Source organism: Metabacillus sp. YM-086 (assembly GCF_048059995.1).
Classification (GTDB): domain Bacteria; phylum Bacillota; class Bacilli; order Bacillales; family Bacillaceae; genus Metabacillus; species Metabacillus litoralis_B.
The window spans coordinates 1-48,806 of sequence record NZ_JBLUOI010000020.1 but is presented as its reverse complement, the minus strand read 5'-3'; the positions used below and the strand labels follow the sequence as shown (position 1 = coordinate 48,806).

The following is a 48,806-nucleotide window of genomic DNA, read 5'->3' as shown; positions in this document are numbered from 1 at the left end:
GAGAGAATCGGGACAAAGATCAGGTCGTGGGATAAAGATGTGTCCCGAAAGAAGAGGAATCGGGACAAAAATCAGTCCCTGGAACAAGTTTGTGTCCCGAAAGAAGAGGAATCGGGACAAAAATCAGTCCCCGGATCAAGTTTGTGTCTCGCAATAGAGAGGATCGGGACAAAAATCAGTCCCCGGATCAAGTTTGTGTCTCGCAATAGAGAGAATGGGGACAAAAATCAGCCTGCGGAGCAAGCTTGTGTCTCGAACCAGAGAGAATCGGGACAAAAATAAGCCCCCGGATCAAACTTGTGTCTCGAAACAGTGCCTCAATCCAGACAAACATATCCCTCGCCAGCAAGATCATGTACAAATACTTCCTTATTTGAGCTGATTTCTCCTGTCTTTCAAAGCGCCTAACACTACAAACCTCGCCGAATAGTAAGTATCCCCACAACCGATTAAAGAGAAATTTCCCCAAAAAACTGCTTTTATAACGATTCGCTCCATTATATACTTAAAAAAACACAAAGGGGAGATGTAGATGAATTATACATACAAAGTCCATGACAAAATTAGTGCAGCTGAGCTTTCACAAGTTTTTAAAGCTTCCGGAATACGACGACCTGTTGATGATTTAGACCGACTCCAAAAAATGATCGAACAGGCAGATGTTATCATAACGGCACGAACAGACAATCAAGTCATTGGTGTTGCTAGAGCGATTACAGATTTCAGCTATTGCTGCTATCTATCAGATCTTGCAGTCGATAAAGATCATCAAAAAGCTGGAATAGGTAAGAATCTTATAAAATTATTACAAGAGGAAATTGGGGAAGAGGTTTCTCTTTTATTGCTTTCTGCTCCTGAAGCAATGGAATATTATCCGAAAATCGGATTTACTTCTTTTGATAATGGGTTTAGTATCCCTAGAAAAAAATAATATAACAATGCGTTGAAAAAGGCAGACACTCGTCTGTCTTTTTTTATTTTTAATCATAATACGTCTCAAGTCGTAGATGATTTTACACCTCAGGTCATTTAACGCTTCCACTTTTTGTTATTAAAATAATGACTGTAGTAACTAACGGGATAAGACGAATTTTACTTATGAGTAGGAAGGAGTTAAGAGAGTTTACTCGTATTCACCAAAAATATGAAAAGGGAGTTTTATATTATGTCATGGTTTACAAAATGGTCATTTAAAAACAAAGCAGCTGTTTTCTTAATGTCGACGTTGATTTTAGTGATGGGAGTTTTAAGTTATTTTCGCTTGCCTATGGAATTTTTACCCTCAGCAGATCAGCCGTTTATCTCAGTTGTAACGATGGGGAACGGAATGGATGCAAGCACGATGGAGGATCAAGTTACCACCCCAATAGAAAATGCGATAGACGGAGTAAATGGCAAAAAAAATGTATTTTCAACGACTGGTGATGGCTATTCATCAGTTGATATTCATCTAGAATCTAGTGTTGATAAAAAAGAAGCAAAGCGTGAAATTGAGGAAGCGTTGGCGAATGTTCAATTACCTCAGAATGTAATGAAGCCCAATATAGTCCAACTTAATACATCAATGATTCCAGTATCATACATTGCTTTAACATTTGACGAGGGTATTAATCCAGAAACCATACAATATGCACAAGATGAAATTGTTCCTTACTTTAAAAACATTGATGGTGTAGCAGATATTCAAACAAACGGTATTATTCCTTCTTTTGTATCCGTTGAATTAGATGAGAAAAAGATGGCTGAAAAGCAGGTGTCCATTGAGAGTGTGATGACATTGCTTCAGGGACAGATTGTTTCAGCAGCCATTGCTGAGAACACTATTAATGGAAAAGCATCTAACATTAAAGTGATTGGTGATGTTGATACAATTGAAAAACTAGAAAATACAGAAGTTATCCCAGGTGCTCCTTTAAAAGATATAGCAGAAATTAAAATAGAAAAACAAGATAACAATCTTACAAAAGTAAATGGATCTGATGCTTTAACATTTGTTATAACAAAAGACAGTCAATCGAATGCTGTAACGATCAGTAAAGAAGCGGAGAAAGTATCAGAAGAAATTAACGAGAAATATGATCAGTTGGAAACAACCGTTGTTTTAGCCTCAGCAGATATGGTTGAATCATCTGTTCACAGTATGATTAAAGAAGTATTATTAGGAGCACTTTTTGCTACGATTGTTATAATGATCTTCTTACGTAATTTACGCTCAACATTAATTACAATCGTATCGATTCCATTGTCATTAGGTTTTACACTGTTCCTACTGGCGCAATCGGGTGTTACATTAAATATTTTAACACTTGGTGGTGTGGCAGTTGCGGTAGGGCGTTTAGTAGATGATAGTATTGTTGTGATAGAGAACATCTTTAGAAGAGCACAAACGGAGAAGTTTTCAGTCAAAATGGTCATTGATGCAACGAAAGAAGTAGGATCTGCCATCACTTCATCGACGTTAACAACAGTTGCTGTCTTTTTACCGATGGGATTAATAGGAGGTAGCTTACAAGATTTCCTATTACCATTTGCCTTAACAATCACTTATTCATTACTAGCATCCTTAATCGTTGCTTTAACAATTGTTCCGGTTATGAGTGCAGGATTATTAAAGAATGCACAAATGAAAGAGCACAAACCTTCTGTTAAGTTTACTAGATTTTTAACTTGGTCACTGAATCATAAATGGGTTGTTCTTTTAACATCATTTATTCTGTTCGCGGGGTCAATCGGGGGTTATATGTTACTTCCTAAAGGCTCTGTAGATAAAACAAAAGCAGATTATGTTTATGTGTCGTTAAAATATCCTAATGAAACACCAATAGAAAAAGTAAAAGAAGAGTCGGCAAAGCTTGAAGAATTTGTAATGGAACAAAATGAGCTTGAAAATGTTTATTTACAACTTGGGAACTCAGCGGATTCTGCAAAATATGGTGAGGTAGGAGATCCAACCCAAACTCAGATTATGGCAATTCTGAAAGAAGATGCAGATATGCAAGCATTTATAGACAAGGTGAACACACAGAAAGAAGAATATAAAGATGCTACATTAGAAGTGACGGAAGCATCTATGATGAGTGGCGGTTCTACATCGATTACCGTAGATGTGATTGGTGAGGATGTTGAGGAATTAACGGATCTTTCAGAAAAGATCACTGCAGAAATTAAGGATATTGATGGCGTTGAAAAGGTTTCATCGAACCAGGATGAAACAAAAACTGTTTATTCCTTTGTTGTTGATCCTAGTCTGGCTAAGGCTGATCAAATCGCTCAACAGGCAGCTGTTATGCTGAATCAAACGCCGCTTGGTTCAATTGAAGTGAATGATCAACAAACAATGGTCATGCTTGAGCCTGTTTACACACCTGACACGGAAAAAGAATTATCTGAAGTTCCGATTATGACAGCAAACGGAATGACAACTATTTCGAAGGTTGCCCAGCTTCAACAAACTGAAGAGCCGACTAGCACATTCCATAAAGATGGTGAGCAATATGTGAGGGTAACAGCTAATGTAAATCCTGAAAAACTTTCAGAAATTTCTACTGAAGTAAATAGTAAGATTTTTGGAGATAAAGAAACAGAAGGAATAGACATTCCAGATGATATTGACGTGTTTGTTGGCGGGGCTAGTGCAGACCAAGCAAGTGACTTTAATGACTTATTTATGACAATGCTCGCTTCCATTGGAATTGTGTTCTTAATCATGGTGATAACGTTTAAAACAATTCGTGCACCGATTGCTATTCTGTTCTCACTTCCACTAGCTGCAATTGGTGCAATTCTAGGAATTATGATTAGTGGTATTTCCGTTGATGTAACAGCATTACTTGGGGCACTTATGTTAATCGGAATTGTTGTAACAAATGCGATCGTCCTACTTGATCGAGTGAAGCAAAATGAGAAAACGATGATTATTCGTGATGCAGTAGTTGAAGCTGCAACCATTCGTATGAGACCAATCATTATGACAGCAGTAGCTACTATTTCAGCTATGCTACCACTACTATTTAAAGAAGCAGAGTCAGGAAACTTAGTTTCTGCAAGTCTTGCCATTGTAGTAATTGGGGGACTAAGTGTAGCTACACTCTTAACTCTTGTAGTGATTCCAGTTGTTTATGAGCTTCTTTATTTTAGAAAATCAAAAAAGCAAAGAAATCAAGTTAAGAAGCAAGAAGATACAATTGCAGTTTAATAAAAATTAGAAAAAACGCTGGTAGCTTTGTATTTCAAGTCACCAGCGTTTTTCTGTTTATAAATAGTTACTAATCAACTTTACTTTCCATAAATATCTTCTTTAGCTAAGTAGCCATCCTTCACAACAGTTGAATCAATTGTCTCCTTCGTTACGGCAGTAGGCTCTAATAAAATCGTAGGAACTTCTATTTTATTATTATTAATGGTAGTATCCGTTTTTGGATTTTCTCCTTTAGCAACCTTAAACGCCATTTCCGCTGCCTGGGTAGCAATCACATTAATCGGTTTGTAAACCGTCATCGTTTGAGTACCTTCAACAATACGTTTAATACCGTTTAATTCAGCATCTTGACCAGATACAGGGATTTTGCCTGCTAGCCCGACAGCTCCTAGTGCTGAAATAACTCCACCAGCAGTTCCATCATTTGCAGCAACCACTGCATCTACTTGATTACTTGATTTATTTAATGCTTCTTTCATATTTTGTTCAGCAACTTTCGGATCCCATCCATCTGTATACTGATCTGCTATTAAGGTAATGTCACCCTTATCAATTAATGGATGTAGAACTGACATAGCGCCTTTTCTAAACAAAATAGCATTATTATCTGTTTCTGCACCACCAATATACGCAAACTTCCCTTTTGAGGTGTTCTTTACAATTTCGGTTGCTTGTAAAACACCTACTTTTTCATTATCAAAGGAAATATAGTAATCTAAGTTACTCTTAGTAATAAGTCGATCATAGGAAATGACTTTTATATTATTTTCATGAGCAAGTTCCACAATCTTTGCCGCTTCTTCTGCATTATGTGGGACAACAACTAAAACATCAACGCCTTCTTCAATTAACAATTGAGCTTGTTTTAGTTGAACAGCATCATGACCATTGGCCGCAAGAGTTTTTACTTGTCCACCTAATGACTTAATATGTTCCTCAAATAATTGCTTATCTTTGTACCATCTTTCTTCTTCAAGAGTATCTAATAAAAATCCAACGTAAGGGACATTGTCATTTGTAATAAGTTTACCTGCTGTTTTTGTTGATGTTGCTTTTTCTGTTGACGAGCAGGCTGTAGTTATGAGTACAACAAAACAAAGGATTAGACTTAAGCTTGTTTTTTTGTAGTATCTAAGCACCTTGTGACCTCCATCTTTTAGTTTGACTTAAACCTTAAATTTACCAATCATCTCATTCATTCGAACCACCATTTTTGATAGCGTGCTTGCACTTGTTGAAATAGTATCAATTGATTGCGTTTGTTCGAAGATAGCAGCAGAGATTTCCTCTGACCCTGCAGCTGATTCTTCAGATATGGCTGCAATTTGTTCAACGGATTGATTGATTTCTTGACTTGTTTGTTCAAAATAATGAAAAGCTGATGAAATATTTTTTACACGATTTGTCATATCGTAAACTTTTTCCTTAATATCTGAGAAGTACTTACCTGTTACTTCAATTTGTTCCGTTCCTTCATTTACCTTTTGAAACCCACTATTTAGTTCATTTGATATTGATGTTGTCTCTTCTTTAATACTAGTAACAATAGAAGTAATGTTTTCAATTGAAGCTGTTACTTCGTTTGCTAGTTTCTTAACTTCTGAGGCTACAACAGCGAAGCCTTTCCCGCTTTCTCCAGCTCTTGCTGCTTCAATTGAGGCATTAAGTGCGAGAAGATTTGTTTGCTCTGCAATTGATTTAATGACTGTAACAAGCTCTGTGATTGATTCCGTTTTTAATTCAAGGTTTTTCACTTTTTCAACCGATCGTTCAACGATCATATGAATAAGCTTCATTTGCTCTAAAGAACTCTTCATCTGCTGATCACCGTTTACAGATACTGTTAACATGTCATCGGAAAACTGCACCAATTTGCTTCCGTCCTGATTCATTTCAATTAAACGATTACTGAATTCCTTAATATGTTCAGAGATATCTGATACTTCGTTTGCTTGGTTGTTAACACCTGAGGCTAATTCATCAATTGTATTTGCCACCTGTGTGCTGCCTTGTTTTAGTTCTGAGGCAGATTCAGCAAACGCGGAACTTTGATGATCAACATCTGAAGCGATATGAGAAACTTCTAAGATCATTTCTCTTAAACGACTACCCATGTGATTAATTGCTTGAGACAGCTTTCCAATTTCATCATTTCCATCATTCGTTAGAGGTTCAAACGTTAGGTTGCCACCTGCAATTTCTTCACTTGTTAAAACCAATTGATTTAAATGTGATGAAATTTTTCTGCTAATGAAAATGAGTAAGATAGTTGAAACGATAATCGCTACGGCGACTGAGATCATTAATAATTTGATCGTAGTAGATATGGCATTTTGTGATTCTGTTAAAGAAGCTTTGTTAGATTCTGTTGCGATTGTTTTTAACTGTTCGCTTAATTCACTAGTTTCATTTTTTAATGAGCTAGCATCTCCTTGTAGCTTGTTAAATTCTTCTGAATTAATCTGTTGGACATTCGGTACAATCGTACTAAAGAAATATTCATCTAATTTATGATTGTTTTCGATGATTTTATTAAAAATGTCAATTTGTTCTTTGTTTGTTAATTGAGCTTTTAACTTTTTAGCAATGTCTACAAATGTTCGGCTGTCTTCTAAATAATTCATTAGTCTTTCTTCATCAGCAAGAAGTAGATACTCTGGAATTTGACTGTACTTTTCATGATAAAGAGAAGCCAAGTCTGAACTATATAAAGCTATTTCATTTTTTGCTAATGAATGGTCAATTGTTTGACTTGTTTTATTAAGCAATCCGTACGTAATAAAAATTGAAACTAGAAAGGTAACAATGACAACTAAAAATACGTAAAAGTACTTGCCTCCAATCTTGGTGTTTTTCCATCTAAGATGATTGAACAAAGAAATCCCCCCAAAAAATGTTTTATATTAGATTTTATCGACAGTATTCTACAATTGTTTATAGGAATAGAGTACTACAGACAGTTATGCGTAAGTTTAAGCGTAACCATGATAATTCTCCTAGAAAAGAGAGAAAATATTAAAATATTATGAAAAATTTGGTCGAAATATAGTATAATTGAAAGCGAATACATAATTGTTAGAAAAAGATTAGGAATTTTGTCTTTGTAATAAATTTTACATGTCTTTTCCTAACAATTTAAATTAAGAAGGGGGGAGAAAGAGATGATGGAACGAATAAAGAGTAGAATAAAGCGGACGTCATCAAGAGAAGAAGCTTCCAAGAAAAAGAGAAAGAGTGTAATAAAAACGCCTCATTTTTTGAATGGGATGACACTTAAATCAAGAATTATCATGTTTTTGCTTTTATTTACGATTATTCCTAGTTTGATCATTGGAAACGTTGTTTACTTTGTATCGAAGAATACAATTGAAGATAAAGTTTCTACTATGAATGAAGATATTAGTGTACAGGTAACAAAAAATGTGAATAACTCATTAAAAGAGATTGAAAATTTAACGTTAGTGCCTTTTTCCAATTTAGAGCTAATGGAAAAATTTGAATCAGTAGAAGGATTAACAGATTATGAGAAGTTCCTTTTGCATAAAGATGCGGTAGTCTTTTTTCTAAGCATTACTTCAACTAATAACAATGCAAAAGCCATGTTTTTTATTAATGAGGAAAAAACGATCTTTGGAGACGAGGGTCATGCAAAAGATACTAATATTGAGAGTATAAATTCTACTCTTTCGGAAGAAGTTCAAAATCTATCAAGAGGTGTACTTTGGAAGTCAGGTATAGATGGTAATTACGAAAACGTATATTTATTTCGTAAGTATAACCGCACGGGAACTCTAATCCTTGTTGCTAATGGAACACTTTTTGAAAAGGTGTTTGAAAGTGACCTTGATGTCTCTTCGAGAGAAATAACGATCTTCAACGAAGATGGTATGGTGATTTCAAGTAATAAAGAAGAATTAATCGGAACAAAATTTGAAGATCATAAAAATGCACAAGACAATTTAATTTCTATTAAAGAAACTGAAAATGGCTGGAATGTAGCAGTATCCACTTCTAAATCTTATTTAATGAAAGAAATTCAAAACGTACTTTATTTGGTATATATCATTATTTTTGCGTTTGTATTATTATCTGTTTTTGTTAGTATCTTTTTAGCTAGAAGCATGATTAAACCAATTCATCGAATCGTCGAGATTATGAAGGAAGCTGAAAAGGGAGACCTTACCCATCGTGCGGATTATTTATATAAAAACGAAGTAGGTCAGCTTGGAACGAGCTTTAACAATATGATTGATAATATAACAATCATGATAGAAGAAAATAAAAAGGTTTCTGCTTATGCTGTTAACCGTTCGAATGATCTAAAACGTATCGCTTCAGAATCTGCATCCGCCTCAGAACAAATTGCAACAGCAATTGATGAGGTGGCTAGAGGAGCAGTTAGTCAGGTTGATTATTCAGAGAAAACAAATCGTGAAATGAAGGAGCTATCAAGTGAAATCAACGAGGTAGCAGTAAATATGGTTAAAGTTTCATCGATTACTGAAACAACGAAAAAGTTAAGTAGTCAGTCAATCGAAACGATTAAAGAATTAACAAAGAAAAGTGAAGAAATGGGCACAAATATTGGCCAGGTTGACACAACGATGGACAAATTAAATATAGAAATAGCCCAGATTAAGGACATTGTCGAAATGATTAAGAGCGTAAGTGAAGAAACCAATCTACTCTCACTAAACGCAAGTATTGAGGCTGCAAGAGCAGGAGCAGCAGGTAGAGGCTTTGCAGTAGTAGCTGAGGAAATCCGTAAGCTTGCTGATCAAACGAAAAGCTCTTCTTTACGAATTGAAACTGTTATTACTAGTATTTTAAGTCAAACGAAACAATCAGTTGAGCTTGTCAAAACGACGATTGCACTATTTAAGGAGCAATCGACTTCCATCCATGATACTCAACAAGCATTTGAAAATATTTTATCTGGTACCGACTCAATCATAAATGAAATTGATTATATTGAAGAGTCAATCAGCAAAATTAATAGTAATAAAGAAAAAGTTGAAAAGGCAATCAGTGAAATGGTCGGAGTAGCTGAAGAATCTTCTGCCACAACGGAGGAAGTAACGGCTACGACGGAAGAACAAGCAGCTGCAGCTGAGGAATTGGGCGATCTTGCTTCATCTTTATCCAAAACAATTCACGAGCTTGAGAACACGATTCTTAAGTTTAAAGTTAAAGAAGCAAAAGAAGACTACTAGTCAAATGCCTAGATCACTTTTAGACGTTTTACATATTGTATTAAGGTAAATCATCTGGAGGTGAACTAGAATGAGTGGTACAGTAGGATATGGCGGCGGCTTTGCTTTACTAGTCGTTTTATTTATTCTTTTAATTATTGTTGGTGCTGGTGGCTTCACTGGTGGGTACGGTGCAGGTTATGGTGCGGGTTATCCAGGTTATGGATATGGCTGGTACTAATTAATGGAAAGGGGCTATTAGGCCCCTTTTTTCTATGCCTTGAGCTCAACGGTATATTAGTTATCTTTATTCTACACCGGCAGCTATACGGATCTTTTCTTGGTGGTAAGGATCAATCTTACCATCTTTATGTCTTGTGGAGTCTTTAAAATGAATATCAAAATGCCCATTAATGCCATTATTTCGTACGTAGTCTACATCATGGGGATAAAAGCTCATACTTGCAGCAATTTTACGGCCGTCAACTTCAACGATTACAGCACGTGTGGACCAGCTAAAGCCTCCCCATATACTTTTGGCTATATTTGTATCAGTTGTTGTTAGTGTTTCACTGTCAGCATGATTGGCTCCAACTGTACGCTTTACTTTAAAAGATTTGCCTGTCTGAAAATCAATGACTGTTGCAACCTTGCCAATAGGAAAAACATATTGTGCCTCTGTCCACCACGTTAAATATTCTCCATGTCGTTCACTAACTGTTTTTTGCACTGCAATTTGATGTACAGGAATTTTTAGTTTTTGCCCGATTGATAATCTACTTGATGTTGTTAGATTATTTGCTCTTAAAAGCTCTGCTTGAGGTATGCCATATTTTACACTAAGGTTCCAAATATTATCACCTGACTGAACAATATGTGTACGATAAGTAATGGAGCTTTCGGGTGTTGCAGAAGCGGTCCCGTTCGTGCTGTTAATGGTAAGAACTTGACCAACAGCAAGGTTTGTACTATTTAAATGATTTATTCTAATCATTTCTTCTGTTGTCGTACCATGCTCTTTAGCAATTTCAGAAAGAGTGTCACCACTTTTAACTACATAGTTAATCGTTGTTGGCTGCTTTTTTAATTGTAGAGTTTGCCCTAAGTAAATCGTATCAGATGTTAGGTTGTTTATTTCTTTTATAAAGGACACTGATAGCCCAAATGCTTTTGCGATACCGGAAAGAGTATCACCAGCCACAACCTTATAGGTACCAGAGGCTGTTTCATTTTCTACAGTTGACTTAGCTTCACTTGATTTAGCTTCACTTGATGACGGAATGAGTAGCAATTGACCAAGATAAATGATATCTGTTGTTAAAGAATTTTGTTTTTTTATAGCCTCCACATTAGTATTAAATTTTTTTGCAATAACAGATAAACTATCACCACTCACCACAGTATATTTTGTTATTTCTTGTGATGGTTGGGTTGTTACTGGTGGGAGTTCAGTTGCTTTTCCTGGTACATTTAATGTTTGTCCCACTCTAATGATGTCAGTTGTCAAAGAATTAGCGTCTTTTATAGATAAGACAGTTGTTTGAAACCTTTTAGCAATTACTGACAAAGAATCACCTGACTGAACAATGTAGGTGCTTGTTTCTGACTTATTGGTTGTAGACGATGGCAAAGTTGATACTGTATCGGATACAGGAACATATAAAGATTGTCCAAGGTAGATCACGTCTGATGTTAGGCTGTTGAGTTGTTTAATTCGATCAATTGTTGTTCCAAATTGCTTTGCCAGTCCCGAAAGTGAATCACCTGATTTTACATCATATTTAAGTAGCGGAATTTTTAATACTTGTCCAACTTTGATGGTATCAGTTGTTAATTGATTAAATGATTTTATTTCATTTGTTGTTAAATGGTACTTTTTTGCTATAAGACTTAATGAGTCACCACTTTTAACGGAATACGTTAGAGTATTTAGCAAAGTATGATCTTGAGTTGCAGCTTTAACAGTTGTTTTAGATTGTGTTAAAGATGTAAAAGAGAACATCCCTATAAGTATTCCACCTGCAACGATTTTGATGGCATTAATCTTTAAATTAGGAAACCGTTGCTTTGCATACTCACTGATTTCATCTTGATGTGTTGCTGTACCTGATGTTCCTAACTCATTTGCAAACTCAGTATCAAAATCTGAAACATAAAGAGTGAGGATAACACCTTCACTTTGTTTCTCAATACCATATTTATGTAAAAAGTTCATAGAAACACACCTCCCTTTATAGTATGGAAAAGGAAAAATTTCTTTATCCATAGAACAAGCAATGTTATGAAATTGTCAAACTTAATAGCACTTATTTTTCCTAAGGACATGTATAATGGAACTATGTTGTAGAAAATGGAGTTGAGAGAATGTTTCATACCTCTTTAGGGTTACTACGTTTAACAGCAATTTTGGAAGGGATTTCATATTTGGTTCTTTTACTCATCGCTATGCCTTTAAAATATTTCTTAGACTTCCCATTTGCAGTTACGTTAGTAGGCGCAGTCCATGGATTTCTATTTATTGCTTACCTGCTTATGGTGGCAATTGTGAAGTTTAGAAAAGGGTGGTCCATCCTATGGGCATTGTGGGCTGTGTTGCTTGCCTTTATCCCATTCGGAACGTTTTATTTAGATAAGCAGCTACAAACAAAAAAATAGTACATAAGATAAGGCGGGCACAAATGGTGTCGGCCTTTTAATATAGACTTTTGCTAAGGGATTAACTAAATGATTTGTATAGTCCCTGGGGGTATAATAGAATAAGATACATAAGGAGGAGATTGGATGAGCTCAGAGAATGATTTTCAGGATTCGTGTCATCTTAATGAACAAAGGAACAGTCATCACTCAGAGAAAGTAAAGAAAAATTTAGTTACTCGTTTGAACCGTATTGAAGGACAAATTAGAGGCATCAAGGCACTAATTGAAAAAGATACTTATTGCGATGATGTGATTACTCAGATTTCTGCAACCCAATCGGCATTAAATAGTGTTGGGAGATTGCTATTAGAAGGTCACTTACGTACATGTGTTGTTGAAAAAATTCAAAATGGTGACGAGGAAATTATTGATGAGTTGTTAGTCACAGTTGGAAGGTTAATGAAAAAATAAGGAGTGTTTCAAGATGGAAACTGTCACAATTAAAGTAGAGGGAATGTCATGTCAACATTGTATTAATAGCATAGAAGGCAGCGTAGGTAAATTAGAAGGGGTATCTACTGTAAAGGTGGACTTGGATAGAGGTACAGTAAATATTGATTTTGATCCGGAAAAAGTAACGAAAGATAAGATGAAGGATGCTATTGAAGATCAGGGGTATGATGTACTGTAATTGTAAAAAGTAAAGGGGCCTGTCGATAGCGGCCCCTGTAACTTTTACTCACTTTTTTTGTTCAGTGCTTCTTTGGCTTTAAGAAATTCTTCTTCAACTTCAATAGAACTGCTTTTTTCATATAGGGCGGTCTTTTCTGATAAGTAATCATGTGTTGCTGCTACAGCTTCTAGGTGTAAGACCTTGTCTTCCATTCTAGCAAATTCGTTCGCAATATTTTTAGACTGAAAAGAATAGACTTTACTATTAATTGTATTTGTTGTACTAGCAACATTTGCCCTAGAGATTAATAAGGACTGGCGATTTTTTTGATCTGCATAAGTTTCTTTTAAAGTAATGACTTGAGCTTTTATTTGGTTTGTTTGATTTTGAATGAACAAAAACTGATCTTCTAAAAGGGCTAGCTGCTTTTCTGAATCTAGACGATCTTGAATCGCTAGTTTAGCCATGTTGTCATTGTTTTTTTCTAGAGCTAATTGCTCTTGTCTTTTACGGTCTTCAATTGTCTGTTTCACTTGTTTAATTTGAGCCTCAAGCTTCTGCTCTAAGTAAAGTTGATTCGCTAATGCAGCCTGTGCTTTCTCCAGCTCAACTTCAAGGTCTCTACTATATTGCTTGACCATTTTAATAGGATCCTCCCGCTTGTCCAACACATCATTCATATCTGCTAAAGCAATCGTTTTTACTCGTTTAAAAATACCCATTATTTGTTTTCCTCCTTTTTAGTCGAGCGTTCCCATTCATCAAGAATGTTATTTGTTGAGGGGTAAGTTGAGTACGTAAAAATAGTCGGCTCATACTTGTAATCTGCAGTTGATTTCTTATTTTTTGTAGTGAAATAAACGGCAATGAATAAAATTGGAACTGCTAAAAGCAATGGTAGGATTGAAAACAATCCAATCGTTAGCAAAAGAATTCCAACCCACCTCTTGACGGTTCTACCATCTGCTTTTTTCCAAATCCACCAACCAATCATCATTAATCCTATGTGAAAAAGGAAGGGCAAGAAATTCAGGTTATTTAGGTAACCGTAAAACCAAAAAGTATGAGATCCACCACCACGTCCATATCCCATATGTGGTTGTATATAATGTAAGGTATGAAAGAAATGACCAATTACATTCAATACAATCGTGACAGAAACGAGAGCTAGAATACTTAATCCTATCCAAAATAAAGGACTCTTTTTCATATCCATTCACCTCCTTTTGATGTGTCATGCCTTGCTATGAATATTAATTTAATAGAGTTTGGTGAAAAGACGGTGAAAAATAGAGCCGAGAGGAATTTTTTTTATGCAAATCGAATCGTGGATAAACCATCAAGACTACAATGCAGGGTAAGTGGGGGGGATTTTAGTCAAATAAATAAAAAGCAGCTTGCAGGAGTTTCCACCCTACATGCTGCTTTTTAAAGGTAATTTCACGATAAACGTGCTTCCATCATTCAATTTACTTATAACAGAAATCTTTCCATTATGTAGATCAACAATCCATTTCGCAATGGATAAGCCTAGTCCATGACCTCCATGCTGTCTTGTTCTTGCTTTATCAACTCGATAAAAGCGTTCAAAGATATGTGGGAGTTCTTTTTCATCCATACCAATCCCATCATCTGAAACAGAAATGACGGCAGAATCCTTTTCAGAGGAAATCGATAACTGAACCCTGCCATTTTGCTGTGAGTATTTTATAGCATTATCAAGAAGTATGTAGAGTAACTGAGTTATTCGTTCTTTATTACCGAAAATTGTAAGAGAGGACACCCCTTCAAATTCAAGCTGTATATTTTTCTCAAGAGCATGAGGCTCAAAAGCTTGCACAGTTCGGTCCGCAACAGGCTGTATATCAAAAACCTCAAATGAAATCGCGTGTGGATCATCTGTATCAGAGCGCGCTAACAGAAGGAGATCGCCAACCAAGCCTGTCATTCGTTTTACCTCATCCTTTAGATTGCCGATCATCCTTGAGGACATATTGTTTCTCTGATCATCCTCCATTTCAAGGATGTCAAGAGAAGACATCATGACACTTAACGGAGTTCGGAGCTCGTGTGATGCATCTGCGACAAATTCCTGCTGCCTTCTAAATGCTGTGCTGATCGGCACCATTGCTCGTCTTGACATAACTCGGCTAAAGTAAAAAGCAATACCAGAAAAAATAAGTGCAGTGATTCCCAAGATAATAATTAAACCCCTTAATAGATCTGATAAATCCGTAATATTTTGACCGATATAAAGATATCCAACTAGCTGATTACGATCGTAAATTGGCATAGCAATCATCATGACTTTCAGATTTTGCTCCTTAGGAGTATAAGCTGAAAATTCCTCTTTATCTCGACCTCTACTTTCTCTGATAAATTTCTCATCAATGTTCACGGCCTCTGTCTTGATTTGCTCATCATTAGGATGCCAATCATTTATTAAAGGAAGAAATTTACCTTTAAGTAAAGAGAGCTGCTCATTTTGCAAAATTAATTCTCCTCGATTATTTACAACATAAAAGAAGAGTTGATTACTGTTTACTGACATAAACTGTGATTCATCTATACGAGTATTAGGACCATTGTTAAATGAAAGAAGCTGTTCAATGATGTCCTCCTCTTGAAGAGCCATTTCCCTTAATTCATTTTTCTCAGCTGTTGTTGACCATACATACACAATAGCATATAAAATGGTAATAAACAGTAGTAAGAACAGAAGGATAAGTAAGCTGTATTTTACAGTTAAGCTTTGTTGTGTTTTCATAAATAGATCTCTTTTATTACGTTTCAAGCTTATAGCCAACTCTTCTTATGCTCTGCAACCAATCGCCTTTTCCAAATGAAGACAGTTTTTTACGAAGCAGCTTTACTGTTGCATCTATCGTTTTATAGGAAACATCTGTTTCGGTTCCCCAGATTCGATCATAAATAATGTCTCGTGTAAGAACTTGTCCTTTATTTTGCACTAATAAATCCAGTAGCTGATACTCACGAGGTGTTAATTGAACAATCTGTTGATCAACTTGAAGTGTTTGACTTGTGCGATTAAGAATAAGTTCATCCAGTTTAAGAACTTCTTCACGTATTGGAGAAAAATTGCGGCGACCTAATGCTCTTATTCTCGCTAATAATTCCTCAATTTCGAAAGGTTTAACAAGATAATCATCTGCACCTGCATCAAGTCCCATCACCCTGTCCTGAATCGCATCTTTTGCTGTTAACATTAAAATGGCCCCACCATAACCTTCAACACGTAACTTTTTACAAACCTCAATTCCGTCTCCTCTAGGCATCATCCAATCTAAGATAATGACATCATAGTGTGAAGCTATTGCATAGTCATAAGCATCTTCACCATTCTCCACCCAATCAACTTGATATTTTCCCTTTTTTTTTAACATATATGTAGTAAGCTCACCAAGCTTTACATCATCTTCGGCTAATAATAAATTCACTTATGAAACTCCTCTCAAGAAAGCATTTTAACGTATTTTAGCATGATAAGGTGAAAAATAAGTGAAAACCCCCCGTAAAAGGAGGGATGTTTTAGTTCGTGAGTTGCTTCTTTACAGGTTGCTTAGCAGATAAAGAGGCAATTACTGCGACAATAGGTAATATCAAAGTAAATAGCAAGATTTCCTCATAACCTTTGAAAAAATCAAAGGCTACACCAAAAGGGAGGGGACCAAAAGCTGAGCCAATGACCATTACAGTCATGGCAAGACCTTTAATACTTCCAATATGTGTCCGACCATAATAGGATGGCCATACAACAGCAAGTGTAATTCGTTCAAGTCCACCGGTAATTCCCCAGATTACTCCGAAAATGATAGCCATTAAAAAGCTATCAGTAAACAGAAGAAGGATAATCATAATCACTTCACCAATAAAAACAGCTGCTAACAAAATATTAACCTTTACTCGTTCTAGAAGAAAGCCGGATATAAAGGAAATAGGAAAGCCGATAATGGCCATTAAGCTTAAAATCATTGCCGCTGTTGTTGGTTTTATTCCACCCTCCCCAAGAATTGAAACAAGATGAAACGTTAACCCGGTATTCACTAAAGCGGGAATGGCCACACAAAAAAGCAGGAGCCAAAAGGAGAGTGTTTTCCTTGCCTCTTGCAGTGTCCAATTTTCTTCGAGCTCAGGTTGATTCTCACCAGATGAACGTTGATTTTGGTTTATAACACTAGTATGGTCGGGTAACATCCCGATGTCCTCCGGTTTATTGCGAATAAAGAAAAAGGCAAGCGGTATAAAGAAGATTACTAGTAAAGTCCCCCAAACAAGCCATGTTGTATTCCAATCATAGTGTTTAATTAGCCAAGCATTAAGAATCGGAAAGGAGGCAGAGCTGATAAAACCGCCGATTGCCATGAAGCTAAAGGCACGTCCCCGATATTTGATAAACCATTGTGCGACTAATGTGTTGGGTAGCAAGGTCATGGACCCTTGACCAAATAAACGGATAAGAAAAAATCCAACAAAAAGCATAAACATATTAGTAACATTTGCGTTCCAAAAACATGCGATAGCTAACATAATCGAAATAATAACCACCATTTTTCGCTGACCATATTTATCGATTAAACGACCAATAAGAAATAGTAAAAGTCCTGCAAGTAAAGTGGCGGCCGAATAAATAGAAGAGACTGTCGAACGACTCCAATCAAAGTCCTTTATGTATTCATCAATGAAAAGAGATATGGAATAAGTTTGGCCAGGTCCTGAGAAAAAAACGCTGACCGCAGCAATGGCGACAATCACCCATCCATAAAAGAAACGCGTTTTAATCGGTGCTTTCTCAGATTGAGAAACTTGTTGTAAAAAAGACATGAAGATTCCTCCTTTGATAACGCTTTAAATTATACCAGCTTTAATATGGAGTTATGAGTGATGTGATACAAAAAATCAGTAGAATGTTTCTATTAAAAGCTATATGATGAGGATAGCGACACCTTAATTTAAATGGAACGTGGGGAATATATTATGATCGAAACATATATTCATCAACTGGATATAGCTTATCTATCATCTTTTTCAACGAAGCTTGAGAAGAGCTGGGGCTATCTTTTTTATAATGAAAATCAACCAACCTATTATGATGCGAATCATGCAAATCTTTCATCATATGAAGGTAATACAGAAGAGATCATAAATGAAGTCATTGATTTTTATCAAAGCAAGAACATTATTCCAAGATTTTATTTAACAAATTATGAAAAGCAGAAAGCATTTTTAACTGTATTAAAAGATAAGGGTTTTAGATTTGAGGAATTTGAGAGTCCTGTTCAATTATGGAAGAGAAATGTTGAGATTGCTGTTGATCCAAAAGTGACGATTGAAAAAGTAACAACGAAAAATATGCAAGCTGCTATTGAGATCGAGTGCCAAATCCAAGAGTTAGGTGGCAGTATTCGAGAAAATGCCTTTAAAGAGGAATTTGCACAAAAGTGCTATACACATTATCTATTAAAATATGATGGAGTTCCTTGTTCAACAGCTTGTGTATTTTTTCATGAACAAAATGCAAGGCTAGAGAGTGTGGCTACATTGAAAGAATATCGTGGAAAAGGTTTAATAGGGCAACTTATCCATTACATTCAGGAAGAAGTAAAAAAGAAAAATGTTGAACGTTTTTGGGTTTTCCCAATAAACGAACAAGTAGAGAAAGTTTATCAAAAATCAGGTTTTGAGACAATCATGAATATAAAAGCTGGTCACGCCTTCCTAGGTGGAAAAAGCGTGGAGGAAATTCGAAAAGGGCTTTAATTAAATAACCTTATATTGACAATTCACTTTAGATTCTGATATTTTATAAGTAATTATATTTTAGGAGATGTGTTTTGTGAGGGTTTCTGTTCTTAACTAATCGAAGTAAATACTTCATCTACATGTAAAAGCTTTTAAAAACTTTTCAAATTGAAAGGTTTATTAAAGTGTACCCATGTAGACAGTTAAGAACAAAAACGGTTATGTACACAATTTACGATCTCTTAGCATAGTGCTCGTGGATAAATCCGTGCTTGTTTAAGTACGGATTTTTATGTTTACAAAAAAACAAATGGCATTAAGTCATTTGTTCTTAAGTGTAGACTCCTAGGCACATGCAGAGGTTTTAAGAGGTGATGAACAACCATTGTTCATCACCTCTTTTTATTTTGGCTGTTTTTAGCAAAGATGTTGTTTTAGTAACTATTTTTAAAATGAGAGTGGAATGGAGCGGAAGACACTTGACTCCTGTGGGAGGTAGAGGAAAGGCCGAGACCCCGCAGGCAAAGCCGAGGAGGCTTAGCTTCCTCCCCGCGGAAAGCAAGTGTCTGGAGCAAAATGGAACGACCAAGTTCTCACTTTTAATAACATTAAAAGCCCAAAAACAGCTTTTACTTTAATTTAAAATAAAAAATATACGGAGGTTCAAACCATTGAACAACAAAACAATTGAAGTTTTAGAATTTAACAAAGTCTTAGACCTACTCAGTAAATTTGCTATGAGTGAAAAAGCCAAGCAAAGAGCTAAAGAACTAACACCGATCACTGATGAAGGGAAAATAAAAAGATGGTTAAATGAAACAACAGAAGCTTGCACTATTATTGAAAAATCATCGAGTATCCCTGTGCATTCCCTCCACGGTGTTGAACAAATCATTACACTAGTTGATAAAGGATATATGCCAACTCCAGAGCAATTTGAATTTTTAGGAGCTTTTTTAGACAGTGTGAAGAAAATCAAAAGGTTTATGATCAAGCAGGAATACCATGCACCCACAATAAGTTCATATGCCTATTCTTTGTATGAACTGTCTGATTTGGCTGATGAAATTTCACGTTGTATAAGAAACAATCAAGTAGATGACTATGCTAGCCGTTCATTAACAAAGATCAGAGGCAAGATCATCACAATTGAAGAAAAGATTAAATCAAAACTAACGCAAGTCATGAAATCTTTTTCAACTTATCTTCAGGAACAAGTTGTTAGCGTAAGGAATGGACGGTATGTTGTCCCAGTGAAAAATGAATACAAGCGGAAGTTTTCAGGTGCAATAGTCGATCAATCATCAAGTGGGCAAACCGTTTTTATGGAACCGCATGATCTAAATAAACTTCAAGATGAGCTTGGCTATTTAAAAGTTGAAGAAGAGGTGGAGATTCAAAAGATTTTGGGCCACTTAACAGATCTTACTGCCTCATACAAACAAGAACTTCTAATTAATATAGAAGGAATGGTATCTTATGACTTTATTTTTGCTAAAGCAAAGTTAAGTCAATTGATGAAAGGAAGTGAAGTCCAAATAAAGCAGTATGAGGGCTTCGAAATTATCAATGCCAGACATCCTTTATTAGGATTGAATGCTGTACCTTTAACTTTGTCATTAGGCCAAGAATATATGGCGCTTGTTATCACAGGTCCTAACACAGGAGGTAAAACAGTCACAATAAAAACGGTTGGCTTGTTATCAATGATGGTTCAATCAGGTCTTCATGTACCAGCTGACTCTTTTAGTACTTTTAGCATTGTTAAAAACATTTTTGTTGATATTGGTGATCACCAAAGCATTGAGCATTCATTAAGCACGTTTTCATCACATATTCGAAATGTGATTGATATTTTGAGACAATCACGTGAAGATACTCTTGTTATTTTAGATGAGATTGGCTCAGGTACAGATCCACGTGAAGGAATGGGATTAGCCATTTCTATACTAGAAGAAATCTATAACTCAGGTGCTATGCTAATTGCTACAACCCATTATAGTGAAATAAAAGATTATGCCGAAAAAGCAGAAGGCTTTCAAAATGGATCAATGGATTTTGATATCCATACTCTTCAGCCTCTTTATAAACTGATTGTAGGTAAAGGAGGGGATAGTCAGGCATTTTCTATTGCGCAGAAGCTTGGTATGCCCGCCAATATTATTAACCGAGCAAAAGAGATTTCCAACTCCCGTTCAACAGAGAAAGTAATGATTGTTCCAAAAACAAAGAATAGGAAAAAATCTGAACGTAAAATAGAAAAAGTAAGAAGTGAAAAGCATACAGGGAAGTATCAAATAGGGGATGCAGTTTGGATTCCTCACCTTCAAACAAAGGGAATTGTTGAAATGACAGCCAATGCTATTGGAGAAATGAAGCTAATTGTAAAGGGAGAAAAAATGACGCTTAATCACAAGCGAGTTCAGCCTTTTATCCAAGCGGAGGAACTGTATCCAGATGAATATGACATGGACCAGGTTTTTGATGCAAAAGATGTAAGAAAGAAGAAAAAGTTATTGAATCGTAAGTATGTCGAAGGGTTAACAATCGATCTTGAGCAGGAATAGAATCAAAAGTTTAAAAAGGTGCAACCTCACTAAAGCAGGAGGCTGCACCTTTTTAAATAAGATTGTGAAAAACTTCACAAAAAAGTATTGTATTTTTGAAATAAGTAAAATATAATAAAGACATCAAGTGAATGTGAAATATTTCACAAACATATGTGAAAAACTTCACAATATATTTTAGGAGGAATACGAAATGAAAATTGCTGTTATTGGATGTACACACGCCGGCACTGCTGCTGTTTCAAATATGATGAAGCTTTACCCTGAGGCAGAGATCACGGTTTATGAAAAAAATGACAATATTTCTTTTTTATCTTGTGGGATTGCTTTACATGTTAGCGGAGTAGTGAAAGATCCTAATGGTTTATTTTATTGTTCTCCTGAAGAATTAGAAAAGCACGGCGTAAAGATGAAATTGAAGCATGAAGTGTTAGATATTAATATTGAAAAGAAAACAATTGAGGCTCGTGATCTTACAACGAATAAAAAAGTTGAAGATACGTTTGATAAGCTTGTCATGACAACAGGCTCTTGGCCAGTCATACCGAAAATAGAAGGAATTAACATGGAGAATGTCCTTTTATGTAAGAACTTCCACCATGCCAACACAATTATTGAAAAAGCAAAGGATGCACAAAACATTGTTGTTGTAGGTGCAGGATATATCGGGATCGAGTTGGTTGAAGCTTTTGAAATGAGTGGTAAGAATGTAACACTTATTGATGGAGAAGAAAGAATTTTAAGCAAATATTTAGATGAACCATTTACAAATATAGTAGAAAAGGATTTTCAAGATCGAGATATCCGTCTAGCATTAGGAGAAACAGTCACACGCTTCACAGGAAAAGAAGGAAAGGTGTCTGCTGTTGAAACAACTAAAGGTCATTATGACGCTGACTTAGTTATCTTATGTATCGGATTCCAGCCGAATACCGGATTAGTAAAGGGACAAGTCGATATGCTTACTAATGGTGCAATAAAAGTTGATGAGTATATGAGAACAAGTCATAAAGATGTGTTTGCTGCTGGAGATAGCTGTGCCATTCGTTACAACCCAACAGGTGATTATGCCTATATTCCACTTGCGACAAATGCAGTTCGTATGGGGACATTGGTGGCAAAAAACCTAGTGAAACCTACGATTAGATATATGGGAACACAAGGAACTTCAGGTATAAAAATCTATGATCAAAACATTGCAACAACAGGATTAACTGAAGCTTCAGCATTTCGTATGGGATTGAATGTGAAAAGTATCACAATCTTAGAGCATGACCGCCCAGAGTTTATGCCTACATTTGAAGACATTATGCTGAAAGTAGTGTATGAGGAAGACACGAAACGAATAGTCGGGGCTCAGGTTATGTCTAAAGTCGATGTGACACAGTCTATCAATACGTTATCTGTTTGTATTCAAAATAACATGACAATGGATGAGCTAGGCTTCGTCGATTTCTTCTTCCAGCCGCATTATAATAAACCTTGGAATTTCTTGAATCAAGCTGGTTTGCAGGCGATTTAAAGTCAAAAAACAGGCGTTGGTCTGAGCCAACGCCTGTTTTTTATGCACTATATTTATCTTGCTTTGTAATCCATATATTTTCCATATCTTCTAATGTTCTACCTTTGGTTTCAGGAACAAACTTCCAAACAAAAATTGCTGAAAGGATACTCATTAAGCCGTAAAACCCGTATGTTAAACCACCACTATATTCCATCATCATTGGATACGTAGAAGAGATAAAATAATTGGCAGCCCATTGCGCTGCAACTGCAATAGCAACTGCTTGCCCACGAATTTTGTTAGGGAATATTTCAGAGATTAATACCCAGCAAATAGGTCCCCAAGACATCATGAATGAAGCAGTATATATTATAATGAAAATAAGTGTGCTGATTCCGATTACACCTGTAAATGCCATAGTAGAAACACCCATCATTCCTAATGCCATTCCGATTGATCCAATAATCAAGAGTGGCTTACGTCCCCACTTATCAACCGTTAAAATGGCTATAACCGTAAACACTACATTAACAAGTCCCATTACAATGGTTTGTAACATAGAAGCATCTTTAGCAGCACCCATACTTTCAAAAATACGAGGAGCATAATACAAAGCAACATTGATTCCAACAAATTGTTGAAATATAGATAATAAAATCCCAATAACAATGACTAGTTTTCCATATGAAAATAGCTTATCTTTAGGGATCGTAACCGTTTTCTTAATTTCAGATAAAATTGATTTTGCTTCAGATGATCCGTTAATTTTCTCTAAAATTTGTAAGGCTTTACTATCTTGTTTTTTCATAGCTAAGTAACGAGGTGTTTCTGGAACAAATAATAAAAATACGGCAAATAGTAAAGCTGGAATTGCCTCTGATGCAAACATATATCTCCAGCCAAGATCGTTAATCCATGCTAATGATTGACCTTTAGCAATTCCCCAGTTAACAAAGTATACAACTAGCATCCCAAAAATAATGGCAAATTGATTAAATGAAACTAATCGACCACGAATATTCGCTGGAGCGATCTCACCGATGTACATCGGACAGATTGCGGAAGCCAGGCCAACACCAATACCTCCAATAATTCGGTAAATGTTAAAAGTAACTAATAAAGATATAGACGGTTCACCTTTTGTGAAAAATAAAAATTCAGGGTAAGCTGAGCCTAATGCCGAAACGATAAACAGTGCTGCTGCGATTAATAATGACTTCTTTCGACCAAAGGTAGAAGCAAAATAACCAGAAATAAGTCCACCAATAATACAACCAATTAGTGCACTAGATGTTGTGACTCCATGTACAAAGGTATCAAGTCCGAGGCTATCAATAAAATACGCTTCTAGAGACTTTTCAGCCCCAGATATAACAGCTGTATCATAACCGAAAAGTAAACCACCAAGTGTAGCTACAAGAGTAATAGCAATTATATAAATTGAATTTTGTTTTTTCATAATAATTTTAAGAGGAATGATAACGCTTTAATTAGATCGTATAGATAATTACTTTTTAACTATATATTCCTCTATTCTCCTTTCTTAAAAATTGAAATTATGTAGTAAATATAAAACACATTTTTCATAGAACATCAATTTAAGATTCTATCCATAGCTAGATTAGTAGATTGAATTACGATATTTGCTCTATTATTGGACTCCCTTCTGTTTGAGTATGATCGTGCTGTTATCGCTTTCACAACATGGCGAACTTAGTAAATGATCATTAACTGTTTTTTATTATAACAACCAACTCTTAGTTTGTCTAATGAATAAACTAAGATTTAAGAAAAAATTTATTTAAAATTTAATTCATATGAAATAATATTAAATTCTTTGCTTACTATATGAAACTAACAAAAAGTGTCATTACTTTTAAAATAACCTAAAAACCCATAAAATAGAAAGTGAAGTGAATTTATTTTTCGGAGGTGTGTTAGTTGGATTATCGTGTAGAGAAAGACACAATGGGAGAGATTCAAGTACCAGCTGAAAAGTATTGGGGAGCACAAACTCAGCGCAGCAAGCAAAATTTTAAAATTGGTGGAGAAAAGATGCCGAACGAGGTTATTACTGGGTTTGCCATTTTAAAAAGAAGTGCTGCAATTGTAAACGATTCACTTGGAAAATTACATAAAGAAAAGGCAGAGGCAATTATTAAGGCTTGTGACGAAATCATAGAAGGAAAATTAAATGATCATTTTCCCCTTGTTGTATGGCAAACAGGTAGTGGCACACAAAGTAATATGAATGTTAACGAAGTTGTAGCCAGAAGAGGAAATGAGCTTTTGAAGGAAAAAGGAATAGAAGAAGCTATTCATCCAAATGATGATGTGAATATGAGTCAAAGTTCAAATGACACATTTCCCACTGCTATGCATATAGCCGGAGTTTTAGCAGTAGAAAGTAAGCTTATACCAGCAATTGATAAGCTGCATGCTACGTTAATTGAAAAAGAGAAGAGATTTGAGGACATTGTGAAAATTGGACGTACTCATTTGCAAGATGCGACACCATTAACGTTGGGCCAGGAAATCAGTGGCTGGACACATATGCTTTCGCAAACGAAGGAAATGATTCAGCAAGCCACATCCTATATGAAAAATTTAGCTATAGGTGGAACAGCTGTTGGTACTGGTATTAATGCCCACCCTGAGTTCGGTGATCGTGTGGCAAAAGAAATAAGTGATTTTACAAATGAGAGATTTCAATCTTCAATTAATAAATTTCATGCCTTAACAAGCCATGATGAAACGGTATACGCTCATGGAGCGTTAAAGGCATTGGCTGCTAACTTAATGAAAATTGCAAATGATGTTCGTTGGTTAGCTAGTGGGCCAAGATGTGGAATTGGCGAAATTATAATTCCAGAAAATGAACCAGGAAGCTCTATCATGCCGGGAAAAGTAAACCCAACTCAAAGTGAAGCGCTAACGATGGTTGCTGTTCAAGTAATGGGAAATGACGCTGCCATTGGGTTTGCAGCGAGTCAGGGGAATTTTGAGCTGAATGTTTTTAAGCCGGTTATCATTTATAACTTTTTACAATCAGTACAACTCCTTTCAGATGGAATTGTTTCGTTTCATGATAATTGTGCAGTTGGGATTGAGGCCAATATCCCAGTCATCGAAAAGTATGTGAAAGATTCATTAATGCTCGTTACCGCGCTAAACCCTCATATTGGCTATGAAAATGCAGCAAAAATTGCTAAGCTAGCTCATAAAGAAGGATTAACATTAAAAGAAGCTGCTTTACAATTGGAGCTATTAACTGAAGATCAATTTGATCAATATGTGAAGCCAGAAGAAATGACATACCCTAAATAATCCAAAAGGAGATCTAACATCTGAGTTAGATCTCCTTATTACGATCAGCCTATAGGAATTTCTATATAGAAAGCAGCTCCATTTCTCTCGTTTACTGCCCACACCTTAGATTCATGCAAATCTGCAATACGTTTAACAATGCTCAATCCAATTCCAAATTCTCCTTTTTGTCCTTTTTGAAAAGGTTCAAAAAGCTGTCCAATGATCTCTTTGTCAATAGGCGGTCCATCATTCCATAAGCTTAAAGTAAGATAATGTTCTGATTTTGACATTGATATTGAAATGGCTGTCTCAGCATAACGTAAGGAATTTTCAAGTAGATTTTCCAGCAGCTTTTCCCACTGCTCTGAATCCCCCATAATTGTTGCGTCTTCAACATTTAAATTCCAAGTAAGTTCGGGTTTTGCCCATTTAATTCGTTCCACTTCCTCGTGTATAAGCATATCGAGGCGAAACGGAGCTTTTTTCGGTTTTCTTGTGGATAGAAAATCAAGCTTTGTTAAGTAAAGTAAATCTTTTATTTTTTTCTCAAGCTTTTCTGATTCATCTTCAATAACATCCATTGTACTGGAAAGATCACCTTTTGGGAAAATCCCGTCATTAACAGATCTCGCATACCCTCGGATAACCATAACAGGTGTTTTTAAATCATGTGAAATATTTTGAAGCAGCGTTTGCTGGGCTTCATCTTTCCTTACAAGGTGCTGACGCATCTTTTCAATCATGTGTCCGAGCTTTCCAATTTCATCGTTTCGGTCTACTTCAACTGGTTCGTGCCAGGCTTGCTCAGAAATATCTTTTACATGCTTTTCAAGCTTAACAAGTGGTTTTGATAAATACCTTGCAAGCCAAATCGATGGTATCCAGCTAAATAAAAAGACAACCGCCATTACAATCATGAGCTGCCGAAATAAGGTAAATACGAGATCGTTCCGATAAGAATCCCATGAGTAGGATAATAAGTAACTCGGCTCACCGTTGATCGTTATCTTATGAATCACATAAAAAAGTGTTTGATTCCGTAGATTCTTTTCATATCGTTCACTAGATGCTGTTTGCTGTGCAGCTAAATCTTGTGTTTGACGGATAAAATTAGCTGGAAGTTCATCATCATAAAAATAGTAACGACTTTGAATAGGTAAGAACCAATGAGAAACAGTACGGTCTTTTTGTTTGCCATTTTGCAGACTGTTTCCAGGATTACCATATTCCATTAATACAAGTTGTTCATTTTCAATCGTTTTATAAATCTCTTTTGTGAAAAAGCTTCGTAAAGTGGTTGGGAAAAAAATCACTAATAATAATGAAATCACTAAGAGAATGCCTGAGAATACTACCCAAATTTGAAAGGCTAACGGTTTATTTTTCATCCTTTTAGCATCCTGTAACCAAATCCATAGATTGTTTCTAGTTTTAGTTCCGGCATTTTCTTTCTTAGTCTTCGGACTAAATCGTCAACAACTCGATCTGTTCCGAAATAATCTTCTCCCCAAATGTTCGTTAGAATTTGCTCTCTAGAAAAAGCCTGACCTTGATTGTGTAAAAACAATTGAAGTAAATCAAATTCTTTTGATGTTAAGTTAACTTCTTCTTTATTTAAGTAAACGATTCTTACTTGCTCGTCTATTTCATAGGGAGTAAGAGTAATGACTTTACTAGCTTCATTTGATTCCTCAAAATATGTTCTTGATAATAGCTTTTGTGCGCGAATGACTAGTTCTCTCGGTAAAAAAGGCTTTGAAATATAATCATCACTACCAAGCTCCAGCCCTAAAACACGATCAATATCAGCATCTCTAGCAGAGATAAAAATAACAGGAACGTTAGGTGTTGCTGCTTTTATTTCACGAATTAATTGATAACCGTCAATATCAGGAAGCATAATATCCAGGATCCATAAATGAGGTGGCTTGTCTATTAGCTCTCTTGCTTGGGACCCAGTTAGGCAAGAGGTAACAGACCATTTTTCATTTTTGAGATACATGGTTAACAATTCATTTAAGTTCTGTTCATCCTCGACTAGGTATACGTTATAACTCATTGTGTCACTTCCTTTCATCGCTATTATACAACGTTCAATTTGAAACGTTGATAAATTTCACAATTTCCCACAATTCTCTCATTATTATCCCAAACTCTTGTCATATAGTTAGGTTAAGCAAAAAAGCGAACACATGAGGTGTACGCGATAAAAGGAGATAATGAAATGAGAGCTCTAATTTTTACAGGTGTTTCCCTTCTGTTTGTTTTGCTCATTATTGGTGGGTTTGTAAGTTCTCAAGGTATCTAAAGCATTTCACTGATTTATATAAAAGAAAACGATTGATTATTATAGGAGGAAAGAATATGGGATATTATGATCAAACAGAAATTACACGCGAACAGAAAAAAACAAGAAAAAGTATCAAGCCAGTTTTCTCTTCACTGCTAAGTGGTATTGTTGGTGGAGCTTTAGTGTTAGGTGTGACGACTTATACACAGGAGCAACAACAACCGGCAGTAGAACAAAATACTGCTGCAGTTGAAGCTGTTACTCAAAATATTGATTCTGCTCCTAATGTCTCAACACAAGAGTTATCTACAGGCTCAAGCTCTATTGCTGATATCGTTGATAGCCTAACGCCAGCAATTGTAGGGATTACGAATATGCAAACACAAACAAGCAGGGATTTCTTTAACAGCTCATCAGAAAGTGTTGAAGCTGGAACAGGTTCAGGATTCATCTTTAAAAAAGAAGGTGATGCAGGATATATTTTAACAAATAACCACGTTATTGAAGGAGCACAATCAATTGAAGTAACTCTTTATAATGGAGAGAAAGTTCCAGCAGAGCTAGTCGGAACGGATGCATTAACTGACATAGCTGTACTCAAAATTGATGCAGAGCATGTCGAGGTTGTGGCAGAGTTAGGCGATTCAACACAACTTCGTACAGGTGAAGATGTGATCGCAATTGGAAATCCATTAGGAGAAGAATTCTCAAGAACCGTAACACAGGGAATCATAAGCGGTATTGATCGGACAATTGATGTAACAACATCTGAAGGTAATTGGGCACTAGATGTTCTTCAAACAGATGCAGCGATAAATCCAGGTAACAGTGGAGGTCCATTAATAAACATGAGTGGACAGGTTATTGGAATTAACAGTTTGAAAATTAGTGATAGCGGTGTAGAAGGGCTAGGCTTCGCTATTCCGAGTAACGATGTTGTTCCTATTGCTGAAGAGCTATTGTCTAATGGCAAGATCCAACGTCCTTTCCTTGGGGTAGGATTAGTTGAGATGAGTGAGGTTCCACAATATTATCTACAACAAAACATGGGTCTGCCTGAAGAAGTGACAGAAGGTGTTATTGTTGGGAATGTTTCACCAGCATCACCGGCAGATGAAGCAGGTCTTAAGCAACAAGATGTGATTATCTCAATGAACGATCAAAAAATCACAAGTTCTAGTGATTTAAGAAAGTTTCTCTATTCAGAAACGGAAATTGGTGAAGAAGTAAAAGTAACTCTTTACCGAGCAGGAGAAAAAATGACCGTTACTATTAAGCTCACAAACAAAGATGCAACAAATGCATAAAGTAATTTAGTAATAGGAATGGCTGTAACTCTTTATATAGATGCTTTACCAGCTGACACTTTCGCAGTGATCTAACCCCCTCGGATCAATTGCGGAGTGTCGGCTTTTTATTTATATCTTTGCCTGAATAAACTCATTTCCAAAAGGGGAATGTTAATCATTGGAAGGAGTGATTAAGATGAAGAAGAGAAATGAACCAATCGATAATGAACAGATTGCCCCAGGCATGGATGATGATCCAGAGTTAAACCAAAATGCAACAGAGGAAGAAGTTAACCAAGGAGATTCTACAAAGGTTGTTACTTTATCTTATGATGAGGTAGATCCTTCATAAGCATCTCAAGTCAGGTTGAAGACCATCCAAATGTATTGGAACTTCAGCCTTTTTTTATTGATTTGTTTCCACCTTTTCTAAAAAATTGAACAGTTTGAAAAATTTATAGTGTAAAATTAAAATAGACAGTAGTAATGAATATTACATAATAAAATAAGCACCCGCATTTATCCATACATAAATTAGAAGATAGAGACGGAAGGGGAACATCATGAGCAGCACAATGAATAAAGGAAAGAGAGAGAAGCTGGAAGAGTTCATAAAGAAATGTAGCTTTTTTGATCAACAGTTTGCAAAATTAAAGCAGGAAGCTTACTATGCAATGGACTTAGAAGGAAATTATATTAGAGTGAATAACGTGTGTGAAGAACTAACGGGATACTCGAAAGAAGAGTTATATTGCTTAAGCTACAATGACCTTCTTGTAAAGAATAGTTTTGAATATGTTGACGAAGTTTTTCACAATACACTGAACGGTGATCTTCAGCATTATGAATGCACGATTTATACAAAGGATCAAACGCAGAAGGAATTAGAAGTAACAAATTCACCGATTATTGTTGATAACGAAGTAATTGGCGTTTATGGTATTGCAAAGGATATTACAAAATTTAATGATCAAAAATTAAAACTGCAGGAAAGTGAACGTCTACACCGAAGTCTCATTGAACATTCCCCTGATGGAGTTATTATTACCCAAGATGGTCGTGTTTATGCGAATAATGAAGCATCATTCTTATTAGGAGGAGAAAAGAAAGAAGATGTTATTAATAAGAATGTTCAGGACTTTATTCCAAATATAGATGAAAGCCATCTCATTAAATGTTTGAAAGAAGCAGAAGAAGATGGTGTTGCATCAGATCTTTATGAGGAGAAATTTCTACAATTAACAGGCAAAGAAATTGATGTTGAGATTAAAGCCATTCCAACTATCTTTCAAGGAAATAGAGCCGTTAATTTAATTATTAGAGACATAACTGAGAGGAAATTAGCACACGAAGTGATGATTAACTCTGAAAAGCTTTCTGTTGCAGGTCAATTAGCAGCAGGAATCGCGCATGAAATACGTAATCCAATAACTGCTATAAAAGGTTTTTTACAGTTAATGGAGAGTGGGAAGAGCTATAAGCAAGAGTTTTTCTCAGTAATTTCAGCTGAAATTAATCGAATTGAGATCATTCTAAGCGAATTATTAGCTTTAGCAAAACCACAACTTGATAAATACAGCAAAAAAGATATAAAAAGTATATTGCAGCATGTAGTTGCGTTAACAAAATCGCAGGCCATTCTCCATGATGTACATATTCAAACGTCTTTCTCAAAAGATTCATTAGAGGTTTTATGTGATGAAAACAAATTAAAACAAGTGTTTATTAATTTTATTAAAAATGCTATCGAGGCAATGAGTTATACCGATGGTGGAATGATCTTTGTTAAAAGTGAAAAAGTTGGAGATCAATCGGTCATTATTAAAATCATTGACCAGGGCCCAGGAATTCCAGAGGATATTCTTAAGAAAATAGGTGAGCCATTTTTTACGACAAAGGAAAATGGTACTGGATTGGGTGTAATGGTAAGCTATGAAATTGTGAAGCAGCATGATGGTGAAGTACAAATTAACAGTGATTCAAATGGGACTACCATTTCGATCACTCTCCCGCTATCTTCGTCATTAACTAGTTAGTAAAGGGAAGAGGAAAAGACATGGAAATTGTAACGAACAGACTAATGATCAAACCTTGTGAAGAGAAATTATTACCCGTGGAGATGGAGATAGGGCCACATATTCAGCACTATTTGGAAGAAGTAGAATTAGACTCTGATCTCAAAGGCTGGGGAGTATGGCTAGTTTTCCGAAAAGATGATGAACAATTGATCGGCGATATTGGATTTAAAGGAAAACCTGATAACGGTATTGTTGAAGTAGGATATGGAATATTGAGAGAAGAACAGGGACAAGGGTATGCAACTGAAGCGGTAGAAGCACTCCTTAATTGGGCCTTTAAGTCGGGAAAGGTTAAAAAGGTGCTTGCAGAATGCTTAAAGACAAACACTGCTTCTATTAAAGTTCTAGAAAAGGTATCTATGACAAAAGTGGAAGAAGACGATCTTATGATGTATTGGGAAAGACATATTTTTCATTAATTTATAACTAAAAAAAATGAGGCAATCGGTATGTACCGATTGCCTCATTTTTTTTAACAAGCTCCTGGAGGAGTGTCATGATAAACAGGTGGTGCTGGACGTGGAATTGGTTTTGGTGCATGTGGCTGTGGGTGTTGAACGTATTCAAATACACCTTGACCATCCATACTAGGACCGCTTGCCCAACGTCCCTTAGCACTCTCTTCTCCTCTTGATAGATTCATAAATTTATAAGAAAATTGCTGTGCTTCAAGATTAATAGGGAATGTGCTAGGTACAGTTTTTCCTTCCTTAGCCTCTAACTCAGCAATCGCAGCCAACCATTGATTTTGGTGCATTCGATCTCGGGCTATTAAAAATGACAGCATATCCTTAACACCACGGTCATCTGTTGCTTCGTATAAACGTACAGCTTGAAGTCTACCTTGTGACTCAGCATTTAAGTTAGCTCTAAAATCAGCTAATAAGTTACCACTGGCAATAATATAGTCGGCTGTCCATCTGTTCCCAACACTATCGGAAGGCATTGCCGCAAGACCTGAAACAATCGCATGCTGTGGATTCATTCCCCCAAGAACAGCTTCAATAACTGGATCTTTTGCAGCTTCTTCTTGGTCTTTGAGTGGAGCATTATCAAGTAATCTTCCAATCATAACAGCAAGCATTTCTACATGTGCAAGTTCTTCAGTTCCAATATCTAAAATCATGTCTTTATATTTACCAGGACATCTTGTTCCCCAACCTTGAAATAAGTATTGCATCGCAACTGATATCTCTCCAAATTGACCACCTAAAATTTCCTGAAGCTTTTTTGCATAAACTGGATCTGGACGCTCGGGTTTCGCATTGTATTGTAGTTCCTTGATGTGATAAAACATGAAGAAACCCTCCTCATTATTTGGTATGAACATGGTTATGTATATTCTGCATCAAGGAGGATATACCTGATTTTTTTCATGTTTATTTACTAATACGAGCCCTTTAGTCATAAAGTTTAAGGAATAACAAAAGGGGAGGCTGAAGATGAAAACATATGAGCAAGCGGCAGCATTTGAACATCAGTTTTGGCTACAAGTTCTTGGAGATCATGCCCGGTTTATTCTAAATGCTTTGTCAGTAAATGAGCAGGAGGATATTAAGAAGGCAATGCAATATCAAGATATATTTGACACATTATTAAATAAATCAAGAGAACAAACTAACTTTGTAGCCTTAACATTAGAAGCTGAAGAATATGCAAAAGAGCTTCGTGAGTTTAAGCTCTCCATCATTGAAAGGCATCTCGTTGGAAAAATTAACATACATCTTCCACCTTCATTTATTAATCATATGGTCAATGAGCTTGAGGAATATTTATTGGTTCTTTCTTATTTGGAAAAGAAGGAAAAGCCGCCAATTTTTCATGAGCTTCATCACCATTTATTGTGGTTGTTAGATGCCGCAGGTCATGCAGGAGCTATTTCAGACACATTAGACAGAGCTGAAAAGCAATTAAAGCAAAAGAGTGATGTTTTTACAAAAGACTTTGAGGACTTTTATTTAAAAGCAGTAGAATTATCAGGCTATTTACGAGCAAATGTTGACTCTTTTCCAGCACTATCCAAAATGAATAAAGAGGTAAAGCTGGAAATTGAATTATTTAGAGGATTTTTAGCGGAAATAGAAGAAATGGAATTAAATAATGAAATGCTCAGTACATTTTCACCATTAATGGCTGATCATATGATGAGGGAAGAATGCTATTACTTAATGAAGGTTGCAGAAGCTTCAAATACAGAAAAGCCAAATTGTGATCCAACGAAACCTAGAAGGTAAAGGTAAGGCAGTGCATCTGATGCACTGCCAATTTTATATAACTTTATGGATAATAGGATAAGGAAAACTAAGGCTTTCACCATTAGGACTTGGCGATAAGCCAAGTTTTTCCAATAGACTATGACTATGACGGTATAAATTTCAGACCAATTGTGGCTGAAATGATCATTGAGATAAATAATAATCTTTTCCAGCCAGCAGGCTCCCCTAAAAAGAAGATACCGAATAATGTACTGCCTACTGTTCCAATCCCTGTCCAAACAGCATAAGCTGTTCCCATTGAAATAGTTTGCATAGCTATGGTCAGAAACAAAAAGCTAGTTCCAAAGCCTAAAGCTAGAAAAAGAGCATTAAGTAAATTTTTATGATTATTAAATCGGGAAATCGCCGCAACACCAGCAACCTCACAAAGACCTGCCAAAATAAGGAAAAACCATTCCATCATTAAACCTCTCCTTTCGAAGAAGGAGTTTGGTGATCGTCCGTAACCATTTTAAGGCCAACAACCCCAGCAATTAAGATTGCGCAAAGTCCGACTTTAACCCAGTTTATTTCATGACTAAAAAACAGAAGTTCTATAATAACAGTTCCAGTAGCTCCTAATCCCGTGAAAACCGCATAAACGGTGCTAATCGGCAATTGCTTCGTTGCTTGAATCAATAGATAAAAACTAATAAGAATTGATATGACAGTCATGATCCATGCTAGGGTATTGTTTGCATGTTTTAACCCGGTTACCCAACTAACTTCAAAAATAACAGCAAAATAAACAAGAAACCAATTTTTACTCATATGTCTTATCCTCCTCTAGCTGGATATACCTTTCCAGTAAATATTCCAACAAGCATTTAATCGTCGCTGGAAACGTTCGAATCCACCATATAGAAGTTCGACTAACAAAGAATCAAATAGGCCGATATATGAAACAGCCACCTCTTTAATTGGAAAAACTAATTCGGGCTGATGGCTTTGTAAATGATTCAAAACGATTAATTCAACTTCATCATAATAGGTATAAAGGATTTCCATCACTTTCTCATGTAAATGGGAAGGAGGTAAAAAACCGTTTCTTAATAAAAATTTCATAGAAGCTTCTCTTTCATACCGCTGACAACTATTTATCAAAAAATGATAAAGTTTCGATCTTAATTCAAGTTTTTCATTTTCTAAAAAGTAGTTGCGAATATAGTTTTTCTCATCTTCAATAACCTCATCTAAGATGGTCAGAAATAATTCATCTTTGTTTGCGAAATGAGAATAAATGGATTGTTTTTTTATTCCAACGTCATTTGCAATTAATGATAGTGAGGTACCATCATAACCATGCTGAGCAAATTGTTGAATACCAGACTGTTTTATTTCAATTGCTGACATCATAATCAACCTTCCTTACGTTCGTCAGTTTTGAAGTATATACTGTCTTTTTAAAAGAGTCAATAATAAAGAATCAATTACTAAAACCTTACATTGCTCTCTTAATCTTTGTCTTGTTATGCTAATATGGAATAGAACTAAATTTGATAGGAGTAACAACATGATAAAAAACAAAATAAAACATGTTTTTTTCATTCTGTTAGTATGGACAATCTTTATACCAAATAGTATTCATGCCATAGAGACTCAAGATTTACCACTTTATAGCGAATCAGTCATTCTACTAGATGCCCAGTCAGGTCAAACACTATATGAAAAAAATAGTCAGGTACAAATGGCGCCTGCCAGCATTACGAAAATTGCAACAGCGATCTATGCAATTGAAAAAGGTCATTTAGAAGATATGGTAACAGTTAGTGAGAATGCTAGAAATGTGGATGGTACACGTGTATACCTAGAGGTTGGTGAACAGGTTCCTTTAATGAAATTAATTCAAGGTCTGGTTATTAATTCTGGAAATGATGCAGGTGTAGCAATAGCTGAACATTTAAGTGGATCGATTGATGAGTTTATTCCTGATTTTAATTCCTATTTAAAAGAGGAAATTGGCGTACAGCACACAACATTTAAAAATCCTCATGGACTTTATGATCCAGAACACATGACAACTGCTGAGGATATGGCAAAAATCACTCAATATGCCATGAAAAATGAAACATTTATGGGAATTTTTCAAACTAGTGAGTTAGCTTGGGACGGTCAAACTTGGGATACAACCATTGTTAATCATCATGAAATGGTTCGAGATAAAGAGTATGAAGGTATTTCTGGTGGTAAAAATGGATTTGTACAGGAATCAGGATTTACCCTAGTCACAACGGCAACCCGTGAAAAAATTAGTTTAATAGCTGTTACATTAAATGCTATGTCAGATAATCAGGCATATGAAGATACAAAAACATTGCTCGATTATGGGTTCCAGAATTTTGAAACTGAAAAGGTTATGGCAAATGAACAATTTACAGATAACTTAAATAACATATATATGCTTAATCAAGATGAGTACGTTACAAAGCGTTTAGGAGAAACCATTACGAAAGAAGTCATTTCGACCGGTGAACTTGAAATGAACGGAGACAACGGCAGATCTATTAAAAAGATTCCGCTTACAAAAATAAAAAGCGTAGAAACCAATCAAAAAATGGATAGTGAAGTTGTAGTACCAGAAGAAGTGAAAAAGAAAGAAAGTGGAAATAAGCATCTGCTCCTTCTTGTTCCCACTTCGTTATTTTTAGCTTTGTTTTTATCAGTATTTTTCTATGTGCAAGTGAGAAAAACATCTTAAATCTATTTTGCTTTCTCCCAAGCATTCCATTATAATTTAGTAGAAGTTTCTATCATTCTTTTAGAAAGAAGTGTTCGATAATGAACTTAGGCTTTGGAGAAATTTTTCTCATTATCTTTGTCGCACTATTATTATTTGGACCAAACAAATTACCTGCACTTGGTAAAGCTGCTGGTAAAACATTAAGAGAATTTAAAAATGCAACAAAGGGTCTAATCGATGATGACGACTCTTCGGTTAAAAACAATAAAGAATAAGCAAAAGGAGACAACCATTTGGATTGTCTCTTTTTTATTTTGATAGGTGGATGTAGAAATGCGAAATAAAAAGCGCGACTAAGTAAAAATGGTGTGTAAGCGGTTAAATGGGTTTTTTTATTCCAATTTCGTCTTTTTAAGCAAAAATTAATACTTTACGATCAAATACTTAGAGGAGTAAGATAACATTCATAATCGTTAAGTTTTTGCTTATGCTAGTTTTTATAGAAATAACATAAAAACCGAATAGAGTATTAATAATCGCTTAATCCTATAAGTAGGAGCGGGGGACCCATGAAAGATGTCAGACATGACTTGGGGTGAATCAAACGTTTTTTGCGTTTGTAGGGCTATTCTCTTTTGCCCGAATCCGACAGCTAACCTCGTCAGCGTTGAAGGGATGAACATGTGCCTAAATACAGACACAGGGGTTCAGTACCTTTGTGTCTTTTTTGTGCAAAAATATGGACAGCTACAAGCTTAACTGAACGATAAAGGTAGCTAAAATAGCTTTTATACTTTTATATTGAAAGAAGGAATTATGGTGAGAAAGCAGTTCGCTGTATTTGGTTTAGGACGTTTTGGTGGAAGCCTCGTGAAAGAGTTTCACGAGCTTGGGATTGAAGTGCTTGCAATTGATAAAAGTGAAGAAAAGGTTCAGCAATATGCAGCCTATGCAACGCATGCCGTAAAAGCTAACGCAATAGATGAAACAATTCTAAAGCAGTTAGGCGTACGAAATGTGGATCACGCATTTGTATCATTTGGTGATGATATTGAAGCAAGTATTCTGACTTCATTAATTTTAAAGGAATTAGGAATTCCGCAGGTGTGGGCAAAAGCGCAGAATGATTACCACCAAAAGGTATTAGATAAAATTGGCGTAAATCGTGTTATACATCCTGAAAGAGATATGGCCAAACGAATTGCCCATCATATTATTTCTGAAAAAATGATCGATTATATTGAATTATCAAGAGAGTACAGTATGGTTGAGGTCGTAGCTACAAAAAAATTGTGTAATAAAACACTTTTAGATTTAGATATCCGTTCAAAGTATGGATGTAATATTGTCGGCATTCAACGGGGGGAAGAAATTTTTGTCTCACCTGGTGCTGAGGAGAAAATTACGCTGGGAGATGTTTTGTTGATCATCGGTAAAAATAAAGATATTGTTGATTTCGAAGAGTATGGGATGTAAACATGAAAAAATTTATTAAACTAAATCCATCTCAGCTGTTAATAGTTGTGTTTGTGGTGTCAATAACGGTTGGAACAGTACTTTTAAAATTACCATTTTCAACACATGACCATATCAAATGGATTGATGCTTTGTTTATTGCAACGTCGGCCATGACAGTGACGGGATTAGCAACGGTTGACCCAGGCACAACCTTTACAACATTTGGTCAATTGATTATTGCTCTTTTAATACAAGTTGGCGGACTTGGGATTATGTCGTTTGCTGTGCTGATCTTTATCATGCTGGGAAAGAAAATAGGGCTAAAAGAAAGATTGTTAATGCAGCATGCGTTGAATCAAACCTCAGTAGGTGGCATTATAAAGCTAGTTAAGTACTTATTCATTTTTTCTATTACTATTGAGATGATTGCCATGTTGTTTCTAGCAATACGATGGGTGCCGCAATATGGTTTATCAAAAGGACTTTTTTATAGCTTCTTTCACGCTATATCAGCTTTTAACAATGCCGGATTTGCTTTATGGTCTGATAATTTAATTCAGTATGTTGGAGATCCAATCATAAATATTGTTATTTCGTTCCTATTTATTATCGGGGGTATAGGTTTTACTGTTCTCGTTGATGTATGGAAGAAAAGATCGTACAGAAAATTATCGCTACATACGAAATTAATGCTAACAGGGACATTGGTCTTAAACATTGTTGCAATGTTTTTTATCTTTTGTGTAGAATACAGCAACCCTCAAACACTAGGTAATTTATCTCTGGGTGATAAGCTTTGGGCTTCGTATTTTCAGGCGGTTTCACCACGAACAGCTGGGTTTAACACGATAGATATGGGTGGTTTAGATGAAACAACAATCTTTTTTATTATTATTTTAATGTTTATCGGAGCAGGAAGTGGTTCCACAGGTGGTGGAATCAAACTAACAACTGCATTAGTTATTGGACTTGCAACGGTTACATTTCTTAGAGGAAAAAATGATATAGTTGTTTCCAAACGAACAATCCATTCATCGTTTATTTTAAAAGCACTAGCTATCACAATGATTAGTATTGTTTTTGTCATTTTAGGAATTCTTCTATTAAATATCACGGAGAAAGAAGCGTCGTTTCTGGATATTATGTTTGAGGTTGTCTCAGCTTTTGGAACAGTCGGTCTCTCAACTGGATTAACCGGCATGCTAACGTTTGCCGGTAAACAAATTATCATTTTTATTATGTTTTTAGGGAAAATTGGTCCGCTAACGTTAATGTTCTCGCTCGCGAGTCCTTCCAAAGAAAAAATCCGTTATCCACAGGAAGATATCTTAACGGGATGATTAAAACCACTAGTCACTTTTGATAACGGGTTCGGTTTCCGAATACAAAAACTAAATTAGCAAACTAATAAGCAGTCCTATTCGCTACTGAATAAGACTGCTTATTTTTATTGATATATATGGGGTTTAATTAAATGGAAGGGAACTAGGCCCAGAATTCCGAACCATTTTTAACATGGTGACATAAGTATTTGTCAGCATAAAAATTCGCAAGCTCATTGCTATTCCAAATGGTGTGCTAAAAATGATTTTAACTATCAGGGGGGGATGATGGTCTGAGAGGCGGATAAATAAAGCAGATTATCCTTAATTGAGTAACCAATAGTTTATAAATAAGCGGAGTTTTTCCGGTTAGAATGAAGAATGGAAATCAGTTTGGAGATATAAGCGGAATTTCTCCGGTTAAGCAATGTAAAATGGTCCATTTTTGTCTTTTTCGATTAAATAGGCGGAATCTTTCCGTCTATTTAATCTATTTTTCATGTTATTTTCTCAATAAGGGGAATTTCTCCGCTTAGTAGCTTATTTCCATGCGATTCTCGAAGAGTTGGAAATTTGCTTAAACGGGTACTTATCTTGGTATAAAAAATGCTTGGAGCATTAATGTTTCCAAGCATTTTTCTTTGCTGATTTACTTGAAAAAAGCTTTTTAATCATAGTGCGAATGACTATACGAAAAGCAATGTTAATTTGTATTTTGTACTTCAAAACAGAACCCGTTACACTTTTGATTAGTGTTTTTTTCTTATTTTTTAGCTATAAATGAGATAGAAATAGAGAACTCAATAAACCTAGAGATGCAATTAAACCCACAATGGCTCCGCCTTCTTCAAAGGCCTCGGGCATCATAGTGGATGCAACCATCGCAAAAATCCCTCCTGCTGCAAAAGCTGATATAAATGAAATAATATTTGCTGATGTATTCTGTAGCAACCCGTAGCCTATTAATGCACTAACAGAAGATAGAAAAACAACAATTACCCACATTGTGAGAATTGTCTTATTGCTATAACCATCTTTTTTTAATCCAACTGTACTTGATAATCCTTCAGGAAAATTGCTAATAAAGACAGCGATAACCATTAGGTAGCTAACTGTTCCTTGCTCAAGTAGGCTTACACCAATAATTACAGATTCAGGAATCGCATCAATAATCGTCCCAATGAAAATGGTGATCCCAGAGTGATTTTCACTGCTCTTCTTTGAACGTTTTCGATCACTTCCTCCTCTTTTGGAAACAATAACCTCAGATAAAGTAAATATCAATGCACCGACTAGAAAACCAATAGATGTAGATTGTAAACCCCCTTCATTAACAGCTTCTGTTAACAATTCAAAAGCAGCAGCTCCAATTAACACACCAGTCCCAAATGACATAATCCATCCAGTAATTTTTTTAGGGAGATTTGTAAAGATACCTACTAATGCACCGAAAAAAATAGGTGAACCAGCAAACGCTCCCCAAAGTGCTGCTTGAAGCAAGTACCTCACCCTCTCTCACGTCATATCCTTTATTTTTCCCTAATCATTTTAGAAAAAACAAAAAAAGCGACTAACATTGTCAGTCGCTTTCACTCTTTATTATTCAGCAAGCTTTGCTTCAATATCATCTAATAGCAGGTTAGCTGCAAGAACCCCACCAGCTGTATTCCAGATAGCATCATCAACTTTGTAAGCTTTTTCTGCTTTTACAACTTCAAGGTTTTGCCAAAGTGGATCTTTTGTCCATTCTTCTTCTGTTTTTGTTGCTTCAGTATCACCAGGTGGTGCATATGTAAAGTAGAATAAAATGTCTCCATCCATTTTTGGAATAACTTCCTTACCTACTTCACGAGCAAATAGATCTTCCGGATTATCAGAGAATACTTCCTCTAGTACTGCAGGACGTGCAAACCCTAACTTCTCTAAGATCACTCCTGAGAAAGAGTCTTTATAGTAAATTCTAGTTTTACCTGCCATAAATCGAACAACAGATACTTCTTGGTTTACTTTATCACCAGCTGTTTCTTTTATTTCGGCAATACGAGCTTCAAAATCATCAATAACTTTTTGACCCTCATCTTCACGGTTCAATGCTTTAGCATATAATTTGTAGTTATCCTGCCATTCACCCTTTAAAGTTTCAGAGAAAACTGTAGGTGCAATAGCTTTTAATTGCTCATAGATTTTTTCTTGGCGAAGTTTGTTACCTATAATTAAATCTGGTTTAAGAGCAGCAATTGCTTCCACATTTACTTCACTTTCCGTTCCAACAACTTCAACATCTGTCATTTTATCAGTAATATGTTCATACCAAGGATCACCTAACCAAGATTGTACGGCACCAACTGGTGTAACACCCATAGATAATAATGCTTCTGTTCCTTCATTTGTTAAAATAACAACCTTCTCAGGAGTACCCGTAATTTCAGTTGAACCCATTGCATGTTCCACTGTATATGTTTCTTCAACAGGAGCATCATTTGATCCTTCTGTCGTTTCTGGTGCTTCCTCATTGGTATTACCACATGCTGCGAGAATAAGAACAGTCATGCTTAATAAAAATAATGATAACCAAGATTTACGTGATGTTGCTGTCATGTTTGAACCTCCATTGTATTTGATAATCGTTTTCATTTACAACGAAAATGATAAAAGGTATTAGGACAAATGTCAATATCTAATTGAAAATGATTTTCAAAATCATTAATTTTTGATAAGATTGTTATGAAATAAAAGTAAGACTATAGGAGCAGCTATGTTATTAAAATCTTCTTATCAAAAATCAGTTGGTTTAGTTTTAGGATTCATGTTACTTATTTTTTTAATGTGTGGGAGTCTTGTATTTGGGTATACAGATACAAGCTTAAAAACGGTCTATGAGGCTTTTACTAACTTTAATGGTACAAATGAACATATTATTGTGTATGATGTTCGATTACCTCGAGCATTAATAGGGGCTGTGGTCGGAGCAAGTCTTGCACTAGCCGGTGCTATTATGCAAGCCTTAACAAAAAATCCTTTAGCATCTCCTAGTGTATTCGGAATAAATGCCGGTGCAGGATTCTTTATTGTTGTAGCAGTTTCAGTGTTTTATGTTAACTCATATCAGGCTTATATTTGGATTGCCTTTGCAGGTGCAGCCTTTTCAGCTTTTATTGTTTATTTTATCGGGTCATTTGGTAGGGAAGGGCTAACTCCAATGAAGTTAACATTAGCAGGTGCAGCAATGGCAGCACTGTTTTCTTCTCTTACACAAGGATTATTAGTTGTTAACGAAGCGGCCCTTGATCAAGTGTTATTTTGGTTAGCTGGCTCTATTCAAGGTAGAAAGTTGGAAGGATTGTATATGGTACTTCCTTATGTTTTACCTGCCATTATATTAAGTATGATTCTTTCACAAAAAATAAATGTGTTAACAATGGGGGAAGATGTTGCAAAAGGATTAGGACAGCGAACAGGAGTAGTAAAGCTTATAGGAGCATTACTTGTTATTGTTTTAGGGGGAGGAGCTGTTGCTGTTGCTGGACCGATTGCTTTTATCGGAATTGTTATTCCTCATTTCGCCCGATTTTTAGTTGGTAATGATTATCGCTGGATTCTCCCTTTTAGTACCTTTTTAGGAGGATCACTCCTTGTGTTTGCAGATATTCTTGCAAGATATATTGTTATGCCTGAAGAGGTGCCAGTAGGAGTTATGACAGCGTTTATCGGAACTCCCTTTTTTATTTATATTGCACGTAGGGGGTTCGGAAAGTGAAAAAATATTATAAATTAAGGTTAGGAGCAGGCTTTCTCTCCTTTTTAATAGATAAAAGGGCATTTTTTATATCGTGTATTTTGTTAGGTATTACATGTTTAATTTTTATGTTAAGTACAGGCATTGGAGAGGTTTTTATTACCCCTATTAATGTTTTGAAAACCTTGTTTGGATTCGGTACAGAGATGGATGAACTATTTATTTATTCATTTCGATTGCCTCGTATTATTATTGCTTTATTAGTTGGAATAAGCTTAGCAGTAGCAGGTGCGATACTACAGGGTTTAATACGTAATCCATTAGCATCACCAGATATTATTGGAATATCAGGTGGAGGAGCAGTTGGTGTTGTTTGCTTCCTGATGCTTTTTAGCGATAGAAACAACTCATTGATTGTAAGTGTTAAGTGGATGCCTGTTGCAGCCTTTATTGGGGCAACCATCGTAGGCATACTTGTTTACTTCCTTTCTTGGAAGAATGGATCTTCTTCTGTACGACTCGTTCTTATTGGGATCGGGCTATCCATGCTAGCACAGTCTTTAACTACACTTTTTATGGTGAAGGGCCCAATATATCAAGCATCACAAGCAAATGTATGGATTACAGGGACAGTGTATGGTGCAACATGGGAACAGGTTCGCATATTACTTCCTGTTGTTCTTATCTTATTAATAATTAGCTTGATTTCAGTTCGAAATGTGAACATTCAAGAGCTCGGTGATGAACTGGCGACAGGTGTGGGAAGCTTGGTACAAAGGAACCGATTTTTTCTTTTATTACTGGGGACTGCCTTAACAGGGGCATCGGTAGCCTTTGCAGGTGTAATAGGGTTTGTTGGCTTAATGGCTCCTCATATGGCAAGGAGAATGGTAGGCTCTTCCTTTGGCGCTTTATTGCCTGTCTCTGCATTGCTTGGTGCAATACTTGTTATGTTAGCAGATTTAATTGGAAGAACGTTATTTTCTCCTTTAGAGGTTCCAGCAGGTGTGTTTACTGCAGCAATCGGTGCACCATATTTTATTTACTTACTATATAAAACAAGAAACTCATAAGCGTAAGATTTCTGGCTAAAGCCATGTGAAAAAAACTAGATTTGCCATACAAAAGGAGCGATTTATATGGATGCAATTGAAACAAATGCGCTCACTCTTTCTTATGGAGATACAATTATCATTAATGAGTTAGATGTGAAAATTCCCAAAGGTGAAATTACGGTATTTATTGGTAGTAACGGTTGTGGGAAATCAACATTACTGCGTTCTATTGCAAGGCTGCTAAAACCAAGAAACGGTTCAGTTTTACTTGAGGGTAATTCTATTGCAAAACTTCCTACAAAAGAGGTAGCAAAACAATTGGCAATCCTTCCGCAAGGTCCAATTGCACCTGAAGGATTAACCGTACTGCAGCTTGTAAAACAAGGTAGATATCCACATCAAAGCTGGTTAAAGCAATGGTCGAAGGAGGATGAAGACGCTGTTTCAAATGCCTTAAAAGCAACAGGGTTAGAGGATTTAGCGGAAAGACCAGTCGATTCTTTATCCGGTGGGCAACGACAACGTGCATGGATTGCCATGACTCTTGCGCAACAAACAGATATTATTCTGCTAGATGAACCTACAACCTATTTAGATATGACACATCAGATCGAAATATTAGATCTTTTATTTGAATTAAATGAACGTGAAAATCGTACGATTGTTATGGTTCTTCATGACTTAAATTTAGCTTGTCGCTATGCCCATAATCTTGTAGCGTTAAAGGATAAAAAAGTTTATGCACAAGGAAAGCCTGAAGAAGTAATTACCTGCAGTTTAGTACAAAATGTATTTCAAATGAATTGTGAAGTTACAGTAGATCCTATTTTTGGAACACCTCTTTGCATACCTCATGGAAGAGGAAGATGTATTATAAAAGAAGTTGGGGTATTAAATGGCTGAATTAACAAAAGAAGAACTAGAATCATTAACGAAATACCGACTTATACTAGAGAGAAAAACAAATGGTTCAATCATTGAGGGTATTGAATTACTTCAACAAAAACAACTAACAGCTCTTTATGATGAGATACTACAAAACAAGCTTAATACAAATAAACACTCTGTCATCGGGTCTATGTTAGTAAAAAGATATGCCTTTTTGGCAGCACTTGTATTATATTGCATGACCAGCTACGATAAAGGAATAAACAGTAGCATTAACAACCTGTCACTTCAAACAGATGATGATGATCCAATTTGGTTACCAAGCTTTTACTTTAATGACTTGGTCGTAACAACTCCAGATCCTGATCGAGACAGTTGGAGGGAAACTGTTATCACAGCCTTATTCAAAGAAAATATTACGATGATTCTTTCTAACGTATCCAAAGCTTCGAAAGTGTCAAAGTCCATACTTTGGGAAAATATTGCGATCTACATTTTCTGGATGTACGAATCTTTACTCGAGGATGAAGGTATCTCAGATGAAATGAAGTCAAAGGTAAAGGAAGACTTTTCATATGTCATATTACATGCGCCTGCTGAAGCTTTTGGTCTAACAAATAAAAATCCTCTAACAATGTATTTTCATGAAAAGAAAAACAATGTGAGAAAACGTTCCACCTGTTGTTTATTTTACTTTACTTCAAAAAACGGAGATCGCTGTCAAACATGTCCAATTGAATGTAAACAACCAATGACTCAGTGAGGAGGTGACGTTCAATGGAGCAACAATTAAAAGATCAGTTTGAAGGGCTGCTTGAAAAATATACAGAATTATTATTAGGTGAATCATCTGATGAATTAAAAGAAAAAGTAAAGATGTGGGCATTGTACACCCATATTTCCAAGTCAATGCCACCGCTAGCTAAACATTGGAACTCGACCTATCCAGAAGCTAAAGAAGATTTAAAAAGTATTATTGGAGAAATCAAGGACCTAAATGAACAGTTTCGTCAAATAAACAAGAAGGATTAAAAGCTCATCTTCTCCTATGAAGTGAGCTTTTTTCTTTTGTAGATTATTGAGTATTTCCATATGGAGATTGCTGCTGAATGGTTGTTGAAAACTTTTGATATGCTTGTTGAAGTTTCTGTGTATCAGCGGCTTCTAGGGAATACCATCCATTTTTAAACATTAGATTATAGAGGTCTCTTTGAGCCTGCTGTGTTTCATTAAATATTGTAGAAAGATCCTGGTATAGTGCTTGATGACTTGCTTCGTTAAGTGCAGTTGAATAAGAAGAAGTTAAATATTTTTCGGTTGATAATAAATCATTTGCAAAATCACGATCGTTCATCATAGGTCCTTCCTGCACTTGTGTTTCTGCATTGCTAATTTTACGATCCATACTTACATGACCTCCTACTGAAGTTGAGCACCTGATGAAGGCTGCTGAGATTGTAAATGTGATAAGATTTTTTGATAATGCTGATTGTGCATTTGACCAACTTGTTCGAATTGATTTTTAACTTCTTGATTTTGACATTGAGATGCAAAAAAGTGGGCTTTTTTCATAGCTAAAAGATTCCACGAAAGCATATCTGTTAGGTAGAGCTGGTCTTTGGATGTGATTACATTAGGTGGCTGCATCATCATTGATTGCTGTTGCTGCTGCATCAATAACCCTCCTTACAATTTCATACCCTTTTATCGTTCCACTCCAATAGTGTATTATGCAATCGGAAAAGAGATCCTTAACCGATTTTAACTTCAAAACATATACTATTGATAAGAGGAATACAGATCTGATAAGACATAAATCAATATGTCATTTTGCAAATAACATGTATTCCACTAAATCTTATATAATGAATGCGGTTACATTTAGCTAATTGACTAAAAAATGGACTGAATATGGAATAAGAACGCAAAAGGAGGGTTTTCAAGTGGAACAATTATTACGAAACTCTTTTATGTTTTTATCCAAGAATAAGACGTTGACTAAACTTGCAAAAAAATATGGACTAAGATTTGGAGCAGGAAGATTCGTAGCTGGTGACACAATTGATTTGGCAAAAGGTGTAATTCAGGATCTTAATCATAAAGGCCTTGATGTGACATTAGATTACCTGGGTGAATTTATTGAGGATGAGCAGGAAGCAAGAGAAACAGCTGATCATTGTATTAAAGCAATTGAAGCTATAGGAACCAGTCAGCTGAAATCACAAATTTCAATTAAACTTACTTCTATGGGTTTAGATATATCTGATGAAGTAGTTTTAAAGAATATGCGCCGTATATTAACAGCAGCTGAAAAGTATGATGTATTTGTAACAATTGATATGGAAGATCATTCAAGATGTGAAAAAACGCTCGAAATTTTTAAGACATTGAAAAAGGATTATAAACATGTAGGGACAGTTGTTCAAGCATATTTATACCGCACTGTTCAGGATGTTGAGGAATTAAGTCGCTATGAGGCGAACTTAAGGCTGGTGAAGGGTGCCTACAAAGAATCATCAGATGTTGCTTTTCCAGATAAAAAGGATGTTGATGAGAACTTTAAAAAAATTATTAAAATGCATCTACTTAATGGACATTACACAGCAGTAGCAACTCATGATGATACTATGATTGACTATACAAAAGAGCTTGTAGATCAACACAAGATACCAAAGGATCAATTTGAGTTTCAAATGCTGTATGGTATTAGACCTGAAAAGCAATTAGATCTAGTGAAAGAAGGATATCGAATGCGTGTCTATGTACCGTTTGGGACAGATTGGTATGGATATTTTATGAGAAGAATGGCAGAAAGGCCTGCTAATGTAGCGTTTGTTTTGAAGGGGATTTTTAAACGCTAAGCGAAATAGCCACTGGAAAACTAAGAAGGGGCCTGCAACCTATGTCAGACCCCTTAGACTTACACTTTTACATATTGTCACTGCCCATATTATGCTGTTTGTATTGTTGATTTTGACTAGTGCGCTTACCGCCACCGGCCTTTTCGTTATTAGGACCAGCATTCCCTTTTACACTTGCAGCACTAACACCTGCTTTTGATGGAGATTTTTTTAAACGTGCCATGAAGTATCACCCCCTGCTAAATTAGGTTTTCCTAAGATGAATTTTATTATTTAGTAAAAAATATGATAAATCTATTGAACAAATTTTTAAAATCTTTTATATTATTATTAAAGGAGCTCATTCGTAAGGTTCATTTTTTTTGGGAGAAAAATGAATGAGTATTCATTCAAATAAGGGGGAAATGTAATGGTCCAGCGAATTAAGAGAGCTGCTGTGTTAGGTTCAGGAGTGATGGGCTCAGGAATTGCAGCACACTTAGCAAATATCGGCATCCCTGTCTTACTATTAGATATAGTGCCTCGTGAGGTAAATGACGATGAGGTAAAAAAAGGTTTAACATTACAAGATAAAGCTGTACGTAATCGTATCGCATCAACATCTGTTCAAAAACTTTTAAAACAAAAGCCGGCACCACTTACGGTGAAGAGCAACCTCGAACTCATTAAGGTCGGTAACTTTGAGGATGATATGAATCAATTGTCAGAGGCTGATTGGATTATTGAAGTTGTTGTTGAAAATTTAGCTGTCAAACAACAAGTGTTTGCGCAGGTTGATGAACATAGAAAACAAGGAAGTATTATTAGTTCAAATACATCAGGTATTTCAGTAGAAGCAATGGCTGAAGGTCGTTCAGATGACTTTAGAAAGCATTTTTTAGGCACCCATTTCTTTAACCCACCGAGATATTTAAAGCTATTGGAAATCATTCCAACAAAAGATACTGACAAGGCTGTTTTATCGTTTATGAAAACATTTGGTGAAGATGTGTTAGGAAAAGGTGTTGTAGAAGCAAAGGACACGCCTAACTTTATTGCAAACCGAATTGGAACA

The 48,806-nt window shown here is 35.8% G+C and carries 47 protein-coding genes, 1 pseudogene and 1 riboswitch; of the genes and pseudogenes, 28 read left to right on the top strand and 20 right to left on the bottom strand.

Annotation, left to right across the window (positions count from 1 at the left end; all coding sequences use genetic code 11):
• Positions 1–532: 532 nt before the first annotated feature.
• The gene (locus ACEWK1_RS11010; RefSeq protein ID WP_121663377.1) at positions 533–931 is read left to right on the top strand and encodes a GNAT family N-acetyltransferase; all 399 of its coding nucleotides are present in this window, start codon (positions 533–535) and stop codon (positions 929–931) included.
• A 234-nt stretch (positions 932–1,165) separates the two neighbouring features.
• A complete protein-coding gene (locus ACEWK1_RS11005; RefSeq protein ID WP_251402890.1) occupies positions 1,166–4,195 on the top strand; it encodes an efflux RND transporter permease subunit in 3,030 nt (1,009 codons plus the stop codon).
• A gap of 80 nt (positions 4,196–4,275) precedes the next feature.
• Here ACEWK1_RS11005 and ACEWK1_RS11000 read toward each other — a convergent pair whose 3' ends face one another.
• Both ACEWK1_RS11000 and ACEWK1_RS10995 read right to left on the bottom strand, forming a co-directional pair.
• Positions 4,276–5,337, bottom strand: coding sequence for a sugar ABC transporter substrate-binding protein (locus ACEWK1_RS11000; protein WP_416636240.1), 1,062 nt, complete (start codon positions 5,335–5,337; stop codon positions 4,276–4,278).
• Between the two features lie 27 nt (positions 5,338–5,364).
• Positions 5,365–7,074, bottom strand: a complete 1,710-nt coding sequence (locus tag ACEWK1_RS10995; RefSeq protein WP_251402887.1) for a methyl-accepting chemotaxis protein — start codon at positions 7,072–7,074, stop codon at positions 5,365–5,367.
• Between the two features lie 288 nt (positions 7,075–7,362).
• Here ACEWK1_RS10995 and ACEWK1_RS10990 point away from each other — a divergent pair, with 288 nt between their 5' ends.
• Together ACEWK1_RS10990 and ACEWK1_RS10985 are read left to right on the top strand one after the other, a co-directional pair.
• The gene (locus ACEWK1_RS10990) at positions 7,363–9,411 is read left to right on the top strand and encodes a methyl-accepting chemotaxis protein (protein ID WP_416636239.1); all 2,049 of its coding nucleotides are present in this window, start codon (positions 7,363–7,365) and stop codon (positions 9,409–9,411) included.
• A gap of 70 nt (positions 9,412–9,481) precedes the next feature.
• Positions 9,482–9,559 (top strand): annotated as a pseudogene (locus ACEWK1_RS10985) (YjcZ family sporulation protein); the annotation flags it as partial.
• A gap of 138 nt (positions 9,560–9,697) precedes the next feature.
• Here ACEWK1_RS10985 and ACEWK1_RS10980 read toward each other — a convergent pair.
• Positions 9,698–11,605 carry a LysM peptidoglycan-binding domain-containing protein gene (locus tag ACEWK1_RS10980; RefSeq protein ID WP_416636238.1) on the bottom strand — a complete coding sequence of 636 codons (1,908 nt, stop codon included), beginning with the start codon at positions 11,603–11,605 and terminating at the stop codon, positions 9,698–9,700.
• A 149-nt stretch (positions 11,606–11,754) separates the two neighbouring features.
• Between ACEWK1_RS10980 and ACEWK1_RS10975 the strand changes: the two genes are divergently transcribed.
• From ACEWK1_RS10975 to copZ, 3 genes are all read left to right on the top strand, one after another.
• Positions 11,755–12,045 (top strand): DUF3817 domain-containing protein, encoded by a 291-nt coding sequence (locus ACEWK1_RS10975; RefSeq protein ID WP_121663370.1) that lies wholly within the window; start codon positions 11,755–11,757, stop codon positions 12,043–12,045.
• Between the two features lie 126 nt (positions 12,046–12,171).
• Entirely contained in the window at positions 12,172–12,498 is a 327-nt protein-coding gene (locus tag ACEWK1_RS10970; protein ID WP_121663369.1) for a metal-sensitive transcriptional regulator, read from the top strand.
• 13 nt (positions 12,499–12,511) lie between these two features.
• Positions 12,512–12,718 carry a copper chaperone CopZ gene (gene copZ / locus ACEWK1_RS10965; RefSeq protein WP_416636237.1) on the top strand — a complete coding sequence of 69 codons (207 nt, stop codon included), beginning with the start codon at positions 12,512–12,514 and terminating at the stop codon, positions 12,716–12,718.
• Positions 12,719–12,762: 44 nt separating this feature from the next.
• Here copZ and ACEWK1_RS10960 read toward each other — a convergent pair whose 3' ends face one another.
• The 5 genes from ACEWK1_RS10960 to ACEWK1_RS10940 all read right to left on the bottom strand — a co-directional run bounded on the left by ACEWK1_RS10960 (position 12,763) and on the right by ACEWK1_RS10940 (position 17,542).
• Positions 12,763–13,422 carry a PspA/IM30 family protein gene (locus tag ACEWK1_RS10960; protein WP_416636236.1) on the bottom strand — a complete coding sequence of 220 codons (660 nt, stop codon included), beginning with the start codon at positions 13,420–13,422 and terminating at the stop codon, positions 12,763–12,765.
• Entirely contained in the window at positions 13,422–13,910 is a 489-nt protein-coding gene (locus ACEWK1_RS10955; protein WP_121663366.1) for a hypothetical protein, read from the bottom strand. The genes ACEWK1_RS10960 and ACEWK1_RS10955 overlap by 1 nt, the downstream gene beginning before the upstream one ends.
• A gap of 204 nt (positions 13,911–14,114) precedes the next feature.
• Positions 14,115–15,467 carry a sensor histidine kinase gene (locus tag ACEWK1_RS10950; RefSeq protein ID WP_162987453.1) on the bottom strand — a complete coding sequence of 451 codons (1,353 nt, stop codon included), beginning with the start codon at positions 15,465–15,467 and terminating at the stop codon, positions 14,115–14,117.
• Between the two features lie 16 nt (positions 15,468–15,483).
• A complete protein-coding gene (locus tag ACEWK1_RS10945; RefSeq protein ID WP_416636235.1) occupies positions 15,484–16,158 on the bottom strand; it encodes a response regulator transcription factor in 675 nt (224 codons plus the stop codon).
• A 91-nt stretch (positions 16,159–16,249) separates the two neighbouring features.
• A complete protein-coding gene (locus ACEWK1_RS10940) occupies positions 16,250–17,542 on the bottom strand; it encodes an MFS transporter (RefSeq protein WP_212137597.1) in 1,293 nt (430 codons plus the stop codon).
• A gap of 153 nt (positions 17,543–17,695) precedes the next feature.
• Between ACEWK1_RS10940 and ACEWK1_RS10935 the strand changes: the two genes are divergently transcribed.
• From ACEWK1_RS10935 to ACEWK1_RS10920, 4 genes are all read left to right on the top strand, one after another.
• Positions 17,696–18,478, top strand: coding sequence for a GNAT family N-acetyltransferase (locus ACEWK1_RS10935; RefSeq protein ID WP_416636234.1), 783 nt, complete (start codon positions 17,696–17,698; stop codon positions 18,476–18,478).
• 353 nt (positions 18,479–18,831) lie between these two features.
• Entirely contained in the window at positions 18,832–19,098 is a 267-nt protein-coding gene (locus ACEWK1_RS10930) for a hypothetical protein (RefSeq protein WP_416636233.1), read from the top strand.
• A 33-nt stretch (positions 19,099–19,131) separates the two neighbouring features.
• Positions 19,132–21,027, top strand: coding sequence for an endonuclease MutS2 (locus ACEWK1_RS10925; protein ID WP_416636232.1), 1,896 nt, complete (start codon positions 19,132–19,134; stop codon positions 21,025–21,027).
• Between the two features lie 193 nt (positions 21,028–21,220).
• The gene (locus tag ACEWK1_RS10920; protein ID WP_416636231.1) at positions 21,221–22,549 is read left to right on the top strand and encodes an FAD-dependent oxidoreductase; all 1,329 of its coding nucleotides are present in this window, start codon (positions 21,221–21,223) and stop codon (positions 22,547–22,549) included.
• A gap of 40 nt (positions 22,550–22,589) precedes the next feature.
• Here the strand turns inward: ACEWK1_RS10920 and xylE are convergent, their stop codons facing one another.
• Entirely contained in the window at positions 22,590–23,990 is a 1,401-nt protein-coding gene (gene xylE / locus ACEWK1_RS10915) for a D-xylose transporter XylE (RefSeq protein ID WP_285842938.1), read from the bottom strand.
• 482 nt (positions 23,991–24,472) lie between these two features.
• On the opposite strand from xylE, the gene fumC reads away from it, so the two are divergent.
• Positions 24,473–25,858, top strand: coding sequence for a class II fumarate hydratase (fumC, locus tag ACEWK1_RS10910; protein ID WP_416636230.1), 1,386 nt, complete (start codon positions 24,473–24,475; stop codon positions 25,856–25,858).
• A 44-nt stretch (positions 25,859–25,902) separates the two neighbouring features.
• On the opposite strand, the gene ACEWK1_RS10905 is transcribed toward fumC, so the two are convergent.
• Together ACEWK1_RS10905 and ACEWK1_RS10900 are read right to left on the bottom strand one after the other, a co-directional pair.
• A complete protein-coding gene (locus ACEWK1_RS10905) occupies positions 25,903–27,228 on the bottom strand; it encodes a sensor histidine kinase (RefSeq protein ID WP_416636229.1) in 1,326 nt (441 codons plus the stop codon).
• Positions 27,225–27,899, bottom strand: a complete 675-nt coding sequence (locus ACEWK1_RS10900) for a response regulator transcription factor (protein ID WP_416636228.1) — start codon at positions 27,897–27,899, stop codon at positions 27,225–27,227. The genes ACEWK1_RS10905 and ACEWK1_RS10900 overlap by 4 nt, the downstream gene beginning before the upstream one ends.
• 305 nt (positions 27,900–28,204) lie before the next feature.
• Between ACEWK1_RS10900 and ACEWK1_RS10895 the strand changes: the two genes are divergently transcribed.
• The 4 genes from ACEWK1_RS10895 (at position 28,205) to ACEWK1_RS10880 (ending at position 31,916) form a co-directional block, all read left to right on the top strand.
• Entirely contained in the window at positions 28,205–29,437 is a 1,233-nt protein-coding gene (locus ACEWK1_RS10895) for a S1C family serine protease (RefSeq protein ID WP_416636227.1), read from the top strand.
• Between the two features lie 178 nt (positions 29,438–29,615).
• Positions 29,616–29,771, top strand: coding sequence for a hypothetical protein (locus ACEWK1_RS10890; protein ID WP_162987452.1), 156 nt, complete (start codon positions 29,616–29,618; stop codon positions 29,769–29,771).
• A gap of 211 nt (positions 29,772–29,982) precedes the next feature.
• Positions 29,983–31,455 carry a PAS domain S-box protein gene (locus ACEWK1_RS10885; protein ID WP_416636226.1) on the top strand — a complete coding sequence of 491 codons (1,473 nt, stop codon included), beginning with the start codon at positions 29,983–29,985 and terminating at the stop codon, positions 31,453–31,455.
• A gap of 20 nt (positions 31,456–31,475) precedes the next feature.
• On the top strand, positions 31,476–31,916 hold the full coding sequence (locus tag ACEWK1_RS10880) for a GNAT family N-acetyltransferase (RefSeq protein ID WP_121663352.1): 441 nt from the start codon (positions 31,476–31,478) through the stop codon (positions 31,914–31,916).
• A 53-nt stretch (positions 31,917–31,969) separates the two neighbouring features.
• Here the strand turns inward: ACEWK1_RS10880 and ACEWK1_RS10875 are convergent, their stop codons facing one another.
• Entirely contained in the window at positions 31,970–32,794 is an 825-nt protein-coding gene (locus tag ACEWK1_RS10875; RefSeq protein WP_416636225.1) for a manganese catalase family protein, read from the bottom strand.
• Between the two features lie 145 nt (positions 32,795–32,939).
• Between ACEWK1_RS10875 and ACEWK1_RS10870 the strand changes: the two genes are divergently transcribed.
• Positions 32,940–33,731 (top strand): DUF2935 domain-containing protein, encoded by a 792-nt coding sequence (locus tag ACEWK1_RS10870; protein WP_251402859.1) that lies wholly within the window; start codon positions 32,940–32,942, stop codon positions 33,729–33,731.
• Positions 33,732–33,855: 124 nt separating this feature from the next.
• On the opposite strand, the gene ACEWK1_RS10865 is transcribed toward ACEWK1_RS10870, so the two are convergent.
• From ACEWK1_RS10865 to ACEWK1_RS10855, 3 genes are read right to left on the bottom strand one after another with little or no spacing between them, the layout of a single operon-like run.
• Positions 33,856–34,173: a DMT family transporter gene (locus ACEWK1_RS10865; protein ID WP_121665090.1), complete on the bottom strand. Its 318-nt coding sequence runs from the start codon at positions 34,171–34,173 to the stop codon at positions 33,856–33,858.
• Between the two features lie 2 nt (positions 34,174–34,175).
• The gene (locus tag ACEWK1_RS10860; RefSeq protein ID WP_251402857.1) at positions 34,176–34,523 is read right to left on the bottom strand and encodes a DMT family transporter; all 348 of its coding nucleotides are present in this window, start codon (positions 34,521–34,523) and stop codon (positions 34,176–34,178) included.
• Between the two features lie 15 nt (positions 34,524–34,538).
• Positions 34,539–35,108 carry a TetR/AcrR family transcriptional regulator gene (locus ACEWK1_RS10855; protein ID WP_251402855.1) on the bottom strand — a complete coding sequence of 190 codons (570 nt, stop codon included), beginning with the start codon at positions 35,106–35,108 and terminating at the stop codon, positions 34,539–34,541.
• A gap of 157 nt (positions 35,109–35,265) precedes the next feature.
• Here ACEWK1_RS10855 and ACEWK1_RS10850 point away from each other — a divergent pair, with 157 nt between their 5' ends.
• The 4 genes from ACEWK1_RS10850 to ACEWK1_RS10835 all read left to right on the top strand — a co-directional run bounded on the left by ACEWK1_RS10850 (position 35,266) and on the right by ACEWK1_RS10835 (position 39,230).
• Positions 35,266–36,450 (top strand): D-alanyl-D-alanine carboxypeptidase family protein, encoded by a 1,185-nt coding sequence (locus ACEWK1_RS10850; protein WP_251402852.1) that lies wholly within the window; start codon positions 35,266–35,268, stop codon positions 36,448–36,450.
• 80 nt (positions 36,451–36,530) lie between these two features.
• On the top strand, positions 36,531–36,707 hold the full coding sequence (locus ACEWK1_RS10845; RefSeq protein ID WP_121663346.1) for a twin-arginine translocase TatA/TatE family subunit: 177 nt from the start codon (positions 36,531–36,533) through the stop codon (positions 36,705–36,707).
• A 252-nt stretch (positions 36,708–36,959) separates the two neighbouring features.
• Positions 36,960–37,114: riboswitch (cyclic di-AMP (ydaO/yuaA leader) on the top strand.
• A 137-nt stretch (positions 37,115–37,251) separates the two neighbouring features.
• Positions 37,252–37,908 (top strand): potassium channel family protein, encoded by a 657-nt coding sequence (locus ACEWK1_RS10840; RefSeq protein WP_121663344.1) that lies wholly within the window; start codon positions 37,252–37,254, stop codon positions 37,906–37,908.
• A gap of 2 nt (positions 37,909–37,910) precedes the next feature.
• A complete protein-coding gene (locus tag ACEWK1_RS10835; protein WP_251402850.1) occupies positions 37,911–39,230 on the top strand; it encodes a TrkH family potassium uptake protein in 1,320 nt (439 codons plus the stop codon).
• A 756-nt stretch (positions 39,231–39,986) separates the two neighbouring features.
• Here the strand turns inward: ACEWK1_RS10835 and ACEWK1_RS10830 are convergent.
• Together ACEWK1_RS10830 and ACEWK1_RS10825 are read right to left on the bottom strand one after the other, a co-directional pair.
• Positions 39,987–40,712: a ZIP family metal transporter gene (locus ACEWK1_RS10830; RefSeq protein ID WP_251402938.1), complete on the bottom strand. Its 726-nt coding sequence runs from the start codon at positions 40,710–40,712 to the stop codon at positions 39,987–39,989.
• Positions 40,713–40,811: 99 nt separating this feature from the next.
• Positions 40,812–41,810 carry an ABC transporter substrate-binding protein gene (locus tag ACEWK1_RS10825; RefSeq protein ID WP_121663341.1) on the bottom strand — a complete coding sequence of 333 codons (999 nt, stop codon included), beginning with the start codon at positions 41,808–41,810 and terminating at the stop codon, positions 40,812–40,814.
• Positions 41,811–41,967: 157 nt separating this feature from the next.
• On the opposite strand from ACEWK1_RS10825, the gene ACEWK1_RS10820 reads away from it, so the two are divergent.
• The 5 genes from ACEWK1_RS10820 to ACEWK1_RS10800 are packed head-to-tail and all read left to right on the top strand — an operon-like array spanning position 41,968 to position 45,923.
• Positions 41,968–42,969: a FecCD family ABC transporter permease gene (locus ACEWK1_RS10820; RefSeq protein WP_121663340.1), complete on the top strand. Its 1,002-nt coding sequence runs from the start codon at positions 41,968–41,970 to the stop codon at positions 42,967–42,969.
• The gene (locus tag ACEWK1_RS10815) at positions 42,966–44,021 is read left to right on the top strand and encodes a FecCD family ABC transporter permease (protein WP_416636224.1); all 1,056 of its coding nucleotides are present in this window, start codon (positions 42,966–42,968) and stop codon (positions 44,019–44,021) included. The genes ACEWK1_RS10820 and ACEWK1_RS10815 overlap by 4 nt, the downstream gene beginning before the upstream one ends.
• A gap of 60 nt (positions 44,022–44,081) precedes the next feature.
• A complete protein-coding gene (locus tag ACEWK1_RS10810) occupies positions 44,082–44,906 on the top strand; it encodes an ABC transporter ATP-binding protein (RefSeq protein ID WP_098796422.1) in 825 nt (274 codons plus the stop codon).
• Positions 44,899–45,654, top strand: coding sequence for an IucA/IucC family C-terminal-domain containing protein (locus ACEWK1_RS10805; protein ID WP_416636223.1), 756 nt, complete (start codon positions 44,899–44,901; stop codon positions 45,652–45,654). The genes ACEWK1_RS10810 and ACEWK1_RS10805 overlap by 8 nt, the downstream gene beginning before the upstream one ends.
• Positions 45,655–45,668: 14 nt before the next feature.
• The gene (locus tag ACEWK1_RS10800; RefSeq protein ID WP_251402844.1) at positions 45,669–45,923 is read left to right on the top strand and encodes a YusU family protein; all 255 of its coding nucleotides are present in this window, start codon (positions 45,669–45,671) and stop codon (positions 45,921–45,923) included.
• Positions 45,924–45,966: 43 nt separating this feature from the next.
• Here ACEWK1_RS10800 and ACEWK1_RS10795 read toward each other — a convergent pair whose 3' ends face one another.
• Both ACEWK1_RS10795 and ACEWK1_RS10790 read right to left on the bottom strand, forming a co-directional pair.
• Positions 45,967–46,296 (bottom strand): spore coat protein, encoded by a 330-nt coding sequence (locus tag ACEWK1_RS10795; RefSeq protein ID WP_098796425.1) that lies wholly within the window; start codon positions 46,294–46,296, stop codon positions 45,967–45,969.
• A 14-nt stretch (positions 46,297–46,310) separates the two neighbouring features.
• Positions 46,311–46,565, bottom strand: coding sequence for a hypothetical protein (locus tag ACEWK1_RS10790; protein WP_251402841.1), 255 nt, complete (start codon positions 46,563–46,565; stop codon positions 46,311–46,313).
• Positions 46,566–46,834: 269 nt separating this feature from the next.
• On the opposite strand from ACEWK1_RS10790, the gene ACEWK1_RS10785 reads away from it, so the two are divergent.
• The gene (locus ACEWK1_RS10785; RefSeq protein ID WP_121663339.1) at positions 46,835–47,752 is read left to right on the top strand and encodes a proline dehydrogenase family protein; all 918 of its coding nucleotides are present in this window, start codon (positions 46,835–46,837) and stop codon (positions 47,750–47,752) included.
• 67 nt (positions 47,753–47,819) lie between these two features.
• On the opposite strand, the gene ACEWK1_RS10780 is transcribed toward ACEWK1_RS10785, so the two are convergent.
• A complete protein-coding gene (locus ACEWK1_RS10780; RefSeq protein ID WP_098796428.1) occupies positions 47,820–47,975 on the bottom strand; it encodes a YuzL family protein in 156 nt (51 codons plus the stop codon).
• 186 nt (positions 47,976–48,161) lie between these two features.
• Here ACEWK1_RS10780 and ACEWK1_RS10775 point away from each other — a divergent pair.
• Positions 48,162–48,806 (top strand): 3-hydroxyacyl-CoA dehydrogenase family protein (locus ACEWK1_RS10775; RefSeq protein WP_416636222.1); only part of this gene is annotated, 645 nt, incomplete at its 3' end.

Excerpts from the sequence above, each read along its gene's own strand:
- ACEWK1_RS11010 (WP_121663377.1), top strand. The coding sequence starts at position 533 with ATGAATTATACATACAAAGTCCATGACAAAATTAGTGCAGCTGAGCTT.
- ACEWK1_RS11005 (WP_251402890.1), top strand. The coding sequence starts at position 1,166 with ATGTCATGGTTTACAAAATGGTCATTTAAAAACAAAGCAGCTGTTTTC.
- ACEWK1_RS10990 (WP_416636239.1), top strand. The coding sequence starts at position 7,363 with ATGGAACGAATAAAGAGTAGAATAAAGCGGACGTCATCAAGAGAAGAA.
- ACEWK1_RS10980 (WP_416636238.1), bottom strand. The coding sequence starts at position 11,605 with ATGAACTTTTTACATAAATATGGTATTGAGAAACAAAGTGAAGGTGTT.
- ACEWK1_RS10975 (WP_121663370.1), top strand. The coding sequence starts at position 11,755 with ATGTTTCATACCTCTTTAGGGTTACTACGTTTAACAGCAATTTTGGAA.
- ACEWK1_RS10970 (WP_121663369.1), top strand. The coding sequence starts at position 12,172 with ATGAGCTCAGAGAATGATTTTCAGGATTCGTGTCATCTTAATGAACAA.
- copZ (WP_416636237.1), top strand. The coding sequence starts at position 12,512 with ATGGAAACTGTCACAATTAAAGTAGAGGGAATGTCATGTCAACATTGT.
- ACEWK1_RS10960 (WP_416636236.1), bottom strand. The coding sequence starts at position 13,422 with ATGGGTATTTTTAAACGAGTAAAAACGATTGCTTTAGCAGATATGAAT.
- ACEWK1_RS10955 (WP_121663366.1), bottom strand. The coding sequence starts at position 13,910 with ATGAAAAAGAGTCCTTTATTTTGGATAGGATTAAGTATTCTAGCTCTC.
- ACEWK1_RS10950 (WP_162987453.1), bottom strand. The coding sequence starts at position 15,467 with ATGAAAACACAACAAAGCTTAACTGTAAAATACAGCTTACTTATCCTT.
- ACEWK1_RS10940 (WP_212137597.1), bottom strand. The coding sequence starts at position 17,542 with ATGTCTTTTTTACAACAAGTTTCTCAATCTGAGAAAGCACCGATTAAA.
- ACEWK1_RS10935 (WP_416636234.1), top strand. The coding sequence starts at position 17,696 with ATGATCGAAACATATATTCATCAACTGGATATAGCTTATCTATCATCT.
- ACEWK1_RS10920 (WP_416636231.1), top strand. The coding sequence starts at position 21,221 with ATGAAAATTGCTGTTATTGGATGTACACACGCCGGCACTGCTGCTGTT.
- xylE (WP_285842938.1), bottom strand. The coding sequence starts at position 23,990 with ATGAAAAAACAAAATTCAATTTATATAATTGCTATTACTCTTGTAGCT.
- ACEWK1_RS10905 (WP_416636229.1), bottom strand. The coding sequence starts at position 27,228 with ATGAAAAATAAACCGTTAGCCTTTCAAATTTGGGTAGTATTCTCAGGC.
- ACEWK1_RS10900 (WP_416636228.1), bottom strand. The coding sequence starts at position 27,899 with ATGAGTTATAACGTATACCTAGTCGAGGATGAACAGAACTTAAATGAA.
- ACEWK1_RS10895 (WP_416636227.1), top strand. The coding sequence starts at position 28,205 with ATGGGATATTATGATCAAACAGAAATTACACGCGAACAGAAAAAAACA.
- ACEWK1_RS10890 (WP_162987452.1), top strand. The coding sequence starts at position 29,616 with ATGAAGAAGAGAAATGAACCAATCGATAATGAACAGATTGCCCCAGGC.
- ACEWK1_RS10885 (WP_416636226.1), top strand. The coding sequence starts at position 29,983 with ATGAGCAGCACAATGAATAAAGGAAAGAGAGAGAAGCTGGAAGAGTTC.
- ACEWK1_RS10880 (WP_121663352.1), top strand. The coding sequence starts at position 31,476 with ATGGAAATTGTAACGAACAGACTAATGATCAAACCTTGTGAAGAGAAA.
- ACEWK1_RS10875 (WP_416636225.1), bottom strand. The coding sequence starts at position 32,794 with ATGTTTTATCACATCAAGGAACTACAATACAATGCGAAACCCGAGCGT.
- ACEWK1_RS10870 (WP_251402859.1), top strand. The coding sequence starts at position 32,940 with ATGAAAACATATGAGCAAGCGGCAGCATTTGAACATCAGTTTTGGCTA.
- ACEWK1_RS10865 (WP_121665090.1), bottom strand. The coding sequence starts at position 34,173 with ATGGAATGGTTTTTCCTTATTTTGGCAGGTCTTTGTGAGGTTGCTGGT.
- ACEWK1_RS10860 (WP_251402857.1), bottom strand. The coding sequence starts at position 34,523 with ATGAGTAAAAATTGGTTTCTTGTTTATTTTGCTGTTATTTTTGAAGTT.
- ACEWK1_RS10855 (WP_251402855.1), bottom strand. The coding sequence starts at position 35,108 with ATGATGTCAGCAATTGAAATAAAACAGTCTGGTATTCAACAATTTGCT.
- ACEWK1_RS10850 (WP_251402852.1), top strand. The coding sequence starts at position 35,266 with ATGATAAAAAACAAAATAAAACATGTTTTTTTCATTCTGTTAGTATGG.
- ACEWK1_RS10845 (WP_121663346.1), top strand. The coding sequence starts at position 36,531 with ATGAACTTAGGCTTTGGAGAAATTTTTCTCATTATCTTTGTCGCACTA.
- ACEWK1_RS10835 (WP_251402850.1), top strand. The coding sequence starts at position 37,911 with ATGAAAAAATTTATTAAACTAAATCCATCTCAGCTGTTAATAGTTGTG.
- ACEWK1_RS10825 (WP_121663341.1), bottom strand. The coding sequence starts at position 41,810 with ATGACAGCAACATCACGTAAATCTTGGTTATCATTATTTTTATTAAGC.
- ACEWK1_RS10820 (WP_121663340.1), top strand. The coding sequence starts at position 41,968 with ATGTTATTAAAATCTTCTTATCAAAAATCAGTTGGTTTAGTTTTAGGA.
- ACEWK1_RS10805 (WP_416636223.1), top strand. The coding sequence starts at position 44,899 with ATGGCTGAATTAACAAAAGAAGAACTAGAATCATTAACGAAATACCGA.
- ACEWK1_RS10800 (WP_251402844.1), top strand. The coding sequence starts at position 45,669 with ATGGAGCAACAATTAAAAGATCAGTTTGAAGGGCTGCTTGAAAAATAT.
- ACEWK1_RS10795 (WP_098796425.1), bottom strand. The coding sequence starts at position 46,296 with ATGGATCGTAAAATTAGCAATGCAGAAACACAAGTGCAGGAAGGACCT.
- ACEWK1_RS10790 (WP_251402841.1), bottom strand. The coding sequence starts at position 46,565 with ATGCAGCAGCAACAGCAATCAATGATGATGCAGCCACCTAATGTAATC.
- ACEWK1_RS10780 (WP_098796428.1), bottom strand. The coding sequence starts at position 47,975 with ATGGCACGTTTAAAAAAATCTCCATCAAAAGCAGGTGTTAGTGCTGCA.